Raw genomic sequence first — 57,671 nt, 5'->3', positions numbered from 1 at the left:
CCTGGCAACTGGCCGCCCTCACCGGGCTTGGCGCCCTGGGCCACCTTGATCTGCAAGACTTCGGCATTGACCAGGTAATGGGGGGTGACACCGAAGCGGCCGGAGGCGATCTGCTTGATCTTGGATACCTTGTCGGTGCCGAAGCGCGCCGGGTCCTCACCGCCCTCGCCGCTGTTGGAGCGGCCGCCGAGACGGTTCATCGCCTGCGCCAGCGACTCGTGGGCCTCTGGGGAGAGTGCCCCCAGGGACATGGCGGCGCTGTCGAAACGGCGCAGGATACTCTCCGCCGGCTCCACCTCTTCCAGGGGTACCGGCTGCAGGTCGTCGCGGAAGGCCAGCAGGTCGCGCAGTGTGGCCACCGGGCGCTTGTTCACCAGCTCGGCGTAGTCGCGCCAGGCGGAGTAGTCGCCGGTGCGCACTGCCTGCTGTAGCGACATGACCACATCCGGGTTGAACGCATGGTATTCCTGGCCGTAGACAAACTTGTGCAGCCCGCCCGGGGAAACCGGCTTGCGGGACTTCCACGCGATCTTCGCGCGCGCGGCCATATCCGCCTGCAGGTCAGCGAAGCCCGCCCCCTGGATACGGCTGGCAGCACCCGGGAAACACAGGTCCACCACCTCGCGGTCCAGGCCCACCAGCTCGAACAGCAGCGCGCCGCGATACGAGGCCACGGTGGAGATGCCCATCTTGGACAGGATCTTCAGCATCCCCTTGATGATGCCATTGCGGTAGTTCTTCTGGGCCTCGGCGGCATCCAGCAGCAGCTCCCCGGTCTCAATCAGGTGATTGATGATGCTGTAGGAGAAGTACGGGTGCACCGCGGTCGCGCCCACGCCCACCAGGCAGGCGAGCTGGTGCGCATCGCGGGCGCTGGCGGTATCCACCACGATATTGGAATCACAGCGCAAGCCGGCATGCACCAGGTGGTGGTGTATGGCACCGGTGGCCAGCAGCGCGTCGATTGGCAGCTTGCCGTCGGCTATTTCGCGATCCGACAGGACCACCAGCACGATGCCGTCATCACGAACCGCCTTTTCCACGTCGGCGCAGAGCTGCTCCACGGCTGATTTCAGGTCGAGCTTGGACGGATCGTAATTCAGGTCGAAGATCCGCGATTCAAAGCCCACCCGGTTGACGTCCAGCAGCGCGGTGTACTTCATGTGCGAAAGTACCGGCGACGAGAGGATCACGCGATTGGCGTGCTCCGGCGTTTCCTCAAACACCGACTTTTCCCGTCCCAGGCAGGTTTCCAGGGACATGACGATGGTTTCCCGCAGCGGATCGATCGGCGGGTTGGTCACCTGGGCAAACTGCTGGCGGAAATAGTCGTAAATCGAGCGGTTGTAACGCGACAGCACCGCCATGGGCGTGTCGTCCCCCATGGAACCCACTGCCTCCTGGCCGGCTTCGGCCATCGGGCGCACGACAGAGTCACGCTCCTCCAGCGAGGAGCTGAACAGCTTCTGGTAAACCTTGAACTGTTCGTAGGAAAAATTGTTGTCCACCGGTGCAGTCACCAGGGTGGAGCGGATACGGCGCGCCTTGTCCTTCAGCCAGCGCTTGTAGGGCTGGCGCTGCTTGAGCATGTTGTCGATGTCGGCAGTGTGCTGCAGCTTCCCCTCGCGGGTATCCACCGACAGCATCTGGCCCGGGCCCAGGCGGCCCTTCGCGACCACATCCTTCGGGTCGTAGTCGTAGGTGCCGATCTCCGACGCCACGGTGATGAAATCGTCTTTGGTAATCACCCAGCGCGACGGGCGCAGGCCGTTGCGGTCCAGGGTGCAGACAGCGTAACGCCCATCAGTCATTACCAGGCCAGCGGGGCCATCCCAGGGCTCCATGTGCATGGAGACGTACTCGTAAAAGGCGCGCAGGTCGGAATCCATCCCCTCCACGTTCTGCCATGCCGGCGGCACCAGCATGCGCACCGCATGGTGCAGTTCCATGCCGCCGATGGTCAGCATTTCCAGCATATTGTCGAGACTGGAGGAGTCGGACCCCTCGCGATTCACCAGTGGTGCCAGTTCCGCCAGTTCCGGCAGCAGCTCGCTGGCGAACTTCGGTGTGCGGGCCACAGACCAGTTGCGGTTGCCGGTAATGGTGTTGATCTCGCCATTGTGTGCCAGCAGGCGGAACGGCTGCGCCAGTGGCCAGCGGGGCATGGTGTTGGTGGAGAAGCGCTGGTGGAACACGCAGATCGCAGTTTCCAGGCGCGGGTCAGCCAGCTCCGGGAAAAAACGTGGCAGGTCGGCGGGAATCATCAGGCCCTTGTAGGACACAACCTGGGCCGACAGGCTGGCGATATAGACCTCATCCAGGCCCTGTTCGGCCAGCTTCTGCTCTGCGCGGCGGCGGGCAACAAACAGGCGGGCATTGAAGCGTGCCTCGCCCATCGGCTTTTCCGCATCGTTGATCAGCAGGTGTTCGAAACGGGGCTGGGATTCCAGGGCAATGGGCCCCAGGCACTCGGGGTTGGTCGGCACCTCTCGCCAGCCGGCCACACGGAACCCCTGGGCCTCCATTTCGCCATCGAGGATATCCCGGGCGGTGCTGGCAGTCGCATCATCCAGGGGCAACATGATCGCGCCGACAGCGTAACTATCGGTCAGTTCTGCGCCACAGGCACTGCGCGCCTCTGCACGCAGGAAGGCGTCGGGTTTCTGAATCAGCAGGCCGCACCCGTCGCCGGTCTTGCCATCGGCGGCGATACCGCCGCGATGCGTCATGCAGGTCAGGGACTCGATCGCAGTTTCCAGCAGCTTGTGGCTGGCTACGCCCTTCAAATGGGCGATCAGGCCGAAGCCGCAGTTGTCCTTGAACTCGTCCAACCTGTAAAGACCGTTACCCATAGATCTCCTCGCATTATCTTTTGGCCGGGCCCAGACAAAAAAAGCCCTCGTGCGGGGCTTTTTTCTTATTTGGCGCTTTTTCTCGGCCGCTTTTTCCAAAGGGCGCGCAATATTACTTGCGCCCTCCTGAAATTGCAAGAATTGGCAGTCTTATCTTCTGCTCAGAGGGGCAAAAACCGACTTATCTTCTTTCAGTATAGGCTTTTGTTAAATAGTCCTCAGTTGCCCGGCTTTGGGGCGCCTGCTGTCATAGCGCCCCGCAGGTTTGCAACGCCTCGACCAGCAGTTCACGGGAGGTGCCCGCAACGACATGCGCCTCGCCGAGATTGCGCAGTAAAACCAGCCGCAGCTGGCCATCGATCACCTTCTTGTCCACTGCCATCGCATCGAGGAACTGACTGACAGACATGGCCTCCGGCGCCCTGGTTGGCAGCTGCGCCTGATCGAGCAGGCGGCGCAGCCGGTCGACCACTTCCGGCTCAATCTCACCGCGCAACCGGGAGAGCTCCGCAGCCATCACCATACCCGCAGCGACTGCCTCGCCATGCAGCCAGCTGCCGTACCCCTGCACCGTCTCAATGGCGTGACCGAAGGTATGGCCAAAATTGAGGATCGCCCGGCGACCGGATTCCCGCTCGTCTTCCGCCACCACTGCCGCCTTGGCACGGCAACTGCGTTCGACCGCAAACGCCAACGCTGCAGGATCGCGGGCGAGCAGCTGCGCCATATTTTGCTCGAGCCAGTCGAAGAATGGCGCATCACAGATCATGCCGTACTTGATCACCTCGGCAATTCCGGCGGCGAGTTCCCGCGGCGGCAGGCTGGCCAGGGTATCCATATCCGCCAGCACCAGGCGCGGCTGGTAGAAGGCGCCGATCATGTTCTTGCCCAGTGCGTGGTTGACCCCGGTCTTGCCGCCCACAGAGGAGTCCACCTGGGCCAACAGGGTGGTCGGCACCTGGATAAAATCCACGCCTCGCTGGTAGCACGCGGCCGCAAAGCCGGTCATATCCCCCACCACGCCGCCACCCAGCGCCACCAGGGTCGTGCTGCGGTTATGGCGCCGCTCGAGCAGGCGGTCGAAGATACGGTTCAGGGTTTCCAGGGTCTTGAAGGCCTCGCCGTCGGGCAACTCAATCGTGTCCAGCAGGTCGCATTCCGGCAGGCCATCCAGTAACTTTTCCAGATAGAGCGGCGCCACTGTTTCGTTGGTGACGACACATACCTGGCGGCCACGGATATAGGGAGCGAGGTAACGCTTTTCACTCAACAACCCGGATCCGATAAGGATCGGATAGCTGCGCTCCCCGAGTTCGACATTCAATTCGTGCATTGCGCCCTCCGGTTGGCGATGGCAATGGCCCATAGCGGGAATCAGACAACAGGCCAGCGCCTGCTGGTTGCGACGAACCGCACTTTATCACAACCGTTGGAAAGGAAATTGGCGGGTCCGGCCCCGCTCAGTCGGCCGGGGAAACCGACGAGGTCAGGCGGGCGGCAACCCTTAACGCTGCCTGCCGCGGCGTACAGTAATCGGTATCGCAGATAATATCGGCGACCTCGCGGTACAGCGGATCGCGCTCGCGCAACAGTTCCGCGATGCGGGCCCGGGGATCCGGCACCTGTAACAGTGGACGGTTGCTGTTCTTGGAAGTGCGCTCGAGTAACTGGTCGAGGCTCGCCTGCAGGTAGACCACCAGCCCGTGTTTTCGCAACTGGCGCCGGTTCTCTTCCGCCAGCACAATACCGCCTCCGGTGGCGACAACCTGCACCGGGCCACGGCACAGGTCCCGCAGCACATCGGTCTCCCGACGGCGAAACCCCTCCTCGCCCTCGACGTCGAAGATCCATGGAATATCCGCCCCGGTGCGCTCTTCCAGCACCCGGTCAGAATCGGCGAAGGGAAGTTGCAGCTCCGCCGCCAGTAGTTTGCCGATAGTTGACTTGCCGGCCCCCATGGGGCCGACAAGAAAGATAGCACGGTTGATCACCGGAATTTACTTCGTGAAGAAGAGATCGTCTTCCATGATGCGCGGAGTGATAAACATCAGCAGCTCACGCTTGTCATTGCTACGCGTTGTGGTCTTGAACAGGTGACCGAGGTAAGGGATATCACCCAGCAGCGGGATTTTGGTTTCCCCTTCCAGCACCTGGCTCTCGAAGATGCCACCCAGCACAATGGTCTCACCGTTTCGCACCAGCACCTTGGTCTGCAGCGAGTTAATGTTGATGGCGGGGATCTGGCTGCCACTGACAATATCGGTGAACAGCTCGCCGACACTGTTCTGGTCGATGGTCAGGTCCATGATGATATTGTTGTCCGGCGTAATCTGCGGCGTCACGTTCAGTTCCAGCACCGCTTCGCGGAAAGTTACCGAGGCGGCACCGGAGGAAGTGGCCTCGAGGTAGGGGATTTCCACACCGGACTGGATGCTGGCCTGCTGCTTGTCACCGGTCACCACCTTGGGCTGGGAGACGATCTCCGCCTTACCCACATCCTCGAGAGCGGACAGCTCCAGGCCCAGGAAGAAGTCTTCCTTCAGGATGGCATAGGCAATACTGCCCGCCGGGTTGGTCACACTCAGGTCGGAAATAACCGGAGAGAAGTCAGCCTGGGGCGCGTTGACATCCGGGCCCGAACCATCACCCGGGCGGGGCAGAGCAATCTGGCGACCGGAACCGATGCCAATCGTATCGTCGCTTACGTCGTGGTCTTCCGTGTAGTCCCAGCGCACACCAAACTCGCGCATAAAGTCGGTATTGGCATTGACGATGCGCGCCTCGATCATCACCTGGCGGATGGGCACATCGATGGCCTCGATCAGCTCACGGAACTGGGCAATCTTTTCCTCGGTATCGGTGAGGATAATAGTGTTGGTGCGCTCGTCGACGATGGCATTGCCGCGAGCAGACAGGATGCTGCGCTGATCGCTGGCGTCCTGCTGGCCACCGGCGAAATTACCCTGACTGCCGCCACCGCCGCCCTGGCGACCGGAAAACAGGGAAAACAGTTCCCGCGCATCCGCATAGCGCACCTGTATATACTCGGTACGCAACGGCGCCAGCTCCTGCAATTGCTTGCGGGTTTCCAGCTCCTGGCGCTCGCGCTCGGCGATCTCTGCCGCCGGCGCCACCATGATCACATTGCCCTCCTGGCGCTTGTCCAGGCCCTTGGCGCGCAGGATCAGCTCCAGTGCCTGGTCCCAGGGCACGCCGTCCAGGCGCAGCGTAATGCGGCCCGACACGGTATCACTGGCCACCAGGTTCAGGTCGGTAAAGTCCGCGATCAGCTGCAATACCGACCGCACCTCGATATCCTGGAAGTTCAGCGACAGCTTCTCCCCGCTGAACTGGAACTCCTGGGCTTTCTCACGCTGCTGGGCCACCGTCAGCGGCTTCACGCTCAGCACATACTCGTTGTCCGCCTGGTAGGCCAGGTAGTCGTAGTCGGATTCGTTGGGATCCACGGTTATGACCGTATTGCGGCCATCGTAATCCACGGTAATTGCATTGACCGGCGTGGCGAAGTCAGTGACATCCAGTCGCTGGCGCAGGGAATCCGGCAGGTCGGCGCCCAGGAACGTCAGGTAAATCTTGCCCCGGGTACGCTCCACATCAATATTGACTGCCGGGTCGCTCAGGCTGACGATCACTTTGCCCTCGCCACTTTCACCGCGACGAAAATCCACATTGTTGATCGCCACATTCGATGCCGCCCGGAAACGCTGCTGGCCGCCCAGGTCAATGGCACCACTGGAGCCTGTGCTCGCTGCGGCAGCCGGCGCCGAAGTCGCGCTGGCGGTGGCAGCGGAGTCGGCACCGATCTCCATCACCACCTGGTTGCCCTGGCGCTCGCTGGTATACACCGGCAACTCATCGAGATTGACGATCAGGCGGGTGCGGTCATCACTGGAAACCACCACAGCACTCCGCGCCGCCCCCACACCGAGGGAGTATTTCTTCTGCGGCAGGACACTCTCGACACCGGCGAAATCCATCACGATCCGTGCGGGCTCCTCGATGGTGTAGCCTGTGGGTTCGGGCGGGGTGTCCGAAAACGATAGACGCAGCTGTAAGCGGCTGCCCGGCAGTTCCGAGAACTGGATGTCAGTCAACTGGTTCGTCTGAGCATGAAGCGCAAGCGGAAACAGCGCCAGTCCCAGCAACAGCGCCTTGAATGGAGCCAAAACCTTGGCGAGCTGCTTGTTGTTCATTAGTTGTTGTCCTTCTCTTCCAAAGTCAGAGCGCGGGGACGTTCAATCCAGCCCCCGGTGCCATCGGGCACGATCTCCAGTACATCCACTTGTGATTTCGAGGCATTGACCACCTTGCCGTGGTTCTTGCCAACATAGTTACCCACGGTGATCCGGTGAATTCCCCCGTCACCGTCGTCGATCAGTGCCCACAACTGCCCCCCACGGGCGAGCGTCCCGACCATCGACAGCGCGTCGAAGTTGAACTGCTCCAGCAATTCTTTCTGGCGATCCGAGTCCGGGGCCACATCGAGCCGCCGGCCCACCAGGCGCTGGTCTGACTCCAGTACCGGGCGCGCGAAGGGGCTGCGCTCAGCCGCGGCACTGTAGACATATGGGCTGTAAGGGGTAAACGTCGGGATCGGCTCAATCTGGCCCTTGGGCTTGTGCTTGATCTCGGTCATTTTCTGCCGCAGATCACTGTGCCCGCCATCCAGGCTGCAACCGGAGAGGACCATCAGGCCCAGTAATGGGATCCAATGCCTGCTCATCCTTCACCCTCCTGCTCTTTGTAGCGGTAGGTCTTGGCATTGATGGCCATATTGAGCAGGGCACCGCCTTCCTTGCTGGTTTGAATGGTGAAATCGTGCAGTGTCACGATCCGCGGCATCCCGGCGATACCGCTCACAAAGGCGCCAAACTCGTGGTAGCCACCCTGCACCTCAATGCGGATCGGCAGCTCGACATAGAATTCGCCCACCTGCTCCTGCTCCAGCGCAATTTTCTGGATGGTGAGGCCACTGCCGCGACCAAATTCGTCGATATCCTCCAGCAGGCCAGGAACCTCGGTATCCTTGGGTAGCTGCTGCAGCAATGCGCCAAAGGTCTCCTCCATCTCGGCCAACTGCTCCCGATAGGCGTCCAGGTTGGCGGCCTCAAATGATTTTTTCTCAAACTCGACTAACAGCTCTTTTTCTTTTTTCTGCGCGAACTCCAGCTGCTGGTACCGGTCACTAATAAGGGAGTAGTAAGCCAACCCGACAATCAGGGCCGATACAAGAGTGAGCAGTGCCACGCGACCAGCCACTGGCCAGACACCCACACGGGAAAAGTCGATATCGCTGATATCGAGCTCATTGAGCTGCTTGAGCGTATCCTCCAATGCCATGAACCGGTTCCTTTATTTACCCGCTTGCGCGTTTTGTTCTTTTCCCGACTCTTCGCCGTCTTTTTTACGCCCGGTCACGTCCACTGTTAGCTGGAACGCGCTGGCCTGCTCGCCAAACTCGGGACGGGCGGTGACCCCCGTCAGGTTGGGCGACTCATACCAGTCCGAGCCGTCCAGGTTGCGCATAAAAGAGGACACCCGGTTGTTGGACTCGGCCACGCCGGCGACCTGGATGGTTTTGCCACTGCGCTTGAGGCTGTCCAGCCACAGGCCCTCTGGCGTAGCACGGACCATCTCATCGAAATAACGCACTGACAGTGGGCGATTACCCTGTAACTCCTGGATAACCCGCATACGGTCAATCAATTCCTGGCGTCGCTTTTTCAGGTTCTTGATCTCGCGGACCTGCTTATTCAGCACTTTGATCTCGGCCTGCAGGATCTGGTTGCGCTCGTTCTGGTTGTCGATCTGCCCATCGACGGTCTTCATCCACAGGAAGGACGCCACACCCGCAGCCAGGACCACTGCCACCAGCACCTGGGAGAATTCTTTCTGTTTCTGCTCGCGGTATTCCTGGCGCCAGGGCAACAGGTTGATATTTGCCATGGTTAGAACTCCCGTTCGCGCATTGCCAGGCCGGCTGCAATCATCAGTGAGGGGGCCTCACTCGCCAGCGCCTGGCGGTTAACCCGCGAGGCCACTGCCATATCGTGAAATGGATTGGCCACGACCGTGGGCTTGCCCAGCTTCTCACTGACCAGGTCGGCCAGCCCGTCCATCGCCCCCACGCCACCGGCGAGCAGGATGTAATCCACGTCACTGTATGACGTAGAGGAATAGAAAAACTGCAGGGAGCGGGTCACCTGCTGGATCACCGCGTCCCGGAACGGCTCCAGCACCTCCGGGTAATAGTCATCGGGCAGGCCGCTGCCGCCCTGGCGCTTGGCCAGCCCTGCCTCTTCCGCGGACAGGCCGTAGCGGCGCTGAATCTCATCGGTAAGCTGGCGGCCGCCAAACAGCTGCTCGCGGGTGTATACAGTCTTACCATCAACAAGTACCGACAGCGCACTCATGGTGGCGCCGATATCCACGACCGCCACCACCAGTTGCTCCTGCGGCGGGAACTGGCGCTCCAGCAGGGTATAGGCGCGCTCGATTGCGTAGGCCTCTACGTCCACCACGGCTGCCTGCAGGTCGGCCCCCGCCAGGGAGGTGACCCGCTGGTCGATGTTCTCGCTGCGACAGGCCGCCAGCAGGACCTCTACCTGGCCCTCACCGCGACTGGAAGGACCCTGCACTTCAAAATCCAGGTTCACCTCATCCAGCGGGTAGGGGATATACTGGTCCGCCTCCAGGGCGATCTGCGCTTCCAGTGCGTCGTCATTGAGGTCGGAGGCCATTTCCAGGGTCTTGGTAATCACTGCCGAGCCCGACACGGCAACCGCGGCACGGCGCAGGCGGGTCTTGGAGCGACGCACAACTTTGCGGATTGCTTCCGCCGTTGCCTCGATATCGTTGATATTCTTATCCACAACGGCATTGGGCGGCAGCGGCTCGACTGCATAGCATTCGACCCGGTATTTGCTGCCGTTGCGACTCAGCTCCAGCAACTTTACCGCGGTCGAGCTAATATCGAGGCCCAGCATGGCTCTGGGACCTTTATTGAGAAAAGGGAGCATCCCCATTTTTCTTATCTTTTCCGTGGGTTATGAGGGTTTGATGTTATAGCACTTTAAATTAAAGCTGCAACCAGCATTTTCATAGGTAATAGCGCACAATCTTCGTATAATTGTTAATCTGACCCGGTTAAGACCTGAACAGACTGAACAGAAGTACTTTCATGACCGAAAAAGCCCGCAACCGTCTGCTATCGTTGCTCTGGCTCGCCCTTGCCGGGGTCGCTGCCGCCAGCATGGCGTTTTCCAGCATTTATATCTACCTGAAGCCCGGGCTGCCCTCGATTGAGAGCCTGCGCGATATTCGCCTGCAGACTCCCCTGCGCGTTTACTCCCAGGATATGAAGTTGATCGGAGAGTTCGGCGAAAAGCGCCGAACTCCGATAACGATCGAGCAAACCCCGGAGATGTTTATCAAGGCGGTGCTGGCGGCAGAGGATGCGGGATTCTACTCCCATAAGGGCGTTTCCATTAAAGGCCTAATGAGAGCTGCCTCACAAATCCTGCAAACGGGCTCCATTCAGTCCGGTGGCAGCACCCTGACCATGCAGGTCGCCCGCAATTTCTTCCTCAGCCGGGAGCAGCGCTTCCTGCGCAAGTTCAATGAAATCCTGCTCTCACTGCAGATCGAGCGCGAGCTGAGCAAAGACCAGATCCTCACGCTCTATATCAACAAGATTTTCCTCGGCAACCGTGCCTACGGCTTCCAGGCCGCAGCACAGGTTTACTATGGTCGTGAGATCAGTGACCTGAGCCTGGCGCAGTGGGCGATGATGGCGGGCTTGCCCAAGGCACCGTCGACCTACAACCCGATTGCCAATCCAACCCGGGCGCTGGTGCGCCGCAACTGGATCCTGAAGCGGATGCTCGACCTGGGCTATATCAGCCAGGCGGAATACAAGAACTCCATCACCGCGCCCGTATCCGCCCGCTATCACGGCCGCGACCTCGACCTGCACGCCCCCTATATTGCCGAGATGGCCCGCAAGGAGGCCGTCGACCTGTTCGGGGACAGCGCCTACACCGAGGGCTACCAGGTCATCACTACCGTCAACAGCCGCCTGCAGGAGGCGGCCCAGGACGCGCTGCAGAAAGGCCTCGAGTCCTATGACAGCCGGCACGGGTACCGCGGCCCCGAGCAGCGCCTGGAGAAAGAGCTACTGGATGACAACGACCAGATGGTCGACCTGCTCAATGAAATTCCGGTCCTCGGCGGGCTGGAGCCGGCAGTAGTCACCGCCGTAGAACCCAAGCGCCTGCAGGTACAGCTGCGCGATCGCAGTGTGGTAGAGGTGCTCTGGGAAAATGGCCTGAGCAGCATCCGGCCCTACATTTCCGAAAATGCCCGCGGCGCCCGCATTGAATCGGCAGAGGAGATGTTCGCACCGGGAGACGTGATCCGGCTGCGTCGCGTGGAAATCGACCCCCGGGACCAGGAGGCGGTAGCCGTCGACGCGACCGAGGAGCTTACTGATGCCGATGACCGCCAGCCGGTAGCCGATCCCTTTGCGGATCCCGGCGAGCCGGCGGCAGTGCTGGAGGAGCCGGAGGTACGTGTCGAGTGGCACCTCGCCCAGGTACCTGCGGCCCAGGGCACCCTGGTCTCGCTGGCCCCGGAGGATGGCGCCATCCGCGCGCTGGTTGGTGGTTACGACTTCCGCCAGAGCCACTTCAACCGTGCCACCCAGGCAGCGCGGCAGCCGGGCTCCAGTTTCAAGCCATTCATCTACGCAGCGGCTCTGGAGAAGGGCTACACCGCCGCCAGCATGATTAATGACGCGCCAATCATCTTCGAGGAGACCAACCTGCAGGATGTCTGGCGTCCCGAGAACGATACCGGCACCTTCCTCGGCCCCACCCGCCTGCGCAAGGCCCTGTACCGGTCCCGCAACATGGTGTCGATCCGCCTCCTGCAGGCGCTCGGCATCGACTATGCCCTGGATTTCGCCGAGAACTTCGGCTTCGAGCGCAGCAAGCTGGCCCGCAACCTCACCATCGCCCTGGGCAGCTCGGCGCTCACGCCGCTGGAGATGGTGCGCGGCTACGCGGCCTTTGCCAACGGCGGCTTCCGGGTAGAGCCCTACCTGGTCGACCGGGTGATGGACGTCAATGGTGAAACCATATACCAGGCACTGCCGCTGACAGTCTGTCGCGATTGCGACGAGCCTGGGGACCTGGCCGAAGAACCGGGGGAAGGAGGACTGGCGGCGGAGCCCATCGACCTGGCCGAGGTGCAGGACGAAGAGGTGCTGCCGGAGGAGGAGCCGATCGAGCTGCGCACGCTGCAGGTTAATCCGCTCAATGCCGATCCCACCGCCCAGGCTCTGCCGCGCGCCCCGCGCGCCATGACCGAGGAAACGGCGTTTATCATCGACTCCATGCTCAAGGACGTGGTCAAGCGCGGCACCGGCCGCAAGGCACTCTCCATGAAGCGCGGCGATATTGCCGGCAAGACAGGTACCACCAACGGCCCGCGCGACGCCTGGTTCTCCGGCTACAGCCCGCACCTGGCCACCAGCGCCTGGGTGGGCTTCGACTCCAATACTGAACTCGGCAAGAACGAGTACGGTGGCTCCGCCGCCCTGCCAATCTGGATCGACTTCATGTCAACCGCTCTCGAGGGCCTGCCGGAACGCCACCTGCCACAGCCGGACAATATCGTTACTGTGCGCATCAACCCGCGCACCGGACTGCGCACCTCCCGTGGCGGCATGTTCGAGGTCTTCCGTGAGAACCGCGTGCCCGGACACGAGTCCTACAGTTCCTACCGGCCCGGCTACCCCTCTTCCGGTAACAGTGCCGGTGACAATGAAGAAGAAGAGGAGTCCCTGCCCGAGGAACTGTTCTGATCGGGCCGGAATCGCAGTCGCAGCCCCGATCAGGGGCTCTATCCTGCCAATAAAAAACGGGGCCAGCTGGCCCCGTTTTTTATTGGATGGTACCGGTGAGGAGTAAGGCTAGTTACGGCTCCGGTACTCGAGGCAGGCGCGCTCGAGGGCAGTAAAGTCCGGGATCACCGCCTCTTCGCCTGCCAGGGAAACATGCATCAACTCACCCATGGCGCAGGGACGGTCCCGCCCCATCAACTGGTCAGGCGTAACCCGTACCAGGCGCGGCGTGCCGCGCAGCACCATGGCGAAAAACGGCAGGCGTCCGGCGGGGTTACCGGTGGCCAGCACGGCAATGCGACCGCTGTCGTCCATGGATGACAGTGACTGGCCGCGCATTACCTCGAAAGACAGCACTGGCAACCGCTGCTCACGCCAGTTGATCTCGCCCAGGTACCAGTCCGGCGCATCGTAAGCCGATACCGGCGCCTGCAGGGCAATTACCTCGGACAGGATATCCACCGGCACCAGCAGCTGGCCATCCGCCAGGGGCAGCAACAGGCTGCTGACCTCCTGGGGCGTCTCCAGCGAGAGCGCTTCTGTTCCACTCATACACCCACCTCTCTCACGATCGTCTCTGTCCCCGTCACTGGCCGGCCGTCTCTGCGGTGTACTCGCGGATTGCCTCCAGCAGCACCTCTTCCTGGTAGGGCTTGCCCAGGTAGTGGTTTACCCCCAGGGAGAGCGCATGCTCACGGTGCTTCTGGCCGGTCCGCGATGTGATCATAATGATGGGGATGTCGCGCAGGAGGCTGTTACCGCGAATATGGCGCGCCACCTCAAAACCATCCATCCGCGGCATCTCGATGTCCAGCAGGATGACATCGGGCTGGATATCCTGCAGCTGGATCACGGCGTCCTGACCGTCCTTGGCGGTATTCACCAGGTAACCCTCACGCTCCAGGAAGCGCGTGGTGACCTTGCGCACGGTAACCGAGTCATCCACCACCATGACCCGCTGTTGTGCCTGTTCCGCTTCCTGCCTCACCCGCGGCGCCAGCGCCAGGGTCGGCTCCGGGGGACGTGCCAGCAGGGCGGCCTGCTGGCGCAACAGCGCGTGGGCATCAAGAATCACTACCACGGTACCGTCACCGGTTACAGTGGCCCCGGAGACCCCCTGCACCGCGGCGAACTGGGGCCCCAGGCTTTTTACCACGATCTCGCGACTGCCCAGCACGGCATCCACCTGCAATGCCATTGCATGCCCTTCGGAGCGCACCAGCAACACTGGCAGCTGGGATTCATCGAGTCCCAGCTTGGGCCGCGCCTCGGATTGCAACAGGGTACCGAAGTAATTCACCTGGTAGGGTTCACCGGCATACTCGAAACGGGCATCCGGGGATTTGTAGTAGTGCTCCAGCTCGTAGGGGCTGAGGCGCACGATACCCTCAATGGTATTAAGCGGCAGGGCGAAAACATCATCCCCCACACTCACCATCAGTGCCCGGTTGACCGACACGGTAAAGGGCAGACGCACAGTGAAGCTGGTTCCGGTGCCGTATTGCGACTCAATATGCACGGCGCCACCGATCTGCTTGATCTCGGCGGACACCACATCCATACCCACGCCGCGACCGGAAATCTGCGTCACCTGGTCGGCGGTGCTGAAGCCCGCCTTGAGAATGAATTGCAGGATCTCGTTGTTCGAAAGCTCCGCATCGGCACGCATCAGGCCGCGCTCGATCGCCTTCTCACGCACTTTCATCAGGTTGATACCGGCACCATCATCGCTGATGGTGAGCACCACCTCACTGCCCTCGCGCTCCAGTGCGACAGTGATCCGACCGCGCTCGGGCTTGCCAGATTCCGCGCGCAATTCCGGCGACTCAATCCCGTGGTCCACCGCATTGCGGAGCATATGCTCCAGCGGTGCCACCATACGCTCGAGCATGGAACGGTCCAGCTCCCCCTCTACGTTGGAGAAGACCAGGTCGACCTGCTTGCCCAGCTCAGCGCTGACCTGCCGTACGATACGGCGCAGGCGCGGCACCAGGCGTGAGAAAGGCACCATGCGGCTGCGCATGAGGCCTTCCTGCAACTCGGTGTTTACACGGGACTGCTGCAGCAACAGCGTTTCGGTATCACGGGCCTTGTTGCCCAGGGTGTTGCGCAACTCCAGCAAGTCCGAGGTGGACTCCAGCAGAGAGCGCGACAGCTGCTGGATGGATGAGTAGCGGTCCATTTCCAGCGGGTCGAAGTTGTCATCCTGCTCGGCGAGCTGCTCCTGGCGGAACAGGATCTGCGCCTCGGTTTCCATATCCAGGCGGCGCAGCTGTTCGTTCAGGCGCGTGATGGTCGAATCCATCTCGTCCAGCGCAAAACCGAACTCACTCACCTGCTCCTCAAGGCGGCTGCGGGAGATTGAGGTTTCCCCCGCCAGGTTCACCAGTTCCTCAAGTAGCTCCGCCGCGACCCGCACCATTTCCTGCGGCTGCCCGCGGTTTCCGGAGCGCTGGTCGCTGTCCTTCAGGCTGTCTTTCTTACGTACAAACGGCAGCACATTGGCAGCCGACTCGACCGTAGTGGCCGGGGCCGGACCCACTTCCACAGCACCCAGCAATGCCGGCACCTGCTGCTCGTCCTTTTCCTGCTCCGGTTCAACCGCTCCGTCGTCGTCGGCAGCCTGGCTATCGCCTTCCGGCTGGCCGGCTTCGACCGGGCTTACCCCGTCTTCCTCGATGATCTCCGCCACCTGCGGCAGATCGGCCACCTGGCTGTCGGCCCAGGCAGTTTCGAGCAGGAGGGCAAACTCTTCCAGGGAATCACCGCCCATCCACGCGCGCACGGTCTCAACACCGGCAGCGATGCGATCATAGATGCCATGGGCATCGGTGAAGAAACCGCCGGTTGGGTGCTCGCGGGGAGGCATAGCCTCAATTACGGTTTCGAAACGGTGGGCCACTTCACCCAGCCCCATCAGGCCAGCCATGCGTGCGCCGCCCTTGAACGTATGCAGTACGCGTTTGAGTGCTTCCGCACGACTGTAGTCCGCGGGATCGGCCTCCCAGCCCTGGATCAACTCTTCCAGTTCATCGACCAGGTCACCGGCCTCCTCCATGAATACATCCACCACATCCGGGTCGATGTCAGCCAGGAGGGCATTCAGGTGCGCGGTTTGGTCACTGCCAGTGGCTGGTGCCGCCGTGCTGGACGGCTCCACAACCGGCGCAGCAGGCTGCTCCTCACCGGCTGTAGCAGGTTTGTCCCCGTTGCCGGACTCGCCCAGGAGTTCCGGGTCGAGCCCCAGGTCACTGAAGTCATCCTGCCCGGCCAGGTCGTACTCCTGCTCACCGCCCCGGGTTGTCGGCAGGTCGCCGCTATCGATACCCAGACCGGCCCAGTCGCTTCCGGCCGAGCTGCCTGCGGCATCATCACTGCCGGCCGCCGGTTCAGCTTCCGTTTCGCTGTCACCGGTTAACGGCAGGTCGGCCCGGTCGATTCCAAGCTCAGCCCAGTCAAAGTCGTCATCCTCGCTGACGCTCTCACCGTGCGCCAGTGAGCGCAGGGCCTCGCCCACCGCATCGCTGACGTCCGGCAGGTCCTGGGCCGCGGCCACCGCATCCACCAGGTCGAGCAATTCGCTGTGGCCCTGGTCGAGCGTCGACCACAGGGCCGGTTCGCCCTCCAGCCGTCCGTCGAGGATGCGCACGTAAACTTCCAGCAGTAACTGGGACAGCTCTGCCAGGGTTGGCAGCTGCGCACGGCGTGCGGCCTCACCCAGCACTTCCAACTCTTCCGCCACAGGTTTCAGCTGCGCGGTATCCTCCGGGGTCCGCCGCCATGCGTTCAGCACCTCGTCCGCATCCAGCAGGACCTTCATGCCATCGGCCATGATGACCGCCAGCAGGTGCGGATCGACCTCCCGCGGTTCGCTCGCTTCGCGCTCGCGGATCAGGTGACCGACGGAGCGTTCCTGCAGCTCTTCGGTGCGGGCGAGGAACTGTTCAGCCTTCTCGATGTGGATCGGCTGTTGGCCGCGTATCTGCTCGAGCACGATGCGCACGTAACTGGCGCCATCCGCGAGCAGCTCGTAAATGTCCTCGTCGATACGCACCTGGTAAGTGCGCAGCTCTTTCACGAATCGCTCCAGCGGCGCGACCAGCTCTGCCACCGGGGTGACTTCCGCCATATGGGCAGACCCCTTCATGGTGTGAAGGGCGCGGTGCAGTGGATCCGAGGGCACATCGTAGACCGGCGCGGCCTCGCGCATTGCAGCAAGGTACTCATCCAGGGTGGCTAGATGCGTCTCGGTCTCCTGCGCAAAAATCTCCCACAACTGCGCATTGTCATCAAAATCGGAATCCTCGGGCGCCGGAGGCACGAGCTCTGCGGCAGGCTGGTCCTCCTGCGGGACCGCAGCACCTTTTTCGGGGGCGGACAGGCCTGCGGGGACTTCGCCGCGGGACAACTGGTCGGCCCACTCCTGCAGCTGGCTGGTACGCTCGGGCTCCGGATCGCCGGTCTGCAGGCGAAAGCCCTCGATCATCGATGGCAGCTTGGCGCAGACATGCTCTATCAGGTGGACATGGCCACGCTGCGGCTTGACCGTCTCATCGATCACGCGGTTGAGCATGTTCTCAACCGACCAGGCCAGTTCGCCGATATCCAGCGCCTCGACCATGCGGCCAGAACCCTTGAGGGTGTGGAAGCCCCGGCGAAACTCGATCAGGGCATCGTGGTCGCTGAAATCTTCAGCCCAGCGGGGGAAGTACTCGCCGATTGTTTCCAGGACCTCGGCGGCCTCTTCCAGGAAAATCTCGAGGATTTCGTCGTCGATCAGGCTCTCATCGTCGTCATCGACAAACGAGGCGGATGCGGCGGTCTCGGCCGGGGGTTCCGCTTCAGCCGAGCCTTGCTGCAAATCGGCAGCCGGGAATTCTGTCGCTTCCTCTGGCGAGGGCGGCCCTGCCTCCGCGACCGGGATTTCTGTCGCAGCACCTGCGTCCCCGCTGAGGGATTCGTCCGCATAGTAATCCGCTGTAGGAGCGGTGGGCTCTTCCACCGCCGGCACAGCTTCCGCGGCAACCCCTGCGTCGTCCTGCAGTTCCGATACGCTTGCGTCGGCACTGTCACCCTTAACCTGGAAGCCCAGGGCGGTGACGCTGTCCTCCGCCAGGGCCAGCAGCATATCGGCATCCTCGATGCCGTCCGCGCGCCGCTCGAGGTAGTACTCGACGCTGGTAATGGCATCTGCCAGGGTATCCAGCAGCTTCCATTCAGGCTGCTCGGCTGCCTCGATCAGGCGCTCGGAAATATAGCGGGTGCAGGCAGAGACAATGTCCGCTGCGCGGCGGTAACCCACCATCTCCAGACCACCGCCTACTTCCTGCAGCCGTTCCGGGACCCTGTCCAGGTGCCGCACATCCCAGTGACTGGCGATGTACTCGACTACCGATTCCTTTACTGACTCAAGGCCCGCGCGCGCCTCCCTCAGTACCGAGTCGGTGGCGTCGCCCATCAGGGGCTGTTCCGCATGCTCCTGGTGCTGGCGGCTGACTGTCGCAGCCAGTGCCGAATCCAGCTGTACCACTTCACCCGCGGCCTGCAACAGGAGTTCCTGTGGATCCCCGCTGCGCGACGCATCGCGCAGGCTTTCGTAGATACCCCGGGCGCGTATGCGATGATTTTCCAGCCCCAGGACCCCCAGGGTATCGGCGATACGCTGGGCGATCGTAGCGGTGTCAGCGAGGGAAACCGTTTCGGCTGCAGCGACGGTGGGGTCCAGAGCCTCGCGCACACTCTGCAACTCTTCGCGCAGGGCGGCCACGGCGGTGCCCATGGCCTCGGGGCCCATGGCAAGCGCCTCGCCAGTATCGGGCCGTGGTGTTCCCGGCACCGCCCGATCGAGGGCAAAAGTGTCGTACAGCTGCTGGCAGCGCGGGCCGTTTGGCCCGGCCATGTAGACGTAAAACAGGAGGTTGCGGACCAGGCCGCGGTCCAGGGGCGCATCCAGCACCTGGCCGCCACGGCCCTGCAACAGGCGGAATTCCACATCAATCCGCCGCAGCAGCTGGCGCAATGCCGGCTGCACGGTGATACGGTGTTCACCGATGGCCTCCAGCAGGCCCTCGAGGATCTGCCAGAGTGGCTGGCGCACACTGCCGCTGTAGAGCAGCAGCATTTTGTCAGTGACTTTCTGCAGGTAGGCCAGGTTATCGCCACTGTTGACGTCCCGGATCAAACCGGCCGCCGCAACGTGATACATCTTGCGTAACTTGGTCACCAACTCCTGCAGCCGGGCCTTGTCTGAGAGCAGGGGTTGGCGGGCACCGGCGGCACGCTCGAGCGCTGACAGCTCGGGCGAAAAGAGTCCGCCCTCGGTAATCAGGCGCTCGCGGCGGACCGCGCGCAGGTCATTGAGCAGGGGGAGTAACAGCACCGCATTATCGCGGCGCTGGTAGGCGACCTTGTCCAGATACAGCGGCAGCTCCAGCAGGGCACGCATCAGGAATTCGCGTGTCTCCTCGCTGTTCTCCACCTCGTCAGACGCCAGTGCCTGGATCAGCTGTTCCATTTCCTCGGCCAGCATGGCAGCGCCGGTCAGCTCTGCCATATGCAGGCTGCCGTGGACCTGGTGGATCAGCTCGAGACAATTCTGCAGGAGCGAGGGCTCCGTGCTGTCGGCCGCATAGCTCTCCAGGGCGTGACGTGCCTGGGCCAGCGTCTCGTTGATCTCTCCGGTCAGCCAGTCAAGGGCCTGGAAATTCGGATTGTCGTGACTCACGCCAAGTCCTCAATAATTCTGTATTTCGCCGGGTACCCGCGGCTTGCGCACGGGCTACCCGTCCGGGCTTCAGGCCAGGGCGCGATCCTCGCGGGCAGTCGCGTCGTCTTCCTCGCCGTCGAGCATCGGGAAATCATCCTCGCCCACATCCGGCAGATCGACATCGTAGAGGTCGTCACCGGTCTCCACACCGGTATCCTCGGCGGGCAGCTTGAAGCCGGCAACGGACTCACGCAGGGCGGTAGCGGTTTTGGCCAGGTTACCAATGGACTGGGCTGTCGCCTGGGTACCCGCGGAAGTCTGCGAGGTAATCTCCTGAATCACGTTCATCGTGTTGGAGATATGGCCGGCAGAGGAGGCCTGCTGTCGTGCCGCGTTGGAAATGTTCTGGATCAGGGCCGCCAGGTTGGTGGATACGCCCTCAATTTCCTCCAGGGCAACACCGGCGTCCTGGGCCAGGCGCGCACCGCGCACCACCTCGGTGGTGGTCTGCTCCATCGAGGTCACCGCCTCGTTGGTGTCGGACTGAATCGCCTTTACCAGGCCTTCAATCTGCTTGGTGGCGCCGGCGGAGCGCTCGGCGAGACGCTGTACTTCGTCCGCTACCACCGCGAAGCCCCGACCCGCGTCGCCGGCCATGGAGGCCTGGATCGCGGCGTTAAGTGCGAGGATGTTGGTCTGGTCGGCAATGTCGTTAATCAGACTCACGATATCGCCAATTTCCTGGGAGGATTCACCCAGGCGCTTGATCCGCTTGGAGGTGTCCTGGATCTGCTCACGGATATTGTCCATGCCCTTGATGGTGTTCTGTACCACCTTGGCACCATTGCTGGCGATCTGTACCGAGCGCTCGGCTACCTGGGCAGACTCGGCGGCGTTGGCGGATACCTGGTCAATCGTTACCGCCATTTCGTTAACGGCCGCAGAGGCACCGGCAATTTCCTGGGCCTGGTGCTCAGAGGCCTCCGCAAGGTGGAGGGCAGTCTGCTGCGTCTCCTCGGACAGGCCGGATACTTCCTGGGCGGTACCGTTGATTCGCGATACCAGTACGCGCAGCTGGTCAATCGTGTAGTTGATGGAGTCGGCAATCGCACCGGTAAAGGCCTCGGTTACCGTGGCACTGGTGGTAAGGTCACCATCGGCCAGGTCGGCGAGCTCATCCAGCAGCTGCATAATGGCCTGCTGGTTACGCTCGTTGGTCTCGGACTCTTCACGCAGGCTGCGACGGGTGCCGGAGAAGGCGGTAACCATCATGCCGAAGATCAGCAGCACGAACACACCGGCAAGAATAGCGATGGTCTGGTTATTCGGCTGGCGCTCTGCGGAAAGGTTAACGATACGGTCGTTAAGGGTGTTGAGGGACTCGAGCAGCTGCGGGGAAGAGGCGAGGATACCGTCTGCCGCCTGGCGAGCCGCGAACAGTGCCGGGGTGGCCTCGAAGATCTCCCGTACAGAGGAGCTCACAAATTCAAACAGTTCGGTGATTTCGTCCAGCGACTCGCGGGCCTCCTCGTCGGTTACGCGGGAGATTCCCATCACCACGTCACCGCCTTTCATGCCCTCTACCACCTTACCAAACAGGCTGGCATCGGTATTGAACTGGTCGGCAGCAGACTCGGCATCCTCACCACCCTGCAGCATCTTGTCGATGTTCCGGCCGATACGCTCGGCGCGCCAGACCTGCAGCTGGGCCTGCTCCACCTGGTTCGCGGGGGCGTTGTTGGCCAGCAGGATTTCCACAATGTTGTTGTGCTCTGCCTGCAGTTCCGGCAGCGAGTCGTTCAGGGTACTGGCAACGTCATTCAGGAAGATAATGGTGTCGCGGTTGTCAATGATAGTGTCCGCCTGGGCCCTCACCTGGCGCCAGATCTCACCATACTCAGCCAGCTCACTCCGCAGCACCTCGCGGGTGGACTCATCGGCCCCCTGCAGCTGGTTCCAGGTACTGGTCATGTCGTCGATAACACTCTCCAGCTCGACAAATGCCTGCTCGTCACCGGCGGTGGCAGCGGGGGCGTATGTCACCACCTGGTAGGCCAGGGCCCGCAGCTCGGCAACCTGCTGGAGGTATTGCTTGTCCTGGTCTCCCCGGGACTGCACCAGGAAGATACTGACGATCAGGCCCGCCAATGCGGCGAGCACCAGTAGACCCAAGAACAGCGCGGCCGGGTTGCGGCGTAGCGCGGAAAAGGAACTCTGGGAGCCTGTTTTCATAGTTTACTCCTGGCGGGCCCCGTTTATTGTTGAGGCCGTCTTATTTTCACCACTGTTGAACCGAAGATCGATAGATGCCCCGGCAATACACAATACCAGCCTGCCGGCGACACCTGTTGTGCGTTCATCCCCCGCGGGACAAACAGGAATGCCGCGTACTCAGTGAGCCGCGGCATCCATAAACTGATAATCATTGATCAAGGCGAGCATATCGAACACGAGCCAGCGATCCTGCTGCCGCAGGAACTGCCCGCTGATCATGGGCGCGAAAGGCTCCAGCAAATCTCCCGGCGCACGGCGGGCATATTCCAGGGCCAGGTGCTGCATACCGTGCAGCTCATCGACGATCAGCCCGGCATAGACCTTTTCATGCTCCACCACCAGCACCCGGCGCTGGTGGCGGCCACTGCTCAGGCTACCGCCGAAAAACATTGCCAGGTCGAACAGGGGCAGCAACCGCCCGCGGACATTGGCCACCCCCCGCACCCACGGCTGGACACCAGGGATAAAGGTATGCGGCGGCACTTCCAGCAGCTCCACCACTTCATCCATGGGAGCGACAAAGCGATGCCCCAACAGGGAAAAGCCAATACCACTCCAATAGGGTTTTACTTCCTGGCGGCCAGGCAGGCCTGCGGCCTGCGCCTTGGCGCGGTTGGCAATATCAACCAGCGCGAGATAGGGGGACTGTTCAGACTGCACCGGATTGCCGCTGGCTTAAGCCAACACCTCCTCGATCACACCCAACAGCTTGCTCTCAGCCACCGGCTTGGTCAGGTAGGCGCGCGCACCCTGGCGCATGCCCCAGACGCGATCGGTATCCTGGTCCTTGGTAGTGACCATGATGATCGGGATACCGGTAGTGTGGTTGTCCTTGCTGAGCTGGCGCGTAGCCTGGAAACCATTGAGGCCCGGCATAACGATGTCCATCAGGATGACATCCGGACGCTGCTCGCGTGCCACATCCACACCGGTTTCGCCACTGGTGGCGGTAAGCACCGAGTGCCCGTTCTTTTCCAGAATGGTAGTCAGCTTGTGCGTCTCTGTCGGAGAGTCGTCAACAATCAATACCTTAGCCATTTCTTCCCCGTGACATTCTCTGGCCACACAGGCCACTTATTCCCCAAAGTGCCTAGTGCCTGCGTGACTGTTTTGGTCTTGCTGGGCGGGCTGGAAACCGGAAACCGGTACCCGCACACCCTGTTAAGTTTTTTATTGTTGCTTTTTTATCCCGGCTGGAACCGTGATCGGGCCCCGCCGGACAGCGGACAAGCCGCCTATCTTACGCTACCTGGGAGCGCAAAGTCACAATCCGCAACCAGCCCTATGCCGCATGATGGGGCTTCGCGTGAGCGGAAATCGCCCCCATCAGCTCACTCTTGCTGAACGGCTTGGTTAAATATTGATCACAGCCGACAACACGCCCTTTTGCCCGATCGAACAGGCCATCCTTACTGGAGAGCATTACTACCGGGGTTGCGCGGAATTCGCTGTTGTTTTTGATCAGTGCGCAGGTCTGGTAGCCGTCGAGGCGCGGCATCATGATATCGACAAAGATGATATCGGGGCGGGAATCGGCAATTTTTGCCAATGCATCGAAGCCATCGGTGGCCGTGACGACGGTACAACCCGCTTTTTGCAGTAGAGTTTCTGCGGTGCGGCGGATCGTCTTGCTGTCGTCGATCACCATTACCGTCAGGCTTTCCCAGTTCAGCTCCATAGTGTTGTTGTATCCCCTGAATATTTATTTTCGGCACTGGTAACCGTTCTTATTTGCTGCCGCGCCGTTTCTTTGAACCACTAGCAGGGTCTGGGCGCCCCGCGCCACTTTTCCAGGGCACTCGCCGGGGTCGCACGCCAAGGGGAACTTTTAACATAGAACTATCGCACAATCCACCGGTCCCAATCCTGTTCGACGGCATGCACAATTTATCGTCACCCCACCCCGGAGCACTTTCGCGTATATTGTCGCCCGAAACGGTTGCCTCCCCATTGATCAGACCTTACTTTAGCCACGGGCAAAGACGACCAGCAACGGAACCCCCTACCTATGAGCCAGACCCTCGGCGTGGTGATGGACCCCATCGCCAAAATCCAGTTCAAGAAAGACACCACCCTGGCCCTGCTTTTGGCAGCACAGCGCAGCGGCTTCCGGCTCTGGTATTTCGAACAGGGCGACCTCTACCTGGAGGACGGCCGGCCCATGGGACGCGGGCGCCCCCTGGAAGTGTTCGACGACCCCGGGAACTGGTTCACACTCGGCGATGTACAGGACATGCCGCTGGGCGACCTCGACACCCTGCTGATGCGGGTCGACCCGCCCTTCGATAATGAATTCCTCTACTCTACTTACATCCTGGAGGGTGCCGCGCGTGAGGGCTGCCTGGTGGTCAACCGGCCCCAGTCCCTGCGCGATTGCAATGAAAAGATTTTTGCCACCAGCTTTCCCCAGTGCTGCCCGCCCCTGATCGTCAGCCGCAATATCCAGCGCCTGCGGGATTTCCATGCCAGCCACCGGGACGTTATTTTCAAACCGCTCGACGGCATGGGCGGTACCGGTATCTTTCACTGCAAGCCGGACGGCAGCAACCTGGGCGCGATACTGGAAACACTAACCGATAACGGCCGCCGCCAGATTATGGGGCAGCGCTACATCCCCGAAATCAAGGACGGCGACAAACGCATCCTGGTGGTCAATGGCGAGGCGGTACCCTACTGCCTCGCCCGGATCCCGGAAGCCGGCGAGACCCGCGGCAACCTCGCCGCAGGCGGACGGGGGGAAGCACGACCGCTGACCGACCGCGACCGCTGGATCGTAGAGCAGGTGGCTCCCAGCCTTAAGGAAAGGGGACTGCTGTTCGTGGGCCTGGACGTGATCGGTGATTACCTCACCGAGATCAATGTCACCAGCCCCACCTGCGTGCGCGAAATCGATGCGGCCTACGGCACCGATATCGGCGGGCTGCTCATGGACGCGATCACAGACCTGCTGGGGAAAAAGGGATAGACTGGCCAACGGCCGGTAGATGCGGCCCCGGGGATCAATCCCCGGCAAGGTAACCGGGGCATCCCGTGCCGCGTCATCCCGCACCATCACTGCAAACCAGTGATTGCAGTCACCGGGATACCTGACGAGCACAACGGGCAAATAATAAGCAGTACACAATCACCGGAATGAACTCGACCGCCAGTAATAACCATCCACAGGCAGCCCAGGGCGAGCGCTTTGTCTTCGCACTGTTCCTGGCCTGTGCATTTCACGCCATAGTAATATTCGGCGTGGCCTTTGCCGCGCCGGAAGGTCGCCAGGCGCCGCCGACCCTGGAAGTGACCCTGGCACAACACCACACCACGCAGGCGCCGGAAGATGCGGATTACCTCGCACAGCACAACCAGCAGGCCAGTGGTACCGCCGAGACACCAAGGGAACTGTCGAGCAACCGCCGCGCCGAAATCGCCGATACCCGCATCCAGGAAGTAAACCCGCTGCCACAGCAGCAGGCCGCCCGGCCGGCGGACCAGCGACGCCAACTGGTCACAACCATCGGCGACAGCCCGCGCGAAGCGCCGGAGCTCCCGGCCGAGGACAAGCGCTCCGACGAGAAGCGCGGTGATGCACCCACCGACCTGCCGCAGGTGAATCCGGAGATCGCCAGCCTGCAGGCCCGCCTGGACAAGATCCGCCAGACAATCGCCCAGCGCCCACGGGTCCGCCGGCTTACTTCGGTGGCTACCAAGGCTTCAGCCGACGCCGCCTACCTGCACGGCTGGCGGGAAAAAGTGGAATCTGTCGGCAATGACAATTTCCCGGAGGAGGCCCTGCAACAGCAGATCACTGGCAGCCTGCGGATGATGGTGCGACTCCTGCCCACGGGCGCAGTGGAGGAAGTTGTTATCCTGGAGTCCTCTGGCGAGCGCGTGCTCGACGACGCCGCCCAGCAGATCGTACGCCTCGCGGCGCCATTCGCCCCCTTCCCGGCGGAGATCCGCAAGGAGGCCGACCGACTGGAAATCATCCGCACCTGGCGCTTCGAAATGACCGGCTTCTCCACCGCCGCCGGCAAGATGCCCTCCCGGGGGTAATCCCCGGACCACGGAGCCCGGGCGTTCTCGCCGGCACCCCCGGCCTCCCCGACTAGACTGAGTTTATGCACCGAGACAATATCGACAGCGACCTGACCCACTCCAGCCTGAAGGGGCAATTCCTGCTCGCCATGCCCGGCATGCAGGATCCGCGCTTCCACCACACCATCGCCTTCGTCTGCGAGCACAACCCGGACGGCAGCATGGCGATCGTCATCAATGTGCCAAGCAAGGTGCACTGGAAGGAGGTTTTCGAGCAGTTATCCCTGCAGGATGCCAGCCTCCGAGGTGACGAGGTCGTATTGCTGGGTGGCCCGGTGTCCCCGGAACAGGGGTTTGTCCTGCACGGTACCGGGGCCCAGTTCGATTCCACTGTCGAGGTCAGTCCCGATATCAGTCTCACTGCCTCGCGGGACATCCTCGAGTCCCTGGCCACCGGTCGCGGCCCGGACGATGTGCTGGTGGCCCTCGGCTACGCCGGCTGGGGCGCCGGACAGCTGGAACAGGAACTGGTGGAGAACGCCTGGCTGACCCTGCCGGCAGAGCCGGAGATCCTGTTCGCCACGCCCATCGAGAAACGCTGGCAAACCGCCGCGGCGCGCCACGGCATTGACCTTTCCGGCATGGGCTCGCAGGCGGGTCACGCCTGATGGCCAAACCTGTCACCGCGCTGGCCTTTGATTTCGGCACCCGCTCCATTGGCCTGGCCTTTGGCCAGAGCCTCACCGGCAGCGCCCGGGAGCTGGCACCACTGCCGGCAAAGGACGGCAAGCCCGACTGGAACCGGGTGCAGGCCCTGGTCGCCGAGTGGCAGCCGCACTACCTGCTGGTGGGACTGCCGCTGAACATGGACGGCAGCGAGAGCGAGTTCTGCGCCCGGGCTCGAAAGTTCTCCCAACGCCTCCACGGCCGTACCGGCCTGCCGGTGGAACTGGTGGATGAGCGACTCAGTACCCGCGCCGCTAAAGAAGAGGCATCCGCGCGCGGCCATCGCGGCAACTACGCCGAGGACCCGGTGGACTCCATCGCCGCCCGTATCTTCCTGGAGGACTGGCTGCGCGCCAGGGCCGCCACCGACTGACCCCGCACGCCCACCGCGCCATTATGGTCTGGTAGAATTGGCGGCCCATTTCCCAACCGAACCAGGCAGTATGGCTATAGACCGCATCCGCATCGCCACCCGGCAGAGCGCCCTTGCCCTGTGGCAGGCCAATTTCGTCAAGGACCAGCTGGAGCTCCACCACCCCGGCCTCGCGGTGGAACTGCTGCCGCTGACCAGCCGCGGCGACCAGCTGCTGGATATCCCGCTGGCCAAGGTGGGCGGCAAGGGCCTGTTCGTGAAAGAGCTGGAAAAAGCGATGCTCGACGACCGGGCCGATATCGCCGTGCACTCCATGAAGGACGTGCCCATGGAGTTTCCGGAAGGCCTGCACCTGCCGGTGATTTGTGAGCGAGAGGATCCCCGCGACGCCTATGTGAGCAATCACTTCGCGCACATCGACGAACTGCCGGAGGGCGCCGTAGTGGGTACCTCCAGCCTCCGCCGCCAGTGCCAGGTGCTCGCGCGCCGGCCCGACCTGCAGGTGAAGTTCCTGCGCGGCAACGTCAATACACGACTGGCCAAGCTGGATGCGGGCGAGTTCGATGCCATTATCCTCGCCTCTGCCGGCCTGCTGCGCCTGGAGATGCGCGAGCGCATCCGTGACTTTATCGCCCCCGAGATCATGCTGCCGGCGGGCGGCCAGGGTGCCGTGGGCATCGAGTCCCGCCGCGATGCCGAGCTCGACCGCCTGCTTGCCCCGCTGCACCATGGCGACACCGCAGATCGCCTGGCGGCCGAGCGGGCGCTGGTGGCGCGCCTCAATGGCAGCTGCCAGATCCCCATCGGCTGTTACGCCGAACTCGAGGGAGACCAGCTGTGGTTGCGCGGCCTGGTGGGTGACCCGGATGGCCGCGAAATTGTCAGTGCAGAAACCCGCGGTCCGCGCTCCGGGGCGGCCGCACTCGGCACCGCCCTGGCCGAGGAACTGCTGGCCCGCGGCGCTGACAAGATCCTGGCCGCCCTCTGACCCCATGACCAGTGAACTGCGCGGTGTGCGCGTACTCACTACCCGGCCCGCACACCAGTCCTCTGACTGGTGTGCGGAACTCGCCGCCGCGGGCGCCACCGTGGACAGTATCCCCATGCTGGCGATCGAACCCATTGACACCGGCCCCGCCTGCCAGCGCATCAGGGACCAGGTACTGGATTTCGACCAGGTGGAACATGCCATCTTTGTGTCGCGTAACGCAGTACGGCTGGCATTCGACTGGCTGGACAGCTACTGGCCACAACTGCCGGCCGGGCCCCGCTACTATGCCATCGGCGCCGCCACCGCACGGGACCTGGAAAGCCACGACGTGACCTGCAGCAGCGCCGGCGGCGGTATGGATTCCGAAGCCCTGCTGGCGCTGCCGGCCCTGCAGCGGGTGGAAGGCGAGCGCGTACTGGTGTTTCGCGGTGCCGGCGGCCGCACGCTGATCGGCGAGACCCTGCGCGAGCGGGGTGCACGCGTCGATTACTGCGAGCTCTACCATCGAACCCTGCCGGGAGCCGCCGCGGGGGAGCTGGCAGGCTACAGCGTCCAACCCGACGCCATCACCGTCCACAGCGGTGAAACGCTGGACAACCTGGCCCACTGTATTCGCACCAGCGGCCGCGATGCGCTCTATCGTGCCGCCCTGGTCTGTCCCAGTGAGCGGGTGGCTGAACAGGCGCGGGCGCTGGGCTTCCAGCATGCAACCGCCGCCGCCAACGCCGGTGACCGCGCCATGCTTGCCGCCCTGCGTGCGATCTTTTCCCGCTGAGCGGTCCCGGCCGCCCCGATCGCGGTAAAAAATTTCAAATCCGCGCCAGAGATCGTATAAAGGATGCCGCGAGTCGCTATAATTTGACGACATTTTCCACTGCAGTGCCTGCCAGCTCATGACTGACGACAACTCGAAAAAATCCGGGGATCACAAGGATGTGCCTGTGGTCACGGACCAGGCGGAGCCCAAAAGCAACTTTGCCCGGGCAGCCGCGGACAAAAAAAACGGTGACAAAGGCGGCAAGAAAGCGGACAAGTCGCGCAGCGGCTCCGGCTGGCTGTGGCTGCTCCTGGCCGCCGCCCTGGTGGGCGGCGGTGGCGCATGGGCCTGGTACAACTGGCCGCAATTCCAGGCGGGTGTGCAACAGGCCATTGAACTGCTACCCGACAGCGACAAGCGCGAATCGACCGCGACCGTCGCAGCGCCAGCGGATGACACCCCCACCGGAACAGGTGAGAGCGCAGCTTCCCCCGAACCCGCAACGCCCTCGCCCGCTGAAGCAGGCTCGCGGGATTCGGCAATACCGCAGCCGGTAGCGCCGGACAGCGGCGCCCGAGTTTCCACTCCACCCCACCAGCCCGGCGCCCAACAGGCCGCACAACAGGCCCAGGCCATGGCAGACATGCTGCGCGAACTCAACCAGCAGCGCACCACGGTGGCCCAACTGCGCCAGCAGCTGGCCCAACTTCAACGGGAGCTGGCGGCGCAGTCCAGCCGCCTCGGCGAGCTGGGTAACGTCAGCCGCACCGACTGGCAGCTGGCGGAGGCCGATTACCTGCTGCGGCTGGCCAACCAGCGCCTGCTGCTCGAACGCGACAGCCGCGCCGCCCTGGGCCTGCTGGAAGAAGTGGACCGCATCCTGCGCCGCGTGGACCGACCCGACCTCTACGGTGTTCGCCAGCAACTGGCGCGAGATATTACCGACCTGAAGATGGCCGAGGATATCGACCAGCAGGGGCTGTACCTGCGCCTGGGCGCCCTGCAGGAACAGATGCTGAAGGCCAGTATCCAGCCGGAGTTCGACCTGGCAATGGGCGCTTCCGGAGAGGAGGCGCCAGATGATACAGCGGATTCGACACAGCCGGCCTGGGAGCGCAGCTGGGAGAACTTCACCAGCTTTCTCAAGGATTCCGTGCGTATCCGCGACGGCGATATCGACCCGGTACTGCTCTCCCCCCAGAGCGAGGCACGGTTCCGCCAGAGCCTGCGGCTGAATATGGAGCAGGCGCAGCTGGCGGTACTGCGCGGTGACAGCACCGTCTATCGCGATTCCCTGAAAAGCGCGCGACAGCTGCTGCTGGATTACGGTATTGCCAACCAGCGCCGCGATGCCCTGGTGCGCGAGCTCGAGTCGATGGCAAAAGAGCCCATTGAAGCGGAATTGCCCGACCTGAATGCCTCGCAGAAAGCCCTGCACGACTATATCGAGAGACTGCACAACACCAGTCCCGGGCCGGCCGAAGACGGGGGGGCGACATCGTGAAGCGCTTCCTGTTCTCCGCGCTCGCGTTCCTGCTGTTCGGGGCGTTCCTCACCGAAATGATTCGCAGTTATCCCGGCTATATGCTGCTGGCAGTTGGCGGCAAGCGCATTGAAATGAACCTGTGGGTGGCGGTGGGCGCAGTGACCCTGGCGGTGCTGCTGCTATTCCTGGTCTTCTGGCTATTGCGCAGCCTGCTGCGCGGTGTCGAGGGCGGGGTCAGCCGCATTCGTTTCGGCCGTACCCGGGTGGCACGCCGCCGCCTTACCAACGGCCTGGTGGAATTTATGGAGGGCAACTGGGCCCGCGCCCGGCGCCAGCTGCTGAAATCCGCCCCCCGGTCCGACGCCCCGCTGATCAACTACCTCGCCGCGGCACGCAGTGCCTTCGAACTGGGCTATCGGGACGAGGCCAACGAACTGCTGGCCAAGGCGGAGGCGAGCGGCGACGACACCCGCCTGGCGGTGGCACTCAGCCAGGCGCGCATGCAGCTGCTGGACAGGCATTACGAGCAGTGCATCGCCAGCCTCGAGCGGGCCAAGCAGGTGGAACCGAAACACCCGGCGGTGCTGCAGATGCTGAAGCAGGCCTACTACCAGCTGGAAGACTGGAATCACCTGCGCGCACTGCTGCCGGACCTGGAAAAGCACGCCAATATGCCCGAGGAGGAAATGCAGCAGCTGGAGCAGGAGGTGTACCAGCACCAGCTGCTGGAGGCCGGCGCCCGCCAGGATGCAGAGAAGCTGTTCGATATCTGGCAGAGTTTCAGTGGTCGCTGGCAGCGCAATATGGACCTGCGCGGGCTTTATGCCGAGCAACTGCACCTGGTCGGACGTGACGAGGAAGCGGAAAAGCACCTGCGCTGGATCCTCAACCATGAGTGGCGTGCGAAGCTGGGTCGCCTCTACGGCTGCCTGACCGGCGCTGATGCCGCGGCGCAGCTGACTGTCGCCGACGGCTGGCTGAAGGAATACGGCGAGAACGCGGACCTGTACACCTGCCTGGGCCGCCTGTGCCTGCGCAACGAGCTCTGGGGCAAGGCGCGGCAGCATTTCGAGAAGAGCCTGACCCTGCGCTCGGACCCCGCCACCTCGGCGGAGCTGGCGCGATTGCTGCACGCGCTGGGGGAAAAAGAGCACGCGGCGGAGCTCTACAAGGAAGGCCTGGTCCAGGCTGTTTCCAGCCTGCCGCAGTTACCACTACCGGGAGAGGCGGCCTCCTTCACCCACGGCAGCCACTGATGCCAGGTACCGGGCCGGCTCATGCAACCCTGGTTCCAGCCAGCCAATCGCAGCAGGTAGCGCAACAGGACCGAATGAGTTTCCGCATGCACCGCCGCCTGAGCGCTCTCAGGAAACAGGCTTTCTGTCATTCCTGACTTTCCGCAGCGGAATTTGCATATTGCAGACAGCTCGCCAAATTGGGGGCCCTGCCTGCTTGCCAGCATGCCCGCATTTTTGTACAACGGTTTACATCGCTAACAAGAACACATGGCTATGCTGAAATACACCCACGTTGTGGGCGACCCGCTCCGCGCTCGCTCCAGCGACTTCTACCTCAGCGAATGGTTCGATAATTGAGTTGACGCTATCGGGCACGGTAGCGGAACCCCCTTTTTCCCTCTCTTGACCTGCCCACGAAAAATCATCGAGTTGTATCTGGTTTTTTAACCCGGCGGGATCAATCCCCCCAGAGCCCTCTCAACTCCCCCCTTGCAGGGAAGCCACAGGTGTATTGCGCCACCTGTGCGGGGAGCCACAGGGGCGACAAAAAATTCATAACTACACGAAAACCCAAGGTGCTCCCATGAAGAGATACAGTAAGAAACTGATTGCCCTGGCCATCGCTGCCAACGCGACACCCGCGGTGCTGCAGGCCCAGGAGGCCGGCAGCAATGCCACCCAGCTCGAGGAAATCACGGTTACCGCAAGCCGTCGTTCCGAGTCTATCCAGGAGATCCCCTACAACATCACCGCGGTCACCGGTGAGGACCTGCAGAACGTCGGTGCCGACGACCTGACCAAGATGTCCCAGTTTATCCCCGGTATGCAGATGATCGACGCGGGCGCCCGCAGCACCGGCCTGGTGACACTGCGCGGCATGAACGTCGGCGGCCTGCAGGCGTCCGAGAACCAGGGTGGTAAGGACATCATCTCCCGTTACGTCAACGACACGCCGCTGCTGATCGACTTCAAACTGGTGGATATCGATCGCGTGGAAGTCCTGCGCGGCCCCCAGGGCACCCTCTACGGGCGCGGCGCCATGGGCGGCACCCTGCGCTATATCCTCAACAACCCCAACACCGAGGCAGTGGAAGGTTCTGTCAGCACAGAGATCTCGCAGAATAGCGAAAGTGACGGGATTTCAAGTGAGGTCAGCGGCGTCTTCAACCTGCCGCTTTCCGATACGCTGGCCCTGCGCGTCTCTGGCACTCGTGTCGATGACGCCGGCTTCGTGGACTATGAAAATGTGCTGGTTGAGCCGGGCGTAAGCAATGCTGAGCGCACCATCAAGGATGCCAACACCGAGGAAACCAATTCCGTCCGCGCTGCCCTGCGGTGGGAGCCCAACGACACTTTCTTCGCCCAGGCCAGCTACTACGTGCAGGACCAGACCGCCGGCGGCCGCCAGGCAGTGAACCCGGAGTTCACTGGCGGTGATTTCAGTTCCGCACTGCGCTACGAGGAAGTACGCGAGAACCGCGACGACCTGTTCAATGTGGAACTTGGCCTCAATACCGACCTGGTGGAAATCTTCTCGACCACCTCCATCGCTGAATACGAAGGCACCGGCAACCGCGACCAGACCGACCTGCTGTGCGTGGACATCTGGCCTGGCTACTGTGACTTCCCCGAGTTCTCCGGCTTCACCGTGGACGACAACAACTCGGAATCCCTGGTGCACGAGACCCGTATCCTCTCCACCGAGTCCAATTCGCCGGACTGGCTGGACTGGATCGCCGGGGTTTATTACGAGGAGACTGACACCCTGCTGGATGCCCGTGAATACACCCCGGGCTACCAGGACTGGGCCGGCATCGATACCGGGTATGGTGAGCTTGAGTACTGGCGCTTCGCCGACAGCACCTTCAAGGAACAGGCGGTATACGGTGAAGCAACCTTCCACGCCAATGACCAGCTGCAGTTCACCCTGGGTGCACGATACTTTGAGCAGGAAGAGAATTACGCCTACGACTGCACACTCCTGCCCGTCTACTGGTACTGGACCCGCGACACCGTCGAGCCGGAATGTGATGTCCGTGACGGTTCGATCGATGACACGGTATTCAAGTTCAATGCCGCTTATGACTTCACTGCTGACGTAATGTTCTATGCCACGGTGGCCGAGGGGTTCCGTCGCGGCGGCACCAACGCCGGCGCCCAGCTGCTGGACAGCGAGAAAGCCTACGATTCCGATACCGCGGTCAACTATGAACTCGGCTGGCACACCACCCTCGCCGACGGTGCCATGATTTTCAACGGCGCGCTGTTCCGGGTGGACTGGAAAGACCTGCAGGTCCCCACCAAGTCCGAGCTTGCCGCCATCAACATCACCGGCAATGCCAACCAGGGCCAGATCGACGGTATTGAACTGTCCACCCAGGCGGCCGTCAGCGATAACCTGACCCTCAGCGGCTGGGTCACCTATTACGACCATCGCCTGGATGGTGACGCGCTGGCGATTGGTGGCTATGACGGCGATGCCTTCCCCGGCGTTCCCAACCTGCAGTTCAACGCGGCCTTCGATTACTTTATCCCGGTTCCTGTGGGTGAGCTGACCCTGCGCGGCAACGCGTATTACAAGGACGAGGTCCAGAGCCGCCTGAATGATATTACTTACGAGGATGAGCTGTACGAGTTCGACAACTCGGACAATGAGGTGCTGGACAGCTACGTTGTCTACAACCTGTCAGCGGATTACCGCCTCGACCAGTGGCGCGCTTCCCTGTTCCTCGACAATGTCACCGACGAGTACTACTTCTCGGGTGTGCGCAGTGCCAAGCGCTACGGTGAACGGGGCCAGTTCTATTACGTCGGCCAGCCCCGCACCATGGGCCTGAATTTTACTTACGAATTCTAACAACCACCTCTCACAGGATGCTTGAGCGGGGCCCGGCCCCGCTTTTTTGTGCCCGCTTTTCCCGTCCCCGGAAAAACCGCTAACATCAACGGGCAGCCGTCTCGAGATGCAAACCCAGAGGTACTGACGCCATGCCCGACACCGATATCGCCCGACGCCTGCAGCAGGTACGTGACGCCATGCAGAGGCGGGACTGGCGCACCGCCACCCGATTGAGTATCGAGGTACTGCAGCGCGACCCGGACCAGCCGGATGCGCACCTGGTGCTGGGCCTTGCCGCAGCCGAGGGTGGCAAACCCGGTATGGCACTCAAGGCCTTCGACCGGGTTCTGCAACTGGACCCCGGGCGCTTTGATGCCCGCGCCCAGCGCGCCCGTTGCCTGGTGCAGGCCGGTATGCATGTGGAGGCAGAGCAGGAGGCCGACCGCTGTGTTCCGCAGCTGGCCGACAACGCCAAGCTACTGGACCTGGTGGCAACGGTGTACAGCCATATTGGCAAGCAGCACAAGGCCGCCCCGCTGTTCCGCCGCGCCGCCGCGCTGGCTCCGGCGGATATGGCCATCCTCTCCAACGCCGCCTCGGTAGAGGTTTTCCTGGGTGAAAAGGAACGCGCACGCACCTACCTCGAACAGGCCCTGCAGCAGGACCCCGGCCACTACCGCAGCCACTGGCAGCTGTCGAAGATCCACCGGGCCGGGGACCGTGGGCATATCGAGGCGATGGAGAAACTGGTATCGGGGCTCGGCACCAACCACCCTGGCCGCCCGTTCCTGCACTATGCCATCGGCAAGGAATACGAGGACCTGCAGGACTGGGACAGCGCCTGGACCCACTACCATGCCGGCGCCGAGGCCCAGCGCCGCCGTACCGATTACACCCCGGCTGCGGACCGGGCGCTGTTCAAAACCCTGCGGCAGGGGTTCGACCGGGACTGGCTCGAGTCCACGGCCACGGGAAAAACCGCAGACAGCGATGCTGCCCCGATATTTATCCTGGGCCTGCCACGCTCCGGCAGCACCCTCGTGGAGCAGGTCCTCGGCAGCCACTCCCGGGTGCAACCGCTGGGAGAGCTCCACCAGTGGCCACTGGCGGTGAAAAGGAGCACCGGTCTCACAGTCCCCGGGCTGGTCAATGCCGAGATCGCCGCGGCCGCGGCCGGTATCAATCCGGCTGAAGCTGCCGAAACTTACCTGGGAAGCATCCGCCACCTGCGTGGTGATGTGCCCTGTTTCACCGACAAGTTACCGGGCAACTTCCTCTACCTGGGGCTGCTGGCCAAAGCCTTTCCCCGGGCGCGCTTCGTCCACGTTCACCGCAACCCGATGGACAGCTGCTTCGCCATCTACAAGCAGCTGTTCGCCGATGCCTATCCCTACTCTTACCGGCTCGACGAGCTGGCGGACTACTACGTGGAGTACCGGGCCCTGATGGATCACTGGCAGGCACTTCTTGGCGACCGCCTGTACAGCGTGAATTACGATGTGCTGGTGGCGGAACAGCGCACGCAGACGGAACGGCTGCTGGACTACCTGGGCCTGCCGTTCGAGGAGGCCTGCCTGGAGTTCCACCGCTCCGGGGCCGCCGCTGCCACCGCCAGTGCCTCCCAGGTACGCCAGCCCCTGCACGCCCGCTCCGTGGGACGCTGGCGGGAGTTTGCCGGGCAGCTGGCGCCACTGCGCCAGAAGCTCGAGCAGGCAGGGCTTGCCGTGGACTGAGTTCGCGCCACTGCCTGATCCGGATATTGCTGGCCGGCGTAGAGTCCTTTTGCGAACCTCCGAGAGGAATATCCCGATGCCCGGAACTGCAATACGCCGTGTAGTCCTGCTTGTCGCGGCCAGCCTGCTGCTGGCCGCCTGCTCCAGTACCGATGTTTCCGCGTATCGCGACCGGCAACCACAGTTTGTGCCGGAAGAATTTTTCCGCGGCCCACTGACTGCGCACGGCATCCTCAAGGATCGCTCCGGCCGCGTGACGCGCACGTTCAATGCGCAGCTTAAGGGCAGCTGGAACAATGGCGAGGGCCTGCTGGAGGAACGATTCGTGTTCGACGACGGCGAGGTGCAGTTCCGCGACTGGCGCCTTGTACCCACCGGAGCCGACAGTGCCGGCGTGCGTACCTTCTCCGGCACTGCCGGCGACGTGGTCGGCCCGGCCAAGGTCCGCGTCAGCGGCAACGCCATGTTTATCCGCTATACCCTGCAGGTGCCCTGGAAGGGAGACACCATCGAGGTGGATGTCGACGATCGTATGTACCTGGTGTCCGACAGGGTGCTGATCAACGAGTCCAGCCTGAGCAAGTGGGGCTTCAATGTGGGCGAGATCGTGCTGACCATCATCCGGGGACAGCAGCCCTGAGCTGCTGCCACTGACCCGGCTGGCTGCAGGCACTAGGCCCACAACCGGATTCCCATCAGGCCCCAGCCGAACATGTAGGCAGCCAGTGCCAGGTTCAGCATCACCATGGCAGTGGCATGCCAGAAAGTGAAACGCCCCACCTGACCAATACCCGCATCCCGGTGGCGGAACCAGACCCGCAGGCTCCACAGTGCCATTAGCGGAAACAGGACGGTACCGCTGAATACCAGCAGCGTTGGCACAGAGACACGACCGGCCTCGGCGTAGGGGCTCGGCCCACCGAATGCCAGCAACACGCCCGCTATTGCCATTCCCAGCGCCAGTACGGTGAGCATCGGCCAGGCCCGCAACGCCACCTTCGCGCCGCGGGAGCCGCGGCCCAGTAGCAACCGCGGCAGCCATACCAGTGCCATCAGCAGGCCGGCCAGGGTACAGACGAGCCAGAGAACCAACAGCAGCAATGGCGCATAGGCGACGAGCACACCGGTCTTCACCAGTGTCTGCGGCCCGTAGTGCAGCACGTCTCCCGCCACGGGATCTTCAGCCCGTACCAGGGCCACCCGCCCGCTGTCCGGCTGCAGGTAGGTATTTCCGGAACCCGCCACCAGTTCTCGCACCGGGCCACCCAGCACCGGCCCGACGGTGATAACACCGTCGTGAACCTGCAGCTTCCAGGGCAACAGGCTGGCAACAAAACCAAAGCGACCGGAGACCGGGCTGATCGAGCGGTACAGGCCCGACATGGCCAGGTCTGCCTGTGCCAGCGCACGTGCCGGCTGGACTTCAGCCGGCTGGCTGGTGCGGGCGATATAGGCCGACAGCAGCCGGTGAATTTCCGCCACCGCCGGGCCTTCACCGTTGGCCAGGATCACATAGCCCTTCTGCAGCTCCGGCTGGTAGGCAAGCAGGCTACGGGCACCGGGCAGGCTTCCCTCATGGCCGAAAAACACCGTGTCATCGTGCCGGAATACAGTGTTGCCCAGCCCCCAGGCGAGTTCCAGCCCGGCATCCGCGGCAAGCGTTGCGCGGGGACTTTCCATTTGTACCAGTGATGCCGGGGACAACAACCTGTCTTCGCCGGCGCGACCCCGCTGCAGCAGGAAACGCACGAATTTCACCATGTCCGTAAGGCTACTGTTGAGCCCACCGGCAGCGCGGTTGTTTAGGTGCCAGTAACCTTGCGGCCGCCCCCTGCGGTAGGGGGTGGCAGCGTGTGAGCGATAGTTGTCCGAATAGAAGTAACCGCTGTCGTTCATAGCCAGCGGCACAAAGAACTGGCGCCGCACGAACTCCTCGTAAGGTATGCCCGCTAACTTCTCCACGATGTAGGCGGCCACTAACGGGCCCGTATTGTTATAGGCCGAGCGGGATCCCGGCACCCAGCGTGACGTGCGTGAATGCGGGTGCAGTGCCAGGGCTGCGCGGATACTGATGGGCTCACCCCCGGCGGACACCAGTTCCGGGAAATGCGGCGCGTCCCAGCCACTGCTGTGGTTGAGCAGGTGCACCAGTCGTACCGGGTGCTTCCCTTCCCAGGGGTTGTGGAACTCGATCTCCGGCGCCAGCCGGGCGAGGGGATCCGAGAGACTGACACGGCCCTCCTCTACCAGTTTCATCACCGCCAGGCTGACAAACATCTTGGAGATGGACCCCAGCCGAAACTGTGTGTCGGCGGTTACCTGCCGTCCTGCCGCCAGGTCTGCCATGCCGGCGGTGTGCTGCCACAGCAACCCACCGTGACCTACCAGGGCGACGGCAAGGCCCGGCGTTCGGGCCCTGGCCCCGATAGCCTCAATCGCCTGCTCCAGTTCGTGGAGGTTTCGCGGCGGACCTGCTTCCGGTTGGGCGACAGTGCCGGTCGCGTATATCAGCAATACCACGGTGCAGTACAACAGTGTTTTCATGTGGGATCCCCCTGGTTTGTCGGCATGCCCGCAGGGGCATGGCTGTGATTTAATGAGGGGAATATCGGCGTGCCCGCTGCGGTCCGCAAAGGAAGGAATGTGAACACCTGTGAAGGCCGGCGCGGGACACTGGTCACAGCCGGTCACAAGGTGTAAGTGGCTGATTTGAAAAAAGAAAAACAATCCGGCGAGCCCGTCGCAGATAGCTGGCGGGTTGGCGAGTTCCATTTCGACCCGCGCAACGGCAAGCTCTCGCGCGGGGGAGAAACCTACCGGCTGGAGCCGCAGGTCAGTACCTTCCTGGCACTGCTGGTAAAGCATGCCGGTGAAACGGTGAGCCGCGATACCATCAACCGGCAGATCTGGCCGGACCGGGTGGTGAGCGACGATGCCGTGCGGGCCATGGTGAAGAAACTGCGCGAGGCCCTGGGAGACAATGCCCGGGACCCCCGCTATCTCCGCACCCTGCCCCTGAAAGGCTATGCACTGATTGCCAGGACGGGGCCAGTCACGACAGGCAGGCGCACGTCCAGAATGGCCATCGCGATCGCCGCTAGCGGTATCACAGCGGTCCTGGTAGCCGCCATCGCGATGACGGCCATTGATGGTCGTGGGGCCGGCGAACCGGAAGCGGTGATCGAGCAACTGACCGGTCTCCCGGGCTCCGAGGTAAGTCCCGACTACAGCCCGGCTGCCGAGCGACTGGTGTTTTCCCACCGCGCCAGTAAAGACGACACCCTGCAGCTTTACGCCAAGGAGCTGCCCTCCGGCCGCGTGCAGCGGCTTACCTGGGACAGCGCCAACTACGCCAATGCCCACTGGTCCCCCGACGGCACCCGGCTGGTCTATACCCGCAGCCAGGGAGAACAGCTACAGCACTACCTGGCGGGCTACGATCCGGAAACCGGTATTGTCGACCCGCGCCCGCTGCCACAGGGAGATGGCCAGCGCCGCTACCTGCAGGGCTGGTCTCGCTCCGGCGAGGCCATCTACCTGAAAGATGCCGGCCAGCCCCAGGGAATCTGGCGGCTGGAACTCACCCGGCAATCCCTGCACCAGCTAACGGCACCGAGCGTCAACGGTGTGGGCGATTACTTTGCGCGGGAATCCCATGACGGCCGCCGGCTTGCCCTGCTGCGGGGGCTTGAGGACAACAAGCGGGAGCTGCTGGTGCTGGACCTGGCCACAGGCACACTCCTGCATACCCGCCTGCTCACCACTCCTGTTGACCGGCTGGCATGGCACCCGGATGGACTGCGCATCGGGCTGTCGGGATTCAATGGCGAACTAATGGAATACCGGTTGGATGAAGACCGCTTTGTGCCCCGGCCCACACCGGACCGCTTTATCAACGACCTGTTTTTCCAGTGTGGCAATGACTGCTTCCTGATGCGCCGCCATAACGGCAACTTCCTCGACCTGGAGGAGCAGCCGGATCCCTTCGCCGCCAAATCATTAATGGCTGCAGATCGCTTTGACCTGCCCGGCGCGGAGGATTTCCCTCATTACTCCCGCGGCGGCGAACGTCTCTTCTACGCGTCACTGGCTCGCGACCGGCTCTACATTCAGCGCCAGGACCCGCAACAACGGCGGAAAACACTGGTATCACTGCCGGTGGAGACTCGGATACAGGCCCTGCAGGCCAGTCCCGATGGCACCATGGTGGCGGGTATCGCCGGGCGCCGTCTGTTCACGGTTTCCGGTGAAGGCGGGGAGCTGCACTACCTTACCAGCGACCTGGATCTCGCCAGCGCCCCCACCTGGTCAGCGGACAGCAGTGCCCTCTTCTACGCCAGGCGCGAAAAAGGTGCGTCAGTAATCTATCGCTTCCAGCCCGGAACCGGCCGGCACGCCCCGTTACTGCACGGATACGCCGCCCTGCGCATCCTCGCAGATGGCCGCGCGGTTGCCATCGACGAACAAAATCGGGCATGGCTGCTCGTGAGCGTGGACCAGGCCGCTGCGAGGCGGGAACTGGGCAAAGTGGCCTCAGCCCAGCCCAATCGCTGGCAGGTCCGGGGAGACTGGCTGTATTACACCGAGCATCGCGGCAACGATGCCTTCGTAGTGCGTATCAGACTGGACGATGGCAGGCGGATGGAGCGGCTGCTGGCCCACAACCGCTTCCGGCTGCACTTTGACCTGCATCCACGGGCGGACCGCATGATCGGGGTCAGGTCGATGCTGGCAGAGAGCGACCTGGTAAAACTGTCACTGGCCCCGGTCAGCGACTGACGAAAGCGGGCTTATGCCGCAAGGAGCCCGCCAAACAGGATGACTGCACCGACCATGATCAGCCCCTGCACGATGGCAATCAGGATCGCCTTGAGGAATCCGGTACCCAGCACCAGCATGTAGGCAATGGCCGCGAGCGGAATGGTGATCAGCATGCCCCATTCCGCAGTCACCCCGGGAATCATGCCGCCGACAAAACGCTGGATGATTACCGCCAGCAGTAACGCAAACAGGCAATAGAAGGCGCCGGTATTGCGGGCCCCCAACATGGCCGCCGCCATCTTGAGCGGCAGCACCAGCAGGGCGACCAGCACGATCAATAAAATCAGGAATTCCATTTTATTCCTCCACAGTACCTGCGCCGCTCCCGGGAAAAGGCGCCAGCGTCAATCCAGGTGCCAGGATTTTTTAAGAGCGCCCCGGCTGCCAGGGCCCGCCTTCCAGCTTGACGCCCTCTTCACCGCCATCGGCGCCGATATAAACCGACACCGACCACCCTTCCCGACACTACCACGCCATCATAGTCCGCATCGGGGAAGTCCGCGCGGTGATAGATGAACGGGCATCCTGCGGTCATGCCGCCGCCGTGGACTGATAGCTAACGACGGTTGGCGTGTAATCTACCCGGGACATCCCGGAGCCGGGATCCCCGGGAAGAGAGCACCCCCCGACAACGACAGAAAATATTGAATCCGCTAACCGGGTTCTCTGCTAATTTGCCGATAACAGCATCGCAGCGATCTTGCCTGCCTGCACCCCAGCACAAAAAACCAGGACCCCGCTGAGAATCACCCCCAGGGTGATCAGGGCGCGCTGCTCGATGCTGGAGGCACTCTGCCACCATTGTTTGAATGCCTCCCTGGCGGATTGCTCATTTTGCATCAGTTGTCCCTCCTTGTTATCCAGGCACACAATTACCGATACCCGAAATACTTCGAAACGGTAAACAGCCTCACCCGACAGCACGCCGGGTTAATCGCGAAAAGCCTTGACCCTGAATGTGGCAAAGGTGATCAGGCCTATCATCAACAGCAACATTGCGGACAGCCAGAAAGTATCCCGGGGCGGCAGGCTGGCCGCCTGGGCCAGGTAACCAACCAGTGCCAATAACATCCCGGAAACCATCCCCATCAAATATCTGGTCATTATCATCCCTATTTTTATTTACACCGAAAACTTCCAACAATACATGAATATGTATCGTAACAGCACACCCGGCCTGCGCTCGGAAAAACGGAGCTCTCGGTCCCGGGATCACCATGCGCCTTGCACTCTGCCATGGCACTCAATAAAACCAATTTATAAACGCTCGCCAGGCAATCGACAGCAGGCGATACAGTCTCGTCACCACAAGACAAAGCAGTGCATATATGCCGAGATCAAACAACAAACTGGATAAGTTGAAAGGATCGGAGAACATGTTGTAGTCAAAGCCCAACCTGGCAAAGATCATCTCTGACCCGATGATTGCGAGCAGAACCACAATAAAAAACTCGCGCCCGGACTGTCCTCCCAGCTTTTCAGCAGCCCGTCCCTCGGTGTCATTCGCCGAGTTATCCCCTACCCCCATTCTAAAATCCTTGATTAAGCCTGATTGAAAGTCCCTTACAAACCATTAAAGCGATACTATCACTGGAGCCCCGGGCTGAAGCAATTGCAGGAGCCAGGTCAGCCGGGAACAGTTCGCGGAGGTAGCACAGCAGTTCCAACTAATAACCAGGAGGCTTTTATGGGCCATCTCAGCTTGTTACTGGCTACGGCCATGCTTTTTCCCGGTGATGCTCATAACACCATCGATGGCTATGCACCTGTATCGGCAAATCCGGCCTACTCCGACACCACCGCCCTGCCCCACCGGCCACACCAACACAAAATTGCCTACGGCGATGACCCAAGCCAGTACGGCCTCTTGTGGCTGCCACAGAAAAACACAGAATCCAGCGGATCGCTGATCATATTGATCCACGGCGGTTGCTGGTTAAGCGCCTACGATATTACCCACACCTTTCCACTCGCGACGGCGCTGGCGCGCCATGGCTACCCGGTATGGAACCTCGAATACCGCCGCAGCGGCGAGACCGGAGGAGGCTGGCCCACCAGCTATGAGGATATCCAGCGCGGGATCCGTGCACTGCCGGCACTCGGGGCGTTTGGGGTCTCGCCCGACCAGGTTATCCTGATAGGACATTCCGCCGGCGGCCACCTGGCGCTGCTGGCGGCGTCGGACTGGGAGCAAATGTTTCCGGGGAAAGCACCCCCGGTTTCTGCCGTGGGCCTGGCCGCGATCACGGATATCAAGCTGTACGCGGCCGGAGACAACAGTTGCCAGCAGGCGACACCGCAGTTTATGGGCAGCATGCCGGAGGTAAACGGCAATGCCTACACCGAAGCCAATCCGGCGGAACGGAAGATTACTGCCCCGGTCACACTGCTTCAGGGAGAGCTGGACCCGATCGTGCCGAGGGCACAGTTCGAGCGGCTGGGCGGACCCGAAGTAAACCGAGTGCTGGAACCGGGCGCGGGCCACTTCGACTGGATCCACCCGGGCACGCCGGCGTTCGCAACTCTGGTGCAGCAGCTGCAGGCCATCGGTACGCCGAACTAAACCTGCCAACTCAGGCGGGAGCCCCGCCTCCGCGCAACCGCCTGAGCCCGGCCACAGTTTTCCACACCAGGCCGAGCAGCCCCGCTGCCAGGACGGTAAAGGTTAGCGGTGCCCAGGGTGCCTCGAGCACCAGTAACGTCATCCCCGAAATTGCAATCCAGGCCAGGGGTATAACCGCGGCCACCCACAGGCCGATGCCACGGAGCGCCACCAGTACCACACCCAGCGTCATTATTGCGGTGGGCGCCGGGTGGATGGCGAAGGTCTCCGCCTGGAACCAGCCGTAGCCCAGCAGCGGGGCAATCACTGGCAAGCCGAACAATCCCAGCACTCCCAGCAGCGCACCAAGCATCACCGGTAGGGTTTTGAATCGTGGCGCGTGATCGATACCGAGCCCGCTGGCACCGACTGCGGCGAGCATGATCCCCTCAAGCACAAACCCCCAGCCGATATCCTGCCCGGCCCAGTTGAGCTCACCGTAGCGCAGCATGAAATACCCCACCCCCACAAAGACCCACGCCGGGGCGAGTAGCAGGCAGGCGAGACGCGCACGCCCACGCAGGACAAGTACAATAATTACGCCTCCCAGCAAAAGGGTGAGCAGGTGCAGCGGCCAGAAATCCTCGCCCATCCGTTCCAGCAGGCGATAATAGACATCCGCGGTAAAGGGAATGAAATCCTCCAGGCGGTAGCTGGACCATTCGCTCATAGCGACTCGATATGCCGGATCATTTTCCGGCGGCAGTCGGGGGATGGCAGCGGTTTATTGCCAGCCCGCATATTCTCGTTCAGGTGCTCGACCCGGGTGGTGGCGGGAATGGCGCAGTTCACCGCCGGGTGGCTGACAATAAACTTCAGCAGGAAGTCGGCCCAGGTCTGGCAGCCGCACTCCTCCCTGGCCCAGGCGGGGACATTTTCGCTGCGTTTCAGGCCCTTGATCAGGCGACCACCGTCGTAGGGCCGGTTGGCGATTACCGCAATACCCCGCTCCCGTGCCAGCGGCAGCAGCCGGGCCTCCACTTCCCGGTGGGTGATGTTATAGGTCAGCTGGGCGAAATCGATGTCTTCAGATGCCATTACCCGCTCGAACTCCCGGTGGCGGCGGCCGTGCGAAGTGGTGATACCGATATACTGGATCCTGCCCTCCGCCTTCAGCTCGCGCAGGGTTTCAAGCTGCTGTCGCCAGTCCACCAGGTTGTGCACCTGCAGCAGGTTGAATTCCGGCAGGCCCCAGCGCGCCGCGAGCTGCTGGAACTGTTCCCGGGCGGATCCGCCCGCCGGGCTCCAGACTTTCTCGGCGGAAAACAGTGACTCGGGCACACCCAGTTTTTTCAGGGCATAGCCCATCACATCCGGTGCCGAGCCGTACATCGGGGAGGAATCCACCAGCCCGCCACCATGATCGAAAAATGCCCGCAGCACCTCGGTACGGGCATCCAGCAATTCCGGGTCGCTGCCCACGTTGAACGTCTGCCAGGTACCCAGCCCGATCACCGGCAGTTGCTCGCCGGTGGCGGGGATCGCCTTGCGCAACAGGCCATCGGGTGCGGCTCGCAGTACCGGGGACATTGCCATGGCAGCCAGACCCGTAGACACCAGCTTGAGGAATTGCCGGCGGCCAGTCTTCGCGTGAGTGTTTGTCGTCATGCTTGCTGCCTCCCGGAATTGAGTGGCGTAGCGGGTTTAAGGGACTCAGGTTTTAAGGGACTCTGGTTTTAAGGGCTCGGGTTTCAAGGGAGGCTGGTTTCAGTAACGCCGTGGCCAGCAACAGGATAAAACAGGCCAGTACGAACACCTTGTTTACAAACCAGTTGGTGCGCCAGATAGACCATTCGGGTTGCACGAGAAACTGGGCGAACTTGGTGCCAATAATCAGTATCTCCACCAGCGACACCACCAGCGCAAGACGGTAGAGGTAAGTGGGCCGCACCAGCAACGCCCAACCCAGCCACACATGGATCACCGGCCAGAAATCCCAGTATATGTAGCGCATCCATGGCTCGCCGTTCGCCAGCGCGTAACCGATGGGAAAGAGATACTTGATGAAAACGGTCCAGGCCGCGAGGATAAACAGGAAATGGGCGAGAAAAGTCACCCAGCCGTTTGCGTTCAGCCCGCCCGGATTTTTACTGGCCATGGCCACCTCCCGCTATCAACCAGCCTGTTCCTGTCCCGGGGAAAGGTCCAGGTAGAGAAAACTACCGGCGACAGGAAAACCACCGCCGGCACCAGGGCAAAATTCCAGGCCCGACTTAATTGCCGGTAGCCGCCTGCAGCTCTTCCTCCAGCCTGCTGCTCTCCACCGAGCGCGGCTTGTGGAAGCGCCCCAGCCCCAGGTAAACCACCGGGGTCAGGTAGAGGGTAAACAGCGCCGCCAGCCCCAGGCCACCGAACATCACCCAGCCGATCGCACCGCGCGCCTCGGCGCCGGGACCGCTACTCAGGATCAGCGGCAGCCCGCCCAGCACCGTAGAGAGCATGGTCATGGCGATGGGGCGCAGGCGCACCTGTGCCGCCTCGGTAATCGCCTCGTACACACTGTGGCCACGGTCGCGCAGCTGGTCCGCGAACTCCACCAGCAGGATGCCGTTCTTGGCCATCAGGCCGATCAGCATCACCAGCCCGATCTGGGAGAAGATGTTCACCGTGGTACCGGTGAGGAACAGCGCGTAGACCGCCGCGGCCAGCCCGAACGGTACCGTGGTCATGACGATCACGGCACTGCTGATGCCCTCAAACTGGGCGCACAGCACCAGGAATACAACCAGGGCGGCGATGGCATAGGTCATCGCCACCTCGCGGGAGCTCTCTTCCAGGGTATCGGCCTCGCCCTGGAACAGGATGCCGACATCCTGCGGCAGGATCTCGCTTCCCAGGGCACGCAATTCCTCCACCGCGCTTGCCAGCGGGTAGCCCGGAGCCAGCCCCATATCGATCTCGATCGCGCGACGCTGGCCGTGCCGGTCCAGCTCCGCTGCCACGCTCTCCTCGCGCAGGCTGACCATACTCGACAGCGGCAGCAGCTCGCCGCTGCTGCTCTTCACATAGAGGTTTACCAGGTCCTCCGGTGACGAGACGGTAGTGTTGGCGGCCTCCAGCATGATCGGTACGGCCTGGTCGCCCACATTCAGGTCCACCACATCCAGCCCATCGACCACTGCCCGCAGGGTTACGGCAATATTTTCCAGCGGCACCCCCAGGTCCGCCGCACGGCGACGATCGATCTCGATCGACAGCTGCGGCTGGGTGGGCCGGTAACTGATATCCGGCTGGCTCAGGTGGGGCAGCCGGTCCTCAATGGCGCGGGCCATCTCCCGGGCGGCCTGGTAGATGCGGTTGTAGTCATTGCCCACCAGGGCAATCTCGATCCCGCCGCCACCGCCGCGCAGGGACAGGCTGTTGGGGCTGCTGACGCGAATTCGGGCGCCGGGTATCTGTGCCAGCGGCCCGGCAATTTCCCCGGCCAGTGCCTGCTGGGAGATCTCCCGCTCCTCCCAGTCCGCCAGGGGCAGGGTCACCCGGGCCCGGTTGGGGTCGTAGCGCCCGATCAACGTAATGATATCGGTGGCATCGCCGCGCTCCACCAGCGGTCGCACCACATCCTCGATATGTTCCGCCTGGCGGGCAATGTAATTCTGCCCCACGCCATCCGGGCCGGTGGCATCGACGCGGATCAGCCCGCGATCTTCCGATGGCAGCAATTCCTTGCCCAGCACCAGGTAGAGCCCGCCCGCGCCCACAGCGAGCATCAGCGCCACCGCGAAGCTCAACCGGGCATGGCACAGGCAGGCGACCAGGCTGCGCTGGTAAGCGTTCGCGATACGACCACCAATACCCACCAGGCGCTCGTAGACCGGGTGCGGACGCTGTTGCCGCTCATCCCGGGTAATACGCGCGGTGAGCATCGGCACCAGTGTCAGCGCCACCACCGAGGACAGCGCCACCGCCGTGGCCAGCACCAGCCCGAACTCGCGGAACATGCGCCCGGCGGTACTGGGCAGCAGCGAAATGGGGATAAACACACTGACCAGCACCGCCGTGGTGGCCAGTACGGCAAAGATCACCTGGCGTGTACCCAGCACCGCGGCCGCCCGGGCCCCGAGGCCCTGGGCGCGGCGCCGCTGGATATTCTCGAGCACCACAATCGCGTCATCCACCACCAGGCCGGTGGCCAGCACAATCGCCAGCAGGGTCAGGATGTTGATGGAAAAGCCCATCAACCAGATACCCGCCAGGGTGCCCACCAGGGCGATGGGAATGGCGGTGCTGGGAACCAGGGTGGTGCGGATATTGCCAAAGAACAGCCAGATGGCGGCAATCACGATGGCGATGGTGAAGCACAGGCTGGTAACCACCTCCCGCACCGAACCCTGGATAAATACCGCCCGGTCCTCGGTCACGGTGATTTCGAGATTGTCGAAGCGCAGGTTCAGGCTGTCGATTACCCGCCGCACGTCCTCGCTGATATCGATGGTATTGCTCTGCGCCTGGCGCACGATACCCAGGCCGATTACCGGCCGGTTGTTCAGGTACACCAGCGACTGCACATCCTCGGGCCCGAACGCCACGTGCGCCACATCGCCAATGCGGGTAGTGCCGCTGATCACGATATCGCGCACCTGTTCCTCGGTCACCGTCGACGCGTCGGTGCGCACCAGCAGTTGCTGGTCCTCCGAGCGGAAACTGCCGGAGGGTACATCCAGCGGTGCCTGCTCCAGTACCGCCGCCACGTCACTCACTGACAGGCCAAAACTGGTGAGGCGCAGCGGGTCCAGCACCACCCGCAGGACGCGCTGGCGCTGGCCGGAGATGGGCACATCGGCAACGCCGGGAATCGAGATCAGCTCCGGAACGATGTCTTTCTCGATGATGTAGGTGAGCGCCTCATCACGCAGGCGCTCGCTGGTTACCGCCAGGTTGATCACCGGCTCCGGCTGGTCGGCGGCCTTGACCACCACCAGCCGCTCCACGTCCTGGGGCAGGTCCCGCTGGGCCTGGTTCACCGCTTCGCGCACATCGGCGGCGGCGGTATCCAGGTCCACATTGGTGTTGAACTCGACATGGATACGGAAATTGTTCTCCTCGCTGGAGGACTGGATATTCCTGATGCCGGAGACCCGCGCCACCGCCCCCTCGACAATGCTGGTGACCTCGGAATCCATGGTCTCCGGGGAAGCGCCGGGCATCTCACCGCGGATCGATACCACCGGTACATCCACATCCGGCAGCTCGCGCACTTCCACCGCACTGAATGCGGCGATACCGGCAATGGCAATCAACAGGTTGAGCACCAGCACCAGTACCGGGCGGCGGATCGCCAGGGAGGCCAGGTCACCCCGGTGTGGCCCGGCGTCCTGGTTCACTGCGGAATCCCTGTCGCGAGTGGAATCATTGCTCATGGGATTACAACCTCGCCATATTGGCCACCGGCATGCCCTCGCGCATTCGCTGGGTGCCCTCGGTCACAACCGACATCCCCTCGGGCAGGTCGGAATCCACCTGGATGGCACCCTGCAGCCGCTGCACCACCGTGGCCGGCACGCGGCGCACCTTGCCACTGCCGTCCACGGCCCAGACAAAGGCGCCATCATTGCCCCACTGCAGCGCCACTTCCGGTACCACCGGGTAACGGCCCGCCGCCAGCTTCAGGGTTACCCGGAAGCTCATGCCCGGGCGCAGCCGGTCGTCGCCGTTATCAACCCGCGCCCGCACCGTGAAGGTGCGGGTCTGCGGGCTCACCCGGCTGTCGATATCGATCACCTCACCCTGGTGGCCGGGGTCGCCGTTGGACCAGGTGGATACCGAGATCGGCTGCCCCTCGTCGATCTGGCCGTGAAACAACTCGGGCACCTGGAAAGTCACCAGCAGCGTGCTGCGGTCATCGATGGTGGTGATCTCTGTGGAGGGATCGACCCGCGCACCGGGGTCGATGTTGCTAATGCCGATATAGCCGTCGAAGGGCGCCTCGATCGAGCGATGGTCCAGCGCCACTTCGGCCCGGTCCAGGTTCAGCCGGGCGCGCTCGACTGCACTGCGGGCATCGTCCACGGCGTTCTCGGTCACCGCGCCGGAGTCCCGGGTGCGCTGGTAGCGGCTGTACAGCCGTTTGGCATCTTCCAGTGCCACCCGCGCGAGCTGCACCGCCAGGCGCTGGTCGCGCTGGTCCAGCTGCACGATGGTCTGGCCCGCCGCGACCCGGTCGCCGGCCTTGAGGCTCACCTCCACCACCTCACCACTCACTTCCGGGTACAGGGTGACACTCTTGTCCGCACGTGAGGTACCAACGGCCTCAACCCGCACCAGCCGCGGCTGCCATGCCACGGTTTCCGTCACCACCGGCTGGGCCCGGGGCTGCTCCCGCTCCCCGGGAGACTCGGCAGCCGGTTCGCACCCGGTCAGCAGGGTGATAGCCAGTAATGCAACACCGGTGGCAACGCCCCGCTGGCGGCAGAAGCGTCCTCGTTGGACAGTTTTCAAGTTAGCTCCACAGAAGTTTTTTGATTATCAGTCAATGAGAAGTCCAGACTACTGCGAAATATTCCCGATTTCACTAATTCGGCCGCCCCGGCCATGCAGCTGCCCTCTCCCTTCCCTACGCTGAACGCGCCCGGATGGGTTAAGTCCCCTTACCTGCGCGTGCGCAACCCCCAATGCGAACCGGTCACCGGAGCAAAGCCGATGGAAGACTCTGCATTGGGGGTATTGTGAAACTCCTACACTGTTACATGGTGCATGTTGAAGCGCCAACGGGCGACACACCGCAGGAAGGCAATGACAAACGGATTGCGGGCTGTGATTCACTGCGAGCGCGGTCCGCATTAACAGTCATCTGCTTCTTCAGCCTCTGCGTACATAGAAGTTGGAATTCCCGGGACCACCTCTGCTTATGAAACAACCAGCCGTACTTTCACTGCTGTTCTCGTTGCTCGCATCCGCGACTGCCAGCGCAGCCGATATTAATGTTCGCATGCAAAACCTGCCGCCAGAGGGAGTGGTCGTACTGCAGGTTTACGATGACCCGGATGCTTTTGGTGATTTCCGGCGTCCCGCGCGCGAGGTGCGCTATGACATCCAGCCCGGGCAGAATTACGTGATTCCCGATGCCCCTGCCGGCGAGGTCGCGGTGCTCGTGTACCTCGACTCGAACAATAACCGGGCGCTTGACCGCAACTTTATCGGCATCCCCCGGGAGCGCATCGGCCTGTCCAACAACTACCAGCCCAAGGGCCCCCCCAGCTTCCAGCAGGCAAGTTTCTACGTAGCGCAGGACCGGCCCAACGAAGTCAAAATCGAGCTATACGAGATTCTCGGCGAGTCAGGCCAGTGGGGCGTGGGCCTGGGCGTGATCACCCGCAGCAGCCCGTATGTGGGTTCCGACACCACTGTGGTGCAGCCGATTCCCGCCATCACCTATTTCGGTGACCGGTTACAGTGGATAGGCCCGGCGCTGCGTTACGGCATCCTGGGCAGCGACACCCTGCGCCTGGCAATCACGGCGACTTATCGTGTCGGTGCCTACGAAGAGGACGACTCCGACTTCCTGGAGGGCCTGGGCGATCGCGACAGCACGCTGATGGCGGGCCTGGGCCTGGTTTACGAGGGCCCCAACGGTTTCGAGTTCGACCTGGGTTATGAGCACGATGTGCTGGACCAGATCGGCGGTGGCAGTGCAGTGGCGCGGGTATCCCGCGGTTTCCAGTTCGGCAAGCTGCGCCTGTCACCGGAACTGGGCGTCAACTGGCTGAGCAGCGACCTGGCCGACTATGACTTTGGTGTTCCCGTTTCCGCGGCTACGCCGGCCCGCCCGGCTTACAACGTGGGCGACACCGTCACCGTCGAGGTTGGCCTTGGCGGCCTGTATGAGATTACCGAAAACTGGCGGGTGATACTCAGTGTCGGCGTGGAAGACCTGGGCAGTGACATCACCGACAGCCCGATTGTCGACGATGACCGTGTGATCAAGGGCTTTGGTGCCGTCACTTACGCTTTTTAACGCCGGGAACACGGGCCCACAGTAGCTTCAGCATGCCCCGGGGAACCCGGGGCATGCTTGCAGGTTTTCCCTCTCCCGCTTTTATCCTCGCCTGCGCAGCCAACGATGAGGGGCATAACAGTCGCTCTCCTCGGCCTTTGCCCGATCCCGGGCAAGTTGCGCCTGGCAGCGACCGGGCGATTAATACTAATTTCGCGTCCACAACAATAAGACCAGGCACCGCCTGGAATGCCCGATCACCCCGAACAGCGAAGCGCTTCCCGAAGCAGGGGTTCACCCGGACCAGTATCAGAACCGATACTGCAATGTAATTTCGGTAAACCCGATATCCTCGGACGGCCCGGCTTCACGCAGGAACTTTTCCGGATTGCCATGGGTGTAAATCGCGGTGAATGCCAGCCCGCGGCGGAACGTGTATTCGGCAGTCAGTGACAGCGCGGTGAACGCAAAATGGTTGTCACTGCCGTTGGGCCCCCGGACTATCTGCCCGCTGGGGCTGTAGAGCCCGTCTTCCTTCTCCAGGCGCCAGAAAAGGTTCAGGTCAGTTGTAAACGCCAGTTTCTCTGAAGGCTGTAGGTAGAGAAACACGTGAAAGTTATAAAAGTTGCGCGGACCAAAAACCGCAGCTTCGGAAAAGTAGTTCCCCCGGGGATAGAGCGGATTGAAGGTGCCCAGGTCATCGTCGTCCGGGTCGCTGTCACCACTGGCAACATTAATGCTCAGCTTCAGTGCCGGCTGCAGGTGAACGGCTTGCCATCGGCGTGTCGTTTCGGTCGCCAGGGTCCAGGCGCTGATATCTCCCTGACCAAAGTGCCCAAACTGGTAGAGCGCCTCCCAGTTCCAGCGCCAGTTGCCTGCCTCGCCCCAGTAACGGGCGCCAAGGGAATGGCGATCCTCATGCGCAGTCCCCTGCACGTAGGTGGAGTCCTCATTTTCGTACCCCAGGTAGTAGAGATCCAGGTCACCCGGGAAGGGCAACGGCTGCTGTAATACGCTGTAGATGCCCCACAGCGCCTGGTTGTTATTGCTATCGTCATCAAAAACACCCCGCAGGTCCCGGCGGGGTCGAGCAGCCAGCAGGTCGATACGCCAGCGACTGTCGATGACGAACCCCCTGCCACCGTCGAAGGTTCGCCGGACGTTCGGTCCCTCGCGGACATCAACAAGCCGACCAGAGCCCAATACCATCTCCTGCCGGCCGAGGCGCAGTGTGGCTTCACGGCCGGCGCGGGTCTCCCGCCCCAGGTCCAGGAATGCGTTCTGCCACTCCAGCTCGTCTTCATCCACCGGGCTCGGGCCGGCGGCGCGACCGGCTTCCAGCGCGCTGGTGAGCTGGCCGAAGAAGCGCAGGTGTCGATTCCAGTGCAGGTCGCCGAGCAGTGAATAGCGCTGCAGCCAGACGCCATGCTTGTCCTGCTCGTCCTCACCGAAGGTGGGGTTGTCGGTGTACTCGTAGCGCTGTCGCACCTCGCCGCCGATGGTCAGGTAGCGGCCGGAGCGATTTCCAAGCGGGATATACTTCCAGCAGTCCGGCCAGCAGGATGCGGGCGGCCTATTCGCCAGTTCGGAATAGTCCTCCTGGTAGCGTAATTTTTCTATCGGGGGCAGGCCACTGGAATCCGCCATTCCCCCCACGCTCAACAGCAGGGAAATGGTAGCGAATCCGGTGGATAGAAAGTGCATCTTCCCGGAACTACGCATCCGCGCCAGCTCTGTAGGATGGGTGCAAAGCGAATGTTCGTCGGCGGCGCTGGACTATCAGCTAGCGCCTCTCCATGCTGTTCACCGGTGACCACTCGGGCAGGGCTTTTGTCGGCGGCTGGTGGTATTCCGGGAACGCCTCGGAGGCGTACCGAACTTCACCATTGACTGCGGTCAGGTCGGCCCGGGTATCCAGCAGCTTGCGCTCGTCCACCTCGAATATATCCTGATCGAGGATGGCAAAATCGGCCACCATTCCCGGCGCGATATCCCCCTTGCTGTCCTCCTCACCGGAGAACCAGGCGGACCCTCTGGTAAACAGCTTCAGTGCCGTCTTGCGGTCCAGGCGATTGTCCTTACCGTATAACTCGGTTCCGCCAACAGTTCGGCCGGAAACAACCCAGTAGTAGGTCACCCAGGGGTTGAAGCTGGCCACACGGGTGCCGTCGGTGCCAAGCCCCACCGGGATACCCATCTCCAGCATCTTGCGGATCGGCGGTGCGCGACCTGCGGCTTCTTTGCCGTAGCGGTCAATGAAGTACTCCCCGGCAAAGGCCATACGGCCCTGTACCGCGACCCCGCCACCCAGGGCCTTGATCCGCTCGAGGTTCTTGTCCGAGACGGTCTCCGCATGGTCGATGGCCCAGCGGACCTTGTTGAGTGGCTGGGTCTTGTTCACCTTCTCCAGCACGTTGAGAATATGGCCAACGGATTCGTCGTAGGTAGCGTGGAGCCTGAATGGCCAACCCTGCTTTACGTGCAGACGCACCACCGCCTCCAGCTCCTCTTCCGCGTTCTCCTTCAGGTCCGGCCGCGCCGAGGTGAAGTTCTCATAGTCAGCCGCGGACCAGACCAGGAACTCACCGCCACCCTCTACCACATAGCCATTTTCGTGGCCGCTGTGAAGGTTCTGGTCGTGATCGTAATTGGCCATCCACTTTTTGAACTGCGCCAGTTCCTTGCCGGGATCCTGGGGGAACAGGTAAGCAGAGATCCGCACGGGTAGCTCCCCATCTTTTGCCATTTTGGTGGAGGCTTTATAGTCATCCGGGAACTGGTGGCCGCCTCCCCCTGCATCCACCGAGCTTGTCTCGCCCAGGCTGAGCAGGTGGCGATAAAACTGGACCGAGGAATTGTATTGCTGCTCCGCATTCAGTGCTGGCAGTGCACCAATGGTCCGGTAGAGGATCATCGGGTTGGGATCAGCGATGAGTCTCCCGGTGGGGTTACCCTGGTCGTCCCGCTCATAGCGGCTTCCCTCGGGGGCCACACTGTCGCGGTTGACGCCCAGGGCTTTCATACCCGCCTTGTTGAGAATCCCACCGGAGTACAGGAAAAGCACAAATACCGGGGTATCGGGCGCAGCCTGGTTAATCTCCGCCACTGTGGGCATGCGCTTTTCCCTGAACTGGTAGGGGGACCAGCCGCCGATCACCCGCACCCACTGGCCTTCCGGGGTACGCCTGGCCTGTTCGCTGATCATCTCCAGCCCTTCTTCCAGGCTTTCCACGCCCTCCCAGCGGGTCTCGGTGTTGTAAAAGCGCCCACCCCTGACGGCGTGCACATGGGAGTCGTTGAGTCCCGGGATTACGCGGCGCCCACCGGCATCAATGACCTTTGTGTCCTTGCCCTTCTTTGCCAGCAGTTCGTCGGCATTTTCACTGACCTCAGTGAAGACACCATCCTTGACAGCAAAGGCGGTGAGGTTGTCGCCACCACTGAAGCTTGTCACCTTCGCGTTGGTGACAATCAGGTCGGGCGCACCCAGCGTCGTACCCGCATAGCCCGCGCAAATTGCCAGCAGAAAGTAAGCTACCGATTTCACGATATTTGTCTCCGTCGCGCCAGGACAGCGTTACCAGGCCATTGCCACAAGCGGTGCCAACCATGCCCCGGTTACACCACTCCAAAGCCCGCTATTTCGGGGGCTCGAGGCAAGCAGGATAAATTCACCTCGCCACAAGGATCCTCTACTTTCCTGAACCCGCCCTGTCATAGCTGGTCATCAGGTTGCGATAATCCGGGATATGGTTGCTAAACAGTGTGGCAAGCCCTTCTACATCGTTGCGCCAGTCCCGGTGTAATTCACAGGCGAGGCCGAACCATGTCATCAGTTGCGCACCGGCCTGCGTCATCCGGTTCCACGCCGAGTGGCGAGTAAGCTCGTTAAAGGTCCCCGACGCATCTGTCACAACAAACACCTCGAATCCCTCCTCAATCGCGGACAATGCCGGAAACGCCACACAGACTTCGGTGACAATTCCCGCAATGATCAGCTGCTTCTTGCCCGTGGCTTTTACAGCCTTGACGAAGTCCTCATTGTCCCAGGCATTGATCTGGCCCGGCCTGGCAATAAATGGCGCGTCGGGAAGTTTCTCTTTCAGTTCTGGGACCAGGGGACCATTCGGCCCATCCTCAAAGCTTGTCGTCAAAATTGCCGGCAGCTTGAAGTATTCTGTCAGGTCGGCAAGGGCCAGCACATTGTTCTTGAACATGTCAGGTTCGATGTCACGCACCAGTGACATCAGGCCGGACTGGTGATCTACAAGGAGAACAGCTGCATCATTCTTATCGAGCTTTACGTAAGGCTTGTTCATGTTCGAATTCCACTGGCTTTCGTGATGCTCACATACTAGCCGAGGTTCTTTCGAACAGTGCTTTAGCCGGCACAGTTTTCAGCACTAGGGATAGCTTTAATTCACTCAGTCTGGCAGCGATTATTTCGCGTCCTATTCCGGTTAATCGGCACGCCATTCGGTATGGGCTGGCAATCCCAACAGCGCGCTCTTTGAGAGAAAACGGTGCCACTGAGCTTCTTTGAATGTATCGGGACCTACGCAGGTGCATATCCAACGCCAACAGATCGACTCTTGTCATAACGGCAAGGATGAGCTCTCGGTCGAGCAGATAGTTAATCTTAGGTGGGAAACTGCCCCGGAGGCTAACCGAAAAAGTTTGGGGCATGACGCACTTAATACTGGACCTACTTTCTTTAAGCCGTGTTCGGCGCCATCCCCTCGGAGCCTGAGTTATTAACGCCCAGTATAGGCTGGTAATCTGCTACCACTTTCGGAGACACTTTATGTCTGTCAGCTTTCATACTCTGATGGTGATCGACAACCGAGAGTGAAGTGAAGCGGAGTGCAGGACATCGCAGGCCACGCTTTTTTGCGGGCGAATGCTGCGCCTTGTTATGCGTGCCGCACCCAACCGAGGCTGAGCACATAACGTGTACCTGAAACCACCCTTGATACTGAATGCTCTGACAGGTCTGGACGGAAGTACTTTGCCCTCGAATTCTCAAAAATTGGCGAATCACACAGAAACTCACCACCAGAATTTGCCTTTTTTATAACTACATTCAATCGGTAGTGGCTACCTGAACTAACCCTATCTTTATGGGGTGGAATTTCTGCACCTTCTCTGAATCTCAGAAGATAACAATCAAAAGGAATTGGCCATTTCGAACCGAGCACGAAAAGCTTTTCATAGCCGGTATTCTGCCTACCTTTTTCCCATCTCCACAACTTCAATTTATACGCTCTCAATATTTCAGTTACTCAAGCGCATAACGCCCGTGTTTAGCAGCCCCGTGTAGCGCAGCGAAATGGGCGTCCGGTGTAGGGCCCCAGGCCCGAAATGTACTACAACTATTTGTTAAAGGCTTTTGAACAAAGCACTCGGTAGTCACTACAACAGCGACGATATTGTCTGGAAGACGCTCACAACTGTCAGGAATCCGCCAATGAAGATCAGTCGTCTTTGAGAGAGATCGATACCCTGAATCAGAACAAAGGTTCCGACCGCGCCGCTGAAAAAGCCTCCGCTGAATTGGGAACCACCGACTGCATAAACAAACACCAAGTAAATTACCGCCAGCAGATAAAGCAATACTCGTAACGGCTTGAACTCAAAACGCTTGTAGTAGGCTTGGTCTTCTGGGGAAAGGTCTTCCTTGTTCACCGAAGGTTCCCTTTAGCTTTTAACGCTGAAGCACCGGCGGCCGCTTTGCGGCCGTCCGAGTGCCATGACTTGTTATGCCTTTTTGCTTTTGATTGTTTGGATGTCGGAGTGCTCCACTACCGTCCACTCACCGCTATTCCGGAACAATCTTTTACCGAGCCTCGGATAATCAGTCACATCCTGATCGAGACGTTGCCCAATAACCAAACAAACGACGGGCTCGACACCATCGTTGAACATATCGTGTGCCTTACCATTGATGGGGCAGCCGATGAAATCACCAGCGTTCCCTCGTTGCCGCTCATACCCCAAAGTCGCCACACCACTACCAGACAAAATGAAAATGCACTCTTCTTCATAATGATGAACATGGTACTCCGTCGAGTAGTGGCCAGCGGGAACAGAGACTTGGTGCACGCCCATCTTCTGGAGTCCGACCGCATCACCCAGAGGTTTATTGATTCTGACACCCTCGGGATACAAAAAGTGCTGTTTCTCGACACCCTCAAGCTGTTCAATTTCTCTCGCCGATAGGTACATGATTTCCATATCTCCCTTGGGCATAACGTCCGGTTTAGGGGCGGCTGGAGCGTAGTGTAAGCTGTCCCAGCCGCGCTTTTCGCGGCGCCCACAACCGCTTGTATGGTGAAATCCCCCAAAAATTCGGTAAGGTGAGGCCCGTAACTTGCCACGAACAAGTTACCGGC

The 57,671-nt window shown here is 61.8% G+C and carries 44 protein-coding genes (1 of these 44 running past the window's edge); 15 read left to right on the top strand and 29 right to left on the bottom strand.

Annotated features, from left to right (window positions below; genetic code table 11):
• The 8 genes from gltB to LVD10_RS14895 form a co-directional block, all read right to left on the bottom strand.
• Positions 1-2,852, bottom strand: partial view of a glutamate synthase large subunit gene (gene gltB, locus LVD10_RS14930; protein ID WP_237064147.1) — the 5' portion only. Its footprint begins 1,612 nt before the window's first position; only the first 2,852 of its 4,464 coding nucleotides appear in the window; it begins with the start codon at positions 2,850-2,852; its stop codon lies beyond the left edge, outside the window.
• 247 nt (positions 2,853-3,099) lie between these two features.
• On the bottom strand, positions 3,100-4,185 hold the full coding sequence (aroB, locus tag LVD10_RS14925; RefSeq protein WP_237064146.1) for a 3-dehydroquinate synthase: 1,086 nt from the start codon (positions 4,183-4,185) through the stop codon (positions 3,100-3,102).
• 127 nt (positions 4,186-4,312) lie between these two features.
• Entirely contained in the window at positions 4,313-4,840 is a 528-nt protein-coding gene (aroK, locus tag LVD10_RS14920) for a shikimate kinase AroK (protein ID WP_369413287.1), read from the bottom strand.
• A gap of 9 nt (positions 4,841-4,849) precedes the next feature.
• Positions 4,850-7,066 carry a type IV pilus secretin PilQ gene (locus LVD10_RS14915; RefSeq protein ID WP_237064144.1) on the bottom strand — a complete coding sequence of 739 codons (2,217 nt, stop codon included), beginning with the start codon at positions 7,064-7,066 and terminating at the stop codon, positions 4,850-4,852.
• Positions 7,066-7,596 (bottom strand): pilus assembly protein PilP, encoded by a 531-nt coding sequence (locus LVD10_RS14910; protein WP_232940670.1) that lies wholly within the window; start codon positions 7,594-7,596, stop codon positions 7,066-7,068. The genes LVD10_RS14915 and LVD10_RS14910 overlap by 1 nt, the downstream gene beginning before the upstream one ends.
• Positions 7,593-8,213, bottom strand: coding sequence for a type IV pilus inner membrane component PilO (locus LVD10_RS14905; RefSeq protein ID WP_237064143.1), 621 nt, complete (start codon positions 8,211-8,213; stop codon positions 7,593-7,595). The genes LVD10_RS14910 and LVD10_RS14905 overlap by 4 nt, the downstream gene beginning before the upstream one ends.
• Positions 8,214-8,225: 12 nt before the next feature.
• Entirely contained in the window at positions 8,226-8,819 is a 594-nt protein-coding gene (locus LVD10_RS14900; RefSeq protein WP_237064142.1) for a PilN domain-containing protein, read from the bottom strand.
• 2 nt (positions 8,820-8,821) lie between these two features.
• On the bottom strand, positions 8,822-9,898 hold the full coding sequence (locus tag LVD10_RS14895) for a pilus assembly protein PilM (protein ID WP_232940667.1): 1,077 nt from the start codon (positions 9,896-9,898) through the stop codon (positions 8,822-8,824).
• Positions 9,899-10,053: 155 nt separating this feature from the next.
• On the opposite strand from LVD10_RS14895, the gene LVD10_RS14890 reads away from it, so the two are divergent.
• The gene (locus LVD10_RS14890) at positions 10,054-12,738 is read left to right on the top strand and encodes a penicillin-binding protein 1A (protein WP_232940666.1); all 2,685 of its coding nucleotides are present in this window, start codon (positions 10,054-10,056) and stop codon (positions 12,736-12,738) included.
• Positions 12,739-12,846: 108 nt separating this feature from the next.
• On the opposite strand, the gene LVD10_RS14885 is transcribed toward LVD10_RS14890, so the two are convergent.
• The 6 genes from LVD10_RS14885 to pilG all read right to left on the bottom strand — a co-directional run bounded on the left by LVD10_RS14885 (position 12,847) and on the right by pilG (position 23,435).
• Complete coding sequence (locus tag LVD10_RS14885) at positions 12,847-13,329, bottom strand: chemotaxis protein CheW (protein ID WP_232940665.1); 483 nt, start codon at positions 13,327-13,329, stop codon at positions 12,847-12,849.
• Between the two features lie 34 nt (positions 13,330-13,363).
• Positions 13,364-19,501: a hybrid sensor histidine kinase/response regulator gene (locus tag LVD10_RS14880; RefSeq protein WP_237064141.1), complete on the bottom strand. Its 6,138-nt coding sequence runs from the start codon at positions 19,499-19,501 to the stop codon at positions 13,364-13,366.
• Between the two features lie 69 nt (positions 19,502-19,570).
• On the bottom strand, positions 19,571-21,715 hold the full coding sequence (locus LVD10_RS14875) for a methyl-accepting chemotaxis protein (RefSeq protein WP_232940663.1): 2,145 nt from the start codon (positions 21,713-21,715) through the stop codon (positions 19,571-19,573).
• A gap of 159 nt (positions 21,716-21,874) precedes the next feature.
• On the bottom strand, positions 21,875-22,417 hold the full coding sequence (locus tag LVD10_RS14870) for a chemotaxis protein CheW (RefSeq protein WP_232940662.1): 543 nt from the start codon (positions 22,415-22,417) through the stop codon (positions 21,875-21,877).
• A gap of 15 nt (positions 22,418-22,432) precedes the next feature.
• Positions 22,433-22,795: a twitching motility response regulator PilH gene (gene pilH, locus LVD10_RS14865; protein ID WP_232940661.1), complete on the bottom strand. Its 363-nt coding sequence runs from the start codon at positions 22,793-22,795 to the stop codon at positions 22,433-22,435.
• 244 nt (positions 22,796-23,039) lie between these two features.
• On the bottom strand, positions 23,040-23,435 hold the full coding sequence (pilG, locus tag LVD10_RS14860; protein WP_091515145.1) for a twitching motility response regulator PilG: 396 nt from the start codon (positions 23,433-23,435) through the stop codon (positions 23,040-23,042).
• A gap of 330 nt (positions 23,436-23,765) precedes the next feature.
• On the opposite strand from pilG, the gene gshB reads away from it, so the two are divergent.
• The 11 genes from gshB to LVD10_RS14805 all read left to right on the top strand — a co-directional run bounded on the left by gshB (position 23,766) and on the right by LVD10_RS14805 (position 36,563).
• A complete protein-coding gene (gene gshB, locus LVD10_RS14855; RefSeq protein WP_237064140.1) occupies positions 23,766-24,722 on the top strand; it encodes a glutathione synthase in 957 nt (318 codons plus the stop codon).
• A gap of 167 nt (positions 24,723-24,889) precedes the next feature.
• Positions 24,890-25,798: an energy transducer TonB gene (locus LVD10_RS14850; RefSeq protein ID WP_232940659.1), complete on the top strand. Its 909-nt coding sequence runs from the start codon at positions 24,890-24,892 to the stop codon at positions 25,796-25,798.
• Between the two features lie 65 nt (positions 25,799-25,863).
• On the top strand, positions 25,864-26,448 hold the full coding sequence (locus tag LVD10_RS14845) for a YqgE/AlgH family protein (RefSeq protein WP_232940658.1): 585 nt from the start codon (positions 25,864-25,866) through the stop codon (positions 26,446-26,448).
• A complete protein-coding gene (ruvX, locus tag LVD10_RS14840) occupies positions 26,448-26,879 on the top strand; it encodes a Holliday junction resolvase RuvX (RefSeq protein ID WP_232940657.1) in 432 nt (143 codons plus the stop codon). Before LVD10_RS14845 ends, ruvX begins: the two co-directional genes overlap by 1 nt.
• A gap of 70 nt (positions 26,880-26,949) precedes the next feature.
• On the top strand, positions 26,950-27,867 hold the full coding sequence (gene hemC, locus LVD10_RS14835) for a hydroxymethylbilane synthase (protein WP_232940656.1): 918 nt from the start codon (positions 26,950-26,952) through the stop codon (positions 27,865-27,867).
• Between the two features lie 4 nt (positions 27,868-27,871).
• Positions 27,872-28,645, top strand: a complete 774-nt coding sequence (locus LVD10_RS14830; RefSeq protein WP_237064139.1) for a uroporphyrinogen-III synthase — start codon at positions 27,872-27,874, stop codon at positions 28,643-28,645.
• Between the two features lie 118 nt (positions 28,646-28,763).
• Positions 28,764-30,131, top strand: coding sequence for a uroporphyrinogen-III C-methyltransferase (locus tag LVD10_RS14825; protein ID WP_237064138.1), 1,368 nt, complete (start codon positions 28,764-28,766; stop codon positions 30,129-30,131).
• Positions 30,128-31,369, top strand: a complete 1,242-nt coding sequence (locus LVD10_RS14820) for a heme biosynthesis HemY N-terminal domain-containing protein (RefSeq protein WP_237064135.1) — start codon at positions 30,128-30,130, stop codon at positions 31,367-31,369. Before LVD10_RS14825 ends, LVD10_RS14820 begins: the two co-directional genes overlap by 4 nt.
• 565 nt (positions 31,370-31,934) lie before the next feature.
• Positions 31,935-34,208, top strand: coding sequence for a TonB-dependent receptor (locus LVD10_RS14815; RefSeq protein ID WP_237064134.1), 2,274 nt, complete (start codon positions 31,935-31,937; stop codon positions 34,206-34,208).
• A 131-nt stretch (positions 34,209-34,339) separates the two neighbouring features.
• Positions 34,340-35,923 carry a tetratricopeptide repeat-containing sulfotransferase family protein gene (locus LVD10_RS14810; protein ID WP_237064133.1) on the top strand — a complete coding sequence of 528 codons (1,584 nt, stop codon included), beginning with the start codon at positions 34,340-34,342 and terminating at the stop codon, positions 35,921-35,923.
• Between the two features lie 76 nt (positions 35,924-35,999).
• Complete coding sequence (locus LVD10_RS14805; RefSeq protein ID WP_237064132.1) at positions 36,000-36,563, top strand: DUF3833 domain-containing protein; 564 nt, start codon at positions 36,000-36,002, stop codon at positions 36,561-36,563.
• A 32-nt stretch (positions 36,564-36,595) separates the two neighbouring features.
• Here the strand turns inward: LVD10_RS14805 and LVD10_RS14800 are convergent, their stop codons facing one another.
• The gene (locus LVD10_RS14800; protein ID WP_232940649.1) at positions 36,596-38,467 is read right to left on the bottom strand and encodes a serine hydrolase domain-containing protein; all 1,872 of its coding nucleotides are present in this window, start codon (positions 38,465-38,467) and stop codon (positions 36,596-36,598) included.
• A 165-nt stretch (positions 38,468-38,632) separates the two neighbouring features.
• Between LVD10_RS14800 and LVD10_RS14795 the strand changes: the two genes are divergently transcribed.
• Positions 38,633-40,702 (top strand): winged helix-turn-helix domain-containing protein, encoded by a 2,070-nt coding sequence (locus LVD10_RS14795; RefSeq protein WP_237064131.1) that lies wholly within the window; start codon positions 38,633-38,635, stop codon positions 40,700-40,702.
• Positions 40,703-40,713: 11 nt separating this feature from the next.
• On the opposite strand, the gene LVD10_RS14790 is transcribed toward LVD10_RS14795, so the two are convergent.
• From LVD10_RS14790 to LVD10_RS14775, 4 genes are all read right to left on the bottom strand, one after another.
• On the bottom strand, positions 40,714-41,040 hold the full coding sequence (locus tag LVD10_RS14790) for a hypothetical protein (RefSeq protein ID WP_232940647.1): 327 nt from the start codon (positions 41,038-41,040) through the stop codon (positions 40,714-40,716).
• 373 nt (positions 41,041-41,413) lie between these two features.
• Complete coding sequence (locus LVD10_RS14785; protein WP_232940646.1) at positions 41,414-41,584, bottom strand: type II secretion system protein M; 171 nt, start codon at positions 41,582-41,584, stop codon at positions 41,414-41,416.
• A gap of 90 nt (positions 41,585-41,674) precedes the next feature.
• Positions 41,675-41,848, bottom strand: a complete 174-nt coding sequence (locus LVD10_RS14780) for a hypothetical protein (protein WP_232940645.1) — start codon at positions 41,846-41,848, stop codon at positions 41,675-41,677.
• Positions 41,849-41,987: 139 nt separating this feature from the next.
• Positions 41,988-42,272 carry a hypothetical protein gene (locus tag LVD10_RS14775; RefSeq protein WP_232940644.1) on the bottom strand — a complete coding sequence of 95 codons (285 nt, stop codon included), beginning with the start codon at positions 42,270-42,272 and terminating at the stop codon, positions 41,988-41,990.
• Between the two features lie 159 nt (positions 42,273-42,431).
• Here LVD10_RS14775 and LVD10_RS14770 point away from each other — a divergent pair, with 159 nt between their 5' ends.
• Complete coding sequence (locus tag LVD10_RS14770) at positions 42,432-43,307, top strand: alpha/beta hydrolase (protein ID WP_237064130.1); 876 nt, start codon at positions 42,432-42,434, stop codon at positions 43,305-43,307.
• Positions 43,308-43,317: 10 nt separating this feature from the next.
• Here the strand turns inward: LVD10_RS14770 and LVD10_RS14765 are convergent, their stop codons facing one another.
• From LVD10_RS14765 to LVD10_RS14745, 5 genes are all read right to left on the bottom strand, one after another.
• The gene (locus LVD10_RS14765; RefSeq protein WP_232940642.1) at positions 43,318-44,016 is read right to left on the bottom strand and encodes a DUF6064 family protein; all 699 of its coding nucleotides are present in this window, start codon (positions 44,014-44,016) and stop codon (positions 43,318-43,320) included.
• Entirely contained in the window at positions 44,013-44,954 is a 942-nt protein-coding gene (locus LVD10_RS14760; RefSeq protein WP_232940641.1) for an aldo/keto reductase, read from the bottom strand. Before LVD10_RS14760 ends, LVD10_RS14765 begins: the two co-directional genes overlap by 4 nt.
• A 52-nt stretch (positions 44,955-45,006) precedes the next feature.
• The gene (locus tag LVD10_RS14755) at positions 45,007-45,444 is read right to left on the bottom strand and encodes a hypothetical protein (protein ID WP_232940640.1); all 438 of its coding nucleotides are present in this window, start codon (positions 45,442-45,444) and stop codon (positions 45,007-45,009) included.
• A 115-nt stretch (positions 45,445-45,559) separates the two neighbouring features.
• Entirely contained in the window at positions 45,560-48,706 is a 3,147-nt protein-coding gene (locus tag LVD10_RS14750; protein WP_237064128.1) for an efflux RND transporter permease subunit, read from the bottom strand.
• Between the two features lie 4 nt (positions 48,707-48,710).
• Positions 48,711-49,784, bottom strand: a complete 1,074-nt coding sequence (locus LVD10_RS14745) for an efflux RND transporter periplasmic adaptor subunit (RefSeq protein WP_237064126.1) — start codon at positions 49,782-49,784, stop codon at positions 48,711-48,713.
• 409 nt (positions 49,785-50,193) lie between these two features.
• Between LVD10_RS14745 and LVD10_RS14740 the strand changes: the two genes are divergently transcribed.
• Entirely contained in the window at positions 50,194-51,300 is a 1,107-nt protein-coding gene (locus LVD10_RS14740) for a MipA/OmpV family protein (RefSeq protein WP_232940637.1), read from the top strand.
• A 288-nt stretch (positions 51,301-51,588) separates the two neighbouring features.
• Here LVD10_RS14740 and LVD10_RS14735 read toward each other — a convergent pair whose 3' ends face one another.
• The 5 genes from LVD10_RS14735 to LVD10_RS14715 form a co-directional block, all read right to left on the bottom strand.
• Positions 51,589-53,001 carry an alginate export family protein gene (locus LVD10_RS14735; RefSeq protein WP_237064124.1) on the bottom strand — a complete coding sequence of 471 codons (1,413 nt, stop codon included), beginning with the start codon at positions 52,999-53,001 and terminating at the stop codon, positions 51,589-51,591.
• A gap of 61 nt (positions 53,002-53,062) precedes the next feature.
• Entirely contained in the window at positions 53,063-54,826 is a 1,764-nt protein-coding gene (locus LVD10_RS14730) for an amidohydrolase (protein WP_237064122.1), read from the bottom strand.
• Positions 54,827-54,971: 145 nt separating this feature from the next.
• Positions 54,972-55,598, bottom strand: coding sequence for an isochorismate family cysteine hydrolase YcaC (ycaC, locus tag LVD10_RS14725; protein ID WP_237064120.1), 627 nt, complete (start codon positions 55,596-55,598; stop codon positions 54,972-54,974).
• A gap of 1,093 nt (positions 55,599-56,691) precedes the next feature.
• Complete coding sequence (locus LVD10_RS14720) at positions 56,692-56,964, bottom strand: hypothetical protein (protein WP_232940633.1); 273 nt, start codon at positions 56,962-56,964, stop codon at positions 56,692-56,694.
• A 72-nt stretch (positions 56,965-57,036) separates the two neighbouring features.
• Positions 57,037-57,513 carry a cupin domain-containing protein gene (locus LVD10_RS14715; protein ID WP_237064118.1) on the bottom strand — a complete coding sequence of 159 codons (477 nt, stop codon included), beginning with the start codon at positions 57,511-57,513 and terminating at the stop codon, positions 57,037-57,039.
• Positions 57,514-57,671 lie beyond the last annotated feature (158 nt).

The sequence above is a fragment of the Microbulbifer zhoushanensis genome (genome assembly GCF_021729055.1).
GTDB classification, from domain to species: Bacteria; Pseudomonadota; Gammaproteobacteria; order Pseudomonadales; family Cellvibrionaceae; genus Microbulbifer; species Microbulbifer zhoushanensis.
Note: the sequence above shows the minus strand (reverse complement) of the source record. Positions and strands in the feature narration are given on the sequence as shown.

Coding starts and splice junctions, on each gene's coding strand:
- hemC (WP_232940656.1), top strand. CDS start 26,950: ATGGCTATAGACCGCATCCGCATCGCCACCCGGCAGAGCGCCCTTGCC.
- LVD10_RS14850 (WP_232940659.1), top strand. CDS start 24,890: ATGAACTCGACCGCCAGTAATAACCATCCACAGGCAGCCCAGGGCGAG.
- LVD10_RS14810 (WP_237064133.1), top strand. CDS start 34,340: ATGCCCGACACCGATATCGCCCGACGCCTGCAGCAGGTACGTGACGCC.
- LVD10_RS14740 (WP_232940637.1), top strand. CDS start 50,194: ATGAAACAACCAGCCGTACTTTCACTGCTGTTCTCGTTGCTCGCATCC.
- LVD10_RS14800 (WP_232940649.1), bottom strand. CDS start 38,467: ATGAAAACACTGTTGTACTGCACCGTGGTATTGCTGATATACGCGACC.
- LVD10_RS14785 (WP_232940646.1), bottom strand. CDS start 41,584: ATGCAAAATGAGCAATCCGCCAGGGAGGCATTCAAACAATGGTGGCAG.
- gshB (WP_237064140.1), top strand. CDS start 23,766: ATGAGCCAGACCCTCGGCGTGGTGATGGACCCCATCGCCAAAATCCAG.
- LVD10_RS14915 (WP_237064144.1), bottom strand. CDS start 7,066: ATGAACAACAAGCAGCTCGCCAAGGTTTTGGCTCCATTCAAGGCGCTG.
- ruvX (WP_232940657.1), top strand. CDS start 26,448: ATGGCCAAACCTGTCACCGCGCTGGCCTTTGATTTCGGCACCCGCTCC.
- LVD10_RS14900 (WP_237064142.1), bottom strand. CDS start 8,819: ATGGCAAATATCAACCTGTTGCCCTGGCGCCAGGAATACCGCGAGCAG.
- LVD10_RS14890 (WP_232940666.1), top strand. CDS start 10,054: ATGACCGAAAAAGCCCGCAACCGTCTGCTATCGTTGCTCTGGCTCGCC.
- LVD10_RS14805 (WP_237064132.1), top strand. CDS start 36,000: ATGCCCGGAACTGCAATACGCCGTGTAGTCCTGCTTGTCGCGGCCAGC.
- LVD10_RS14770 (WP_237064130.1), top strand. CDS start 42,432: ATGGGCCATCTCAGCTTGTTACTGGCTACGGCCATGCTTTTTCCCGGT.
- ycaC (WP_237064120.1), bottom strand. CDS start 55,598: ATGAACAAGCCTTACGTAAAGCTCGATAAGAATGATGCAGCTGTTCTC.
- LVD10_RS14715 (WP_237064118.1), bottom strand. CDS start 57,513: ATGGAAATCATGTACCTATCGGCGAGAGAAATTGAACAGCTTGAGGGT.
- LVD10_RS14780 (WP_232940645.1), bottom strand. CDS start 41,848: ATGACCAGATATTTGATGGGGATGGTTTCCGGGATGTTATTGGCACTG.
- pilH (WP_232940661.1), bottom strand. CDS start 22,795: ATGGCTAAGGTATTGATTGTTGACGACTCTCCGACAGAGACGCACAAG.
- pilG (WP_091515145.1), bottom strand. CDS start 23,435: ATGGAGCTGAACTGGGAAAGCCTGACGGTAATGGTGATCGACGACAGC.
- LVD10_RS14910 (WP_232940670.1), bottom strand. CDS start 7,596: ATGAGCAGGCATTGGATCCCATTACTGGGCCTGATGGTCCTCTCCGGT.
- LVD10_RS14755 (WP_232940640.1), bottom strand. CDS start 45,444: ATGGCCAGTAAAAATCCGGGCGGGCTGAACGCAAACGGCTGGGTGACT.
- LVD10_RS14760 (WP_232940641.1), bottom strand. CDS start 44,954: ATGACGACAAACACTCACGCGAAGACTGGCCGCCGGCAATTCCTCAAG.
- LVD10_RS14765 (WP_232940642.1), bottom strand. CDS start 44,016: ATGAGCGAATGGTCCAGCTACCGCCTGGAGGATTTCATTCCCTTTACC.
- LVD10_RS14895 (WP_232940667.1), bottom strand. CDS start 9,898: ATGGGGATGCTCCCTTTTCTCAATAAAGGTCCCAGAGCCATGCTGGGC.
- LVD10_RS14830 (WP_237064139.1), top strand. CDS start 27,872: ATGACCAGTGAACTGCGCGGTGTGCGCGTACTCACTACCCGGCCCGCA.
- LVD10_RS14845 (WP_232940658.1), top strand. CDS start 25,864: ATGCACCGAGACAATATCGACAGCGACCTGACCCACTCCAGCCTGAAG.
- LVD10_RS14790 (WP_232940647.1), bottom strand. CDS start 41,040: ATGGAATTCCTGATTTTATTGATCGTGCTGGTCGCCCTGCTGGTGCTG.
- LVD10_RS14735 (WP_237064124.1), bottom strand. CDS start 53,001: ATGCGTAGTTCCGGGAAGATGCACTTTCTATCCACCGGATTCGCTACC.
- LVD10_RS14825 (WP_237064138.1), top strand. CDS start 28,764: ATGACTGACGACAACTCGAAAAAATCCGGGGATCACAAGGATGTGCCT.
- LVD10_RS14815 (WP_237064134.1), top strand. CDS start 31,935: ATGAAGAGATACAGTAAGAAACTGATTGCCCTGGCCATCGCTGCCAAC.
- LVD10_RS14775 (WP_232940644.1), bottom strand. CDS start 42,272: ATGGGGGTAGGGGATAACTCGGCGAATGACACCGAGGGACGGGCTGCT.
- LVD10_RS14885 (WP_232940665.1), bottom strand. CDS start 13,329: ATGAGTGGAACAGAAGCGCTCTCGCTGGAGACGCCCCAGGAGGTCAGC.
- LVD10_RS14750 (WP_237064128.1), bottom strand. CDS start 48,706: ATGAGCAATGATTCCACTCGCGACAGGGATTCCGCAGTGAACCAGGAC.
- LVD10_RS14905 (WP_237064143.1), bottom strand. CDS start 8,213: ATGGCATTGGAGGATACGCTCAAGCAGCTCAATGAGCTCGATATCAGC.
- aroB (WP_237064146.1), bottom strand. CDS start 4,185: ATGCACGAATTGAATGTCGAACTCGGGGAGCGCAGCTATCCGATCCTT.
- LVD10_RS14875 (WP_232940663.1), bottom strand. CDS start 21,715: ATGAAAACAGGCTCCCAGAGTTCCTTTTCCGCGCTACGCCGCAACCCG.